The organism is Lacticaseibacillus hulanensis, from assembly GCF_004010095.1.
Classification (GTDB): domain Bacteria; phylum Bacillota; class Bacilli; order Lactobacillales; family Lactobacillaceae; genus Lacticaseibacillus; species Lacticaseibacillus hulanensis.
Genome location: NZ_RRYD01000002.1, coordinates 56,759 through 100,771, shown reverse-complemented (window position 1 = coordinate 100,771; position 44,013 = coordinate 56,759). Strand labels below are relative to the sequence as shown.

43 protein-coding genes and 1 pseudogene (1 of these 44 running past the window's edge) are annotated in these 44,013 nt (G+C 45.6%); 39 read left to right on the top strand and 5 right to left on the bottom strand.

Features of this window, described 5'->3' with window-relative positions; all coding sequences use genetic code 11:
• The 26 genes and pseudogenes from EKN00_RS10795 to EKN00_RS01205 form a co-directional block, all read left to right on the top strand.
• On the top strand, positions 1-762 hold a 762-nt coding region (locus tag EKN00_RS10795), incomplete at its 5' end, for a hypothetical protein (RefSeq protein WP_421825363.1).
• A gap of 622 nt (positions 763-1,384) precedes the next feature.
• Complete coding sequence (locus tag EKN00_RS01320; protein ID WP_127848333.1) at positions 1,385-1,702, top strand: hypothetical protein; 318 nt, start codon at positions 1,385-1,387, stop codon at positions 1,700-1,702.
• Positions 1,703-2,249: 547 nt separating this feature from the next.
• The gene (locus tag EKN00_RS01315) at positions 2,250-3,827 is read left to right on the top strand and encodes a peptide chain release factor 3 (RefSeq protein ID WP_127848332.1); all 1,578 of its coding nucleotides are present in this window, start codon (positions 2,250-2,252) and stop codon (positions 3,825-3,827) included.
• Between the two features lie 512 nt (positions 3,828-4,339).
• Complete coding sequence (locus EKN00_RS01310; protein ID WP_127848331.1) at positions 4,340-5,251, top strand: YveK family protein; 912 nt, start codon at positions 4,340-4,342, stop codon at positions 5,249-5,251.
• A 12-nt stretch (positions 5,252-5,263) separates the two neighbouring features.
• Positions 5,264-5,995 (top strand): CpsD/CapB family tyrosine-protein kinase, encoded by a 732-nt coding sequence (locus tag EKN00_RS01305; protein WP_127848330.1) that lies wholly within the window; start codon positions 5,264-5,266, stop codon positions 5,993-5,995.
• A 294-nt stretch (positions 5,996-6,289) separates the two neighbouring features.
• Positions 6,290-7,273, top strand: a complete 984-nt coding sequence (locus EKN00_RS01300) for a glycosyltransferase family 2 protein (RefSeq protein ID WP_241559437.1) — start codon at positions 6,290-6,292, stop codon at positions 7,271-7,273.
• Positions 7,274-7,286: 13 nt separating this feature from the next.
• Complete coding sequence (locus tag EKN00_RS01295) at positions 7,287-8,462, top strand: hypothetical protein (RefSeq protein ID WP_127848328.1); 1,176 nt, start codon at positions 7,287-7,289, stop codon at positions 8,460-8,462.
• Positions 8,459-9,427, top strand: a complete 969-nt coding sequence (locus EKN00_RS01290) for a glycosyltransferase (RefSeq protein ID WP_127848327.1) — start codon at positions 8,459-8,461, stop codon at positions 9,425-9,427. Before EKN00_RS01295 ends, EKN00_RS01290 begins: the two co-directional genes overlap by 4 nt.
• Positions 9,424-10,500 carry a glycosyltransferase gene (locus tag EKN00_RS01285; protein ID WP_127848326.1) on the top strand — a complete coding sequence of 359 codons (1,077 nt, stop codon included), beginning with the start codon at positions 9,424-9,426 and terminating at the stop codon, positions 10,498-10,500. Before EKN00_RS01290 ends, EKN00_RS01285 begins: the two co-directional genes overlap by 4 nt.
• A 1-nt stretch (position 10,501) precedes the next feature.
• Positions 10,502-11,284, top strand: a complete 783-nt coding sequence (locus EKN00_RS01280) for a DUF4422 domain-containing protein (protein ID WP_206611254.1) — start codon at positions 10,502-10,504, stop codon at positions 11,282-11,284.
• A 421-nt stretch (positions 11,285-11,705) separates the two neighbouring features.
• Positions 11,706-12,101, top strand: a complete 396-nt coding sequence (locus EKN00_RS11135) for a UDP-galactopyranose mutase (RefSeq protein ID WP_421825362.1) — start codon at positions 11,706-11,708, stop codon at positions 12,099-12,101.
• 195 nt (positions 12,102-12,296) lie between these two features.
• Positions 12,297-13,304, top strand: coding sequence for a glycosyltransferase (locus EKN00_RS01270; RefSeq protein ID WP_127848324.1), 1,008 nt, complete (start codon positions 12,297-12,299; stop codon positions 13,302-13,304).
• On the top strand, positions 13,301-14,338 hold the full coding sequence (locus EKN00_RS01265) for a polysaccharide pyruvyl transferase family protein (RefSeq protein ID WP_127848323.1): 1,038 nt from the start codon (positions 13,301-13,303) through the stop codon (positions 14,336-14,338). Before EKN00_RS01270 ends, EKN00_RS01265 begins: the two co-directional genes overlap by 4 nt.
• A gap of 19 nt (positions 14,339-14,357) precedes the next feature.
• A complete protein-coding gene (locus EKN00_RS01260) occupies positions 14,358-15,818 on the top strand; it encodes a lipopolysaccharide biosynthesis protein (RefSeq protein WP_127848322.1) in 1,461 nt (486 codons plus the stop codon).
• 269 nt (positions 15,819-16,087) lie between these two features.
• Entirely contained in the window at positions 16,088-16,288 is a 201-nt protein-coding gene (locus tag EKN00_RS11130) for a glycosyltransferase family A protein (protein ID WP_127848340.1), read from the top strand.
• A gap of 648 nt (positions 16,289-16,936) precedes the next feature.
• Positions 16,937-18,109, top strand: coding sequence for a UDP-galactopyranose mutase (gene glf / locus EKN00_RS01250; RefSeq protein ID WP_241559435.1), 1,173 nt, complete (start codon positions 16,937-16,939; stop codon positions 18,107-18,109).
• 12 nt (positions 18,110-18,121) lie between these two features.
• Positions 18,122-18,235 (top strand): annotated as a pseudogene (locus EKN00_RS01245) (NAD-dependent epimerase/dehydratase family protein); the annotation flags it as partial.
• A gap of 164 nt (positions 18,236-18,399) precedes the next feature.
• Positions 18,400-18,753 (top strand): acyltransferase family protein, encoded by a 354-nt coding sequence (locus tag EKN00_RS11125; RefSeq protein WP_421825361.1) that lies wholly within the window; start codon positions 18,400-18,402, stop codon positions 18,751-18,753.
• 669 nt (positions 18,754-19,422) lie between these two features.
• Positions 19,423-20,424 carry a UDP-glucose 4-epimerase GalE gene (gene galE / locus EKN00_RS01240; protein WP_127848319.1) on the top strand — a complete coding sequence of 334 codons (1,002 nt, stop codon included), beginning with the start codon at positions 19,423-19,425 and terminating at the stop codon, positions 20,422-20,424.
• Between the two features lie 159 nt (positions 20,425-20,583).
• Positions 20,584-21,459, top strand: a complete 876-nt coding sequence (galU, locus tag EKN00_RS01235) for a UTP--glucose-1-phosphate uridylyltransferase GalU (protein ID WP_127848318.1) — start codon at positions 20,584-20,586, stop codon at positions 21,457-21,459.
• Between the two features lie 33 nt (positions 21,460-21,492).
• The gene (locus EKN00_RS01230) at positions 21,493-21,945 is read left to right on the top strand and encodes a hypothetical protein (protein ID WP_127848317.1); all 453 of its coding nucleotides are present in this window, start codon (positions 21,493-21,495) and stop codon (positions 21,943-21,945) included.
• A 190-nt stretch (positions 21,946-22,135) separates the two neighbouring features.
• Complete coding sequence (locus EKN00_RS01225; RefSeq protein WP_127848316.1) at positions 22,136-22,318, top strand: hypothetical protein; 183 nt, start codon at positions 22,136-22,138, stop codon at positions 22,316-22,318.
• A 916-nt stretch (positions 22,319-23,234) separates the two neighbouring features.
• Positions 23,235-24,800, top strand: coding sequence for an IS21 family transposase (istA, locus tag EKN00_RS01215; protein WP_127848315.1), 1,566 nt, complete (start codon positions 23,235-23,237; stop codon positions 24,798-24,800).
• Positions 24,778-25,536 carry an IS21-like element helper ATPase IstB gene (istB, locus tag EKN00_RS01210; RefSeq protein WP_127848339.1) on the top strand — a complete coding sequence of 253 codons (759 nt, stop codon included), beginning with the start codon at positions 24,778-24,780 and terminating at the stop codon, positions 25,534-25,536. Before istA ends, istB begins: the two co-directional genes overlap by 23 nt.
• A complete protein-coding gene (locus tag EKN00_RS10790; RefSeq protein ID WP_164847981.1) occupies positions 25,529-25,675 on the top strand; it encodes a hypothetical protein in 147 nt (48 codons plus the stop codon). Before istB ends, EKN00_RS10790 begins: the two co-directional genes overlap by 8 nt.
• Before the next feature lie 382 nt (positions 25,676-26,057).
• Positions 26,058-26,984: a hypothetical protein gene (locus EKN00_RS01205; RefSeq protein ID WP_127848314.1), complete on the top strand. Its 927-nt coding sequence runs from the start codon at positions 26,058-26,060 to the stop codon at positions 26,982-26,984.
• A 303-nt stretch (positions 26,985-27,287) separates the two neighbouring features.
• Here EKN00_RS01205 and EKN00_RS01200 read toward each other — a convergent pair whose 3' ends face one another.
• The 5 genes from EKN00_RS01200 to EKN00_RS01180 all read right to left on the bottom strand — a co-directional run bounded on the left by EKN00_RS01200 (position 27,288) and on the right by EKN00_RS01180 (position 33,556).
• Positions 27,288-29,489, bottom strand: coding sequence for a protein phosphatase 2C domain-containing protein (locus EKN00_RS01200; protein WP_127848313.1), 2,202 nt, complete (start codon positions 29,487-29,489; stop codon positions 27,288-27,290).
• Positions 29,490-29,680: 191 nt separating this feature from the next.
• Positions 29,681-30,601: a LysM peptidoglycan-binding domain-containing protein gene (locus EKN00_RS01195; RefSeq protein WP_127848312.1), complete on the bottom strand. Its 921-nt coding sequence runs from the start codon at positions 30,599-30,601 to the stop codon at positions 29,681-29,683.
• 443 nt (positions 30,602-31,044) lie between these two features.
• Positions 31,045-31,956 (bottom strand): plasmid pRiA4b ORF-3 family protein, encoded by a 912-nt coding sequence (locus EKN00_RS01190; RefSeq protein ID WP_164847980.1) that lies wholly within the window; start codon positions 31,954-31,956, stop codon positions 31,045-31,047.
• A gap of 79 nt (positions 31,957-32,035) precedes the next feature.
• Positions 32,036-33,019, bottom strand: a complete 984-nt coding sequence (locus EKN00_RS01185) for a hypothetical protein (protein ID WP_127848310.1) — start codon at positions 33,017-33,019, stop codon at positions 32,036-32,038.
• 12 nt (positions 33,020-33,031) lie between these two features.
• Positions 33,032-33,556: a sigma-70 family RNA polymerase sigma factor gene (locus tag EKN00_RS01180; RefSeq protein WP_164847979.1), complete on the bottom strand. Its 525-nt coding sequence runs from the start codon at positions 33,554-33,556 to the stop codon at positions 33,032-33,034.
• Positions 33,557-34,013: 457 nt separating this feature from the next.
• Here EKN00_RS01180 and EKN00_RS01175 point away from each other — a divergent pair, with 457 nt between their 5' ends.
• The 13 genes from EKN00_RS01175 to EKN00_RS01115 all read left to right on the top strand — a co-directional run.
• Entirely contained in the window at positions 34,014-34,298 is a 285-nt protein-coding gene (locus EKN00_RS01175; RefSeq protein WP_127848308.1) for a hypothetical protein, read from the top strand.
• 73 nt (positions 34,299-34,371) lie between these two features.
• Entirely contained in the window at positions 34,372-34,608 is a 237-nt protein-coding gene (locus tag EKN00_RS01170; RefSeq protein WP_127848307.1) for a DUF2922 domain-containing protein, read from the top strand.
• Positions 34,609-34,690: 82 nt separating this feature from the next.
• A complete protein-coding gene (locus tag EKN00_RS01165) occupies positions 34,691-34,879 on the top strand; it encodes a hypothetical protein (RefSeq protein ID WP_127848306.1) in 189 nt (62 codons plus the stop codon).
• Between the two features lie 6 nt (positions 34,880-34,885).
• Positions 34,886-35,560, top strand: coding sequence for a DUF2335 domain-containing protein (locus EKN00_RS01160; protein ID WP_127848305.1), 675 nt, complete (start codon positions 34,886-34,888; stop codon positions 35,558-35,560).
• Positions 35,561-36,125: 565 nt separating this feature from the next.
• Positions 36,126-36,788, top strand: a complete 663-nt coding sequence (locus EKN00_RS01155) for a sugar transferase (RefSeq protein WP_421825360.1) — start codon at positions 36,126-36,128, stop codon at positions 36,786-36,788.
• Positions 36,789-37,553: 765 nt separating this feature from the next.
• Positions 37,554-38,516 (top strand): mannose-6-phosphate isomerase, class I, encoded by a 963-nt coding sequence (gene manA, locus EKN00_RS01150; protein WP_127848304.1) that lies wholly within the window; start codon positions 37,554-37,556, stop codon positions 38,514-38,516.
• Positions 38,517-38,697: 181 nt separating this feature from the next.
• Complete coding sequence (locus EKN00_RS01145; RefSeq protein WP_127848303.1) at positions 38,698-39,198, top strand: TetR/AcrR family transcriptional regulator; 501 nt, start codon at positions 38,698-38,700, stop codon at positions 39,196-39,198.
• 11 nt (positions 39,199-39,209) lie between these two features.
• On the top strand, positions 39,210-40,268 hold the full coding sequence (locus tag EKN00_RS01140; RefSeq protein ID WP_127848302.1) for an ABC transporter permease: 1,059 nt from the start codon (positions 39,210-39,212) through the stop codon (positions 40,266-40,268).
• 3 nt (positions 40,269-40,271) lie between these two features.
• Positions 40,272-40,949: an ABC transporter ATP-binding protein gene (locus tag EKN00_RS01135; RefSeq protein WP_127848301.1), complete on the top strand. Its 678-nt coding sequence runs from the start codon at positions 40,272-40,274 to the stop codon at positions 40,947-40,949.
• Positions 40,950-41,092: 143 nt separating this feature from the next.
• A complete protein-coding gene (locus tag EKN00_RS01130; RefSeq protein WP_127848300.1) occupies positions 41,093-41,665 on the top strand; it encodes a thymidine kinase in 573 nt (190 codons plus the stop codon).
• A gap of 253 nt (positions 41,666-41,918) precedes the next feature.
• Positions 41,919-43,001 (top strand): peptide chain release factor 1, encoded by a 1,083-nt coding sequence (gene prfA, locus EKN00_RS01125; RefSeq protein ID WP_127848299.1) that lies wholly within the window; start codon positions 41,919-41,921, stop codon positions 42,999-43,001.
• Positions 42,994-43,818, top strand: a complete 825-nt coding sequence (prmC, locus tag EKN00_RS01120) for a peptide chain release factor N(5)-glutamine methyltransferase (protein ID WP_127848298.1) — start codon at positions 42,994-42,996, stop codon at positions 43,816-43,818. Before prfA ends, prmC begins: the two co-directional genes overlap by 8 nt.
• Before the next feature lie 44 nt (positions 43,819-43,862).
• Positions 43,863-44,013: the beginning of an L-threonylcarbamoyladenylate synthase gene (locus tag EKN00_RS01115; RefSeq protein WP_127848297.1), read on the top strand. The gene runs 857 nt beyond the window's last position; the window shows 151 of its 1,008 coding nt (coding positions 1-151); the start codon lies at positions 43,863-43,865; the stop codon falls past the right edge of the window.

The window sequence follows — 44,013 nt, the reverse complement described above, 5'->3', positions numbered from 1 at the left end:
CAGAACAAGTTGGAGAACCTTCCAAACAAGTCTACAGTTGCTTCTGATAGTCGTGATCAGAGCAGTGAAGTTAAGAGTAACCAGGATCAGAACAAGTTGGAGAACCTTCCCAACAAGTCTACAGTTGCTTCTGATAGTCGTGATCAGAGCAGTGAAGTTAAGAGTAACCAGGACCAGAACAAGTTGGAGAACCTTCCAAACAAGTCTACGGTTGCTTCTGATGAAGCTAAGAGTAACCAGGATCAGAACAAGTTGGAGAACCTTCCCAACAAGTCTACAGTTGCTTCTGATAGTCGTGATCAGAGCAGTGAAGTTAAGAGTAACCAGGATCAGAACAAGTTGGAGAACCTTCCCAACAAGTCTACAGTTGCTTCTGATAGTCGTGATCAGAGCAGTGAAGTTAAGAGTAACCAGGACCAGAACAAGATGGAGAACCTTCCCAACAAGTCCACGGAAGCTTCTAACGCAGCCAAGGACGCAGCCCTTGCAGAACTTGGCAAGAAGACTGACGAAGGAACTCCAGCTAATACTGGTGACAACACGCCAGAGAAGACCGACGACAACACACCTGCTAATGGTGGTGAAGGTACCCAGACACCAGCTCCTAAGGCAACCAAGGCAGCTCCTAAGGCTTCCAGCAACAAGGCTCTTACTCAGACTGGTAACTCTGTCAACACCGGTGCTACCGTAGTCGGTGCAATCGCCGCAATGGGCGCACTGTTTGGCCTGGCTGGCACTTCCCTCAAGAAGCGCAACGCCTAAGCTTAACTAAGCTCAATTTAGAAGCATCCCAGCAATGGGGTGCTTCTTTTTTTGCGCATAATTGCCTTATCGAGTATACACGCGTCTCCGCGCAGGCCCTCTCGGCGTAATCCTCAACTCCAATCACTCCGCAGTAACCCGCGGCATGGGCAATACTCATGCGTTATTTTTCACATTCCCACCAATTTCCCGGTATAATTTTTAGGTTACTGAAAATTTGGAGGGAAAAATAATGTGGATTGTTACGTTGCTAATCTTTGGTGGATTGGTAATTTCTTTATTGCTTGCAAAACGTTTTAGGCAATTTCGGGTTAATATCTTGATTGCCAGCTTTGCGCTAATCTTGTTTGCGGCGGTAATTGTTTAAGTCAATGATAGTGGATTCAACTATGCTGCGACATCGGCGTCATCTTCGGACGCGACGGACGACAGTGAAGACAGCAGCGACGGTACGGATGAGGAGGCCGACTGGGACGATGAGGATGATGATTATACCGATGATTCATCATCGTCAGACGACACCGACGCCGTTGCAGCGGCAGACACCGATGACGACACCGACACGGAAGAAGCAGCCACCAGCGAGTCAACCGAGTCTGTTGAGACCGACGATGAGACCGTGGTGTCCTCGTCATCAAGCTCCGTCGCGAGCAGTTCTTACCGGAGCAGCTCCAGCTCGTATTCGCATACACGCGAGACCACGCACAACCCGGCGCGGGCCGGCAGTAACTCCGGCAGTCGCCACTACGCCTACAAGCCCGTGCCGCACACCGGCCAGAGCCAGACGGTCTACGTTAATGCTCGCATCCCAGGGCGCTACCACAAGGATCCGAACTGCCGCGGGCTCCAGCGCTACGGTGGTGGTACGGCCATGACCCTGGCCCAGGCGCAACAACAGGGCTACGTTGCTCTTTGCACTTACGAACGCTATGACAACTAGCTTGGGCCTTGCGTAGCCGCCAAAAGCGCCGTTGCTCAACGGAAAAGTGGCGCTTTTGCGGATTTGATACAGGTAAAATTTACAAATATGCGAATGAAACCCGTGGAACCACTGCTACTAAGGCAATCGCGGTTTTTTCTGCGCATATCTAGATATATTGCCTGTCTCGAATCCGCAAAAAGGCGAGATTTCCGTTTTGTCTCGCGCTGCCGGCGGGAACCAAAGCTTACCGCGTCTTCCGCTCGCCACCGCGTAACTGCAGCTTCTCGGTGCTTCCGGCTACCAGCGTGGCCAGCGCACGGGTAGCGCCGGCTGTGGATTAACGCCGCAACTGCCGGCTGATTGATAAAAAATTTCCCTCGGTTTTAGATTTCGTGTAAACTGTTATAAGGAATGCTCGGCGCAGTTGTCGCGGCGGGCACATTACGGATAAAGGATCATCAACCAATGTAAGATAATGAATTCATTAAACAGTGAGCACTAATACAATTTCGTCGCCCCAATCCGCATGCGTGCGTAGTTCGGCGGCGGCACCGAAAGGAAAATTATGGATAAGAAACAATTAGCGGCGGAAGTTGCCAAGCGGCGCACGTTCGCCATCATCAGTCACCCTGACGCGGGGAAAACGACCATCACCGAGCAGCTCCTGTTGTTCGGCGGCGTCATCCGGGAAGCCGGTACCGTTAAGGGGAAGAAGTCCGGTCACTTTGCGAAGTCCGACTGGATGGCCATCGAAAAGCAGCGTGGGATCTCCGTTACCAGTTCCGTCCTGCAGTTCGACTACCACGGCAAGCGAATCAACATCCTGGACACCCCGGGGCACGAAGACTTCTCTGAAGACACGTACCGCACGCTCATGGCCGTTGACGCTGCCGTCATGGTAATCGACTCGGCCAAGGGGATTGAAGCCCAGACCAAGAAGCTATTCAAGGTCGTTAAGCAGCGCGGGATTCCCATCTTCACCTTCATGAACAAGCTGGACCGCGACGGCCGCGAGCCGCTCGACCTGATTGCGGAGCTGGAAGAATTGCTCGGCATCGAAGGTTACGCGATGAACTGGCCAATTGGCTCTGGTAAAGTCCTGGAAGGCCTCTACGACCGTAAAAACAAGCGGATTGAACGTTACCGGCCCGCAACCGAGGCTGAACGTTTTGCCCCACTTGATGCGGACGGCAAGTTGCCCGCCAGCGACCCTATCGCCAAGGAGAGTACCTACCGCGCAGCGCTGGACGACATTGAACTGCTCAACGACGCGGGGAACGAGTTCGACCTCGGCAAGGTCATGCGCGGGGATCAGACCCCCGTGTTCTTCGGCTCCGCGCTGACGAACTTCGGGGTGGAAACATTCCTCGAAAGCTTCGTGGACCTGGCCCCAGAGCCAAGCGCCAAGAAGACGGTGGATGGCACCGAGGTTCAGCCAAATAATGACCGTTTCTCCGGCTTTGTCTTCAAAATCCAGGCGAACATGAACCCGGCGCACCGTGACCGCATCGCGTTCGTTCGGATTGTCTCCGGTGAGTTCGAGCGGGGTATGGACGTGACGCTCCAGCGGACGGGCAAGACGATTCGGCTGTCCAACTCCACGGAGTTCATGGCGGATTCGCGGGAAACGGTGAACACGGCCGTGGCCGGGGACATCGTCGGGCTGTACGACACGGGGAACTTCCAGATTGGCGACACGATTTTCGCCGGGAAAGGCTCGCTTGAGTTCGAGCCGCTACCCCAGTTCACGCCAGAACTGTTCATGCGCGTGACGGCGAAGAACGTGATGAAGCAGAAGAGCTTCCACAAGGGTATGCAGCAGCTGGTGCAAGAAGGCGCCGTGCAGCTGTACCGGACCTACAGCACGAACGAGTACATCTTGGGCGCTGTTGGTCAGCTGCAGTTCGAAGTCTTCAAGTTCCGGATGCAGAACGAATACAATTCGGAAGTGGAAATGACGACGATTGGTAGCCGGACGGCCCGCTGGATTGATCCCGACCAGCTCGACGAGAAGATGTCTTCCGGCCGGAACCTGCTGGTCAAGGATATCCACGACCAGCCACTGTTTTTGTTCGAGAACGCCTTCGCACTTCGGTGGTTCCAGGACAAGTACCCGGACGTGAAACTGACAGCAAAACTATAATCACAATGCAGGGCGGTCGCCGCGACTTCGAGGAGGAGTTGCGGGGGCTGGCCTGTTTTTGTTTTTAAGTATATGTGGCAAAATTCGCTCGCTATGGCCGGACTAATTCCGAAAGCTTCGGGATTCACGTGCACAAATGCAACAAATAAAGTTATAAGCAAAGAATGATTCGTAGATAACAATTTGTAATAATAATGAAACTAAAACCTTTCTGCAAATTGACCGCGCTTACGACAACACTTGTTGCCGAACTGAATTTTGGCAAAAAGGAGCACAATACCGCTCAACGGCGGGAATCTTGGGGCGTATATGCATATTTACAATAACCCAGATAATGTATTAAGCATGTAACCGACCCTAAAAAGTAACATGCTAGGCTATTCTCGAATGGGGCATATTGTGGTTAAATTGGAAGGTATTAAACTTACGCTAAGACTGTAGAGTTACCTTAATCTTCGCGTGAACATTCCGTGGGGAATCGCAATACATACTAATTAGGTGGGAGTTTCTTAATGGATAATGTAATTGAACTAACACGGCTCTGGAACATCATTAAGCGGAGTTTCGTGTGGATGATTGTGCTGGGAATTATTGGCGGCGTGGCAGCTTATGGGGTTGCCAAATTCGCATTGACACCCAAATACGCATCATCTGTTGCGCTACTGGTTAACCGCAATAGCGATAGCACAGCAAATACTGGTGCTGAATACGCAAACCAGCAGGCTGACGTCCAAATGATTAACACATACAAGGACATCATCACTAAGCCGGTTATTTTGAAGCAGGTTGCAAAGAACTTAACCAGCCCACAAAAGGTGCTGGTTAAGAAGGCAGTACCAGCAAAGACTGAACGTAAATGGAACACAAATAAGCTTCGATATGAAACAGTGACGGTAAAGAAGGCCAAACCAGCAAAGTACAAGCTGGTTCCGGCGAAGTACACATCGATTGATGAAGACAGGTTGGCGGACGAAATTGCAATCACCAACGAGACCAATTCACAGGTGTTCACGGTGACGGTCACTGATACCAGTGCAACCCGTGCCAAGAACATTGCTAACGAAATTGCGACGGTGTTCAAGAAAGACATTGTTGAGATGATGAGTGTCAAGAACGTGTCGGTCGTTTCTAAAGCATCAGTTGATGACACACCAGTCTCACCGAAAACGAGGATTATTGCACTTGCTGGCTTTGTGCTTGGAGTGCTAATTGCATTTGTCTGGGGCACTATTCGGGAACTTACGGATCGGGCAGTTAAGTCCATTGACTTCTTGACCGATGAACTCGGACTGGTCAACTTGGGTGTGGTTAGTTTCGTGTACAAGATGCATAAGCGCTCACACGAAACATCTGGTGTGAAACCCGCAACAAGCAAGGTTGAAGATGGGTTGAGCCGAATCAGTCGCCGTTCAAAGCGCGTTTAGGAGGTGCCGAAAATGTTCTGGAATAAGAAAAACAAAGAATCAGACGAAAGTATCACAAACGGTGTCCGCCTAGTTACGTACCACGAACCGAAGAACGTGGTTTCTGAACAACTACGGACTGTGCGCACGAATATAGAGTTTGCGGGTGCAGCCCTCGATCAACTGCAGGTCGTGATGTTCACCTCTGCAGAAATGTCTGACGGTAAGTCAACGGTTTCCTCTAACGTGGCTGTTACATGGGCACAGGCAGGGAAAAAGGTGCTTCTGGTCGATGCTGATTTGCGGCGTCCCACAGTTCATTTAACTTTTAATCAGTTAAATACTGCTGGATTATCAACGGTTCTTGCGACCAGTAAAAAGCCTGAAGAAGCCGTTAAGGAAACAATGGTTGAAAACCTGAGTGTAATGACTTCTGGACCAGTGCCACCTAATCCTGCTGAATTGCTGGGTTCTAAGCACATGAAGGTATTCCTAGCTTGGGCCCGTGCTAATTACGATATTGTGATTCTGGATGCTCCGCCTGTGCTGGCGGTTGCTGATGTGCAAGTCACCTTGCCTGAGGTCGATGGTGTGGTCCTCGTTGTACGGATGGAAAAGACGCTTAGAGGTAACATCGCCCGAACTGTGGAAGTTCTTAAGATGTCAGAGACGCCGATTCTCGGAGTTGTGGAACGGGTTAAGAACAGTAAGGGTGACCGTGGTTATGGATATGGATACGGTTATGGATACGGCTATGGCAACTAAGATAAAAAGTAATGTAGCTTTTCTGAGTTTTTTATACAAATTTGAGCGGTCATCGATGCTTCTTAAATAGATAGAATTGTTTTTTACTCATAATCGACTCGTTTATGCTAATATTTATATAAAAGCAGGAATTTTATGCGACAACTTATCCGGAAAATGATAGGCTGACAGCTGTCTAAGCGAAATAGTAGTTACAATAATTAAATAAAGCGAATGTATTGATGCTGCCCTTTTTATTAAGACAAAAGGGTTCTCCGCGAAACATGAGTAAGTTGGTGAAAAAAATTGACGGACATGAATCCAGAGATTTCTATAATTGTTCCGGTGTACAATGATGAAAAGTATTTGGATGAATTATGTAACGATATAATGAATCAAAGCTTCACTATATTTGAAGTTATTTTCGTTGATGATGGGTCAACGGATAATTCATTAGCTGAATTAAAAAAGCATTCAAGTGATAAGCGGGTTAGAATAATATCTCAGAAGAATAAAGGACAGGCTGATGCTAGGAGTACTGGGATTAAAGCGTCGAGAGGCAAATATGTTACGTTTTGTGATGCAGATGATCGGCTTGAAATAAATTGGTTGGAATCTATGATTTATGGCATGAAGCCTGGTGTTGACATATCAGTAGTGGGCTATGACGTTTTCCGCGATAATCTCTCTGATTCAAAAAGTGGGCCGGTATTTATAGATCATGTTGATTATGGTGAAAACATTGTACAGGAGTGGCTTGAGGATTACCAATTTCAGGGTTTCCTGTGGAATAAAATGTTTAATAAAAAAATGTTCGAGAATGTCAATCTAGTCCCTGGGTTTAATTGGCTTGAGGATGTCTATATACTTAATCAAATTGTCGTAAAGGCTGAGGCGGTCTCTTTTTCAAGCCAGATTGTTTATCATTACAGACAACGATCCAACAGCAGTATGCAAACCAAATTTGATAATCAACGTGAGATAGCATATTGGACTTTGAAGGAGCAATTTAATGAGATTGGAGAGGAGTATAAAAACCTTAATAAACAGGTGGTTTGGAGAAATGTTCTAAACTCATTAATGGCAATCTCTTCAATAAGTTTTCACAATCAAAATCTGTATAAGGACGTAATTGCTGATTTTAGAAAGTATATCCAGAGTGAAAAAAATTGGATATATATAAAAAGCAAGCGTGGACATCGTATGCTAAAATGCTTCTTGTCAATAATGAGAATATTCGGATTCACGTTACCACTATTAAAATTGCGAAGGATATTGTTATACCGTATAAAGGAATGATTGGGAGAAAATGATGAGTAGCAAGCGTCTAAAAATTTTTTCAATGTTTTTTGCAATATATATATTTTTGAGTATTGTTCTTCAAACTAGCACCCTATCATCAGTTATTCCGGGTAACTGGGTCAACGCAGTACAGGTTACTCTACAATCATATCTAATGTGCGTGCTTGTGATGGGAATTATACTAGGGCGAAAGTATAACTTAACTTTCATAATGACGTTTATCGCATTGATGATGCTGGCGATTCTTATTTCGATAAAAACCGGTTATTATAGTGTGATAACGAGCATATTAGCAATGATGGCTGGGTATTATGTGATTGACATGCGAATCTTTGTAAGAAGGTCGTTCATTGCACGAGCGATCGGTAGCATTACGGTTATTTGTTTGTATATATTCGGTGTTATACCTACAGCAAGTTCCTTTAGGAATAATGGTATGATGCGAAATTCTCTAGGCTTTTTCCATCCCAATTTTCTGGGAGCAATGTTATTAGCATTGTCATTGGAATTTGTTTTTATAAAATGGAACAATCTTAAGAAGATTCATACATTGTTTCCGATAGTTTGCTTGCTGGTTGCAAACTTTGTAGCAGATTCCAGGGGTGCAGTAGTTGGGTTAAGTATTCTCACCATTGCATGCTTTTGCAAAGCTTGGTTCATAAAGCTTTTTGACAAAAGTTTAGGAAGACTATTAATAATATGTGTAATTCCAATGATTTTTGCTTTGTCTTGGTTATTGATGATTCATTTTGACTTTCAGAACAAATGGTTAGTATACCTCGATCATTTGTTGTCTTTAAGATTATCATTTGGTAATTCTGCTTATTTAACTTTTGGGCAGCATTTATTTGGTAGTGAAATTGGAAACACCGTACAACTAGGAATTGGTCAAATAGTGAATGGATATGGGACTATCGTCTTGGATAATGCATATATGAGTTTACTTATGAGGGAAGGAATAATATATGCACTGTTGTATGCCGCCTTCTTTGAATTAGTGATATTTAAATCGGTTCAGAAAAAAAATTGGGATTTAGTATTAATGCTAGTTATTTTCGCGGCATACGGTTTTTTTGAAGTTTCTGCAACTAACGTTTTATACAATGTGTTTTTCCTTTCCATCGGAATGGTGGCTAATAATAATCAATATTTAATAAAGGATCTTGGTAAAGGAGAATTAACATGATAACATTTTCAATTATAGTTCCGATGTATAATTCTGAAAAAACTTTGCCTCGATTAATTAATAGCATAACGGAGTGTAATGAAACAGAGGGTATAGAACTTATTTTTGTTGATGACGGCTCCAATGACGACAGTGTGGAGACTGTAAAAAGAATGTGTAATTCAAAAATATCATTCCAGATTATAAGTCAGACACACGAATTTCAGTCCGCGGCAAGAAATAAAGGCATTTGCGTGGCAAAGGGAAAATTCATACTATTTTGTGACAGTGACGATGAATACGCATCAGGTTTTTTTGATGAATTAAGGAAAGCAAGTTTTGAAAAAAAATTGGTTTGGTGGAATATTGAAAAAAAGTATAACCGTTTTTGCGAGGTCGAAAAACCATCTTTTCTAAAATCATTGTCAGGTAACGAAAAAAAAGACGTTATGGTTAATCGATATTTAACTCAGAATAACGAGTCAGATGTTGGTTTGTGGAACAAAAGATTTGATAAAAAGGTTATACAGGATAACGGCATTAGATTTGAAAATGGAAATTTTTTTGAGGACAGTCTTTTTATTTTAAAATACCTTTTGGTCATAGAAGCAAAGGAAATCGTCTCTATAAATAAAGTTGGTTATTATCTGTACCGGAATAATGTATCTACTACACAGGAGTATAACCCGCAAATTAGTATACTGGCTCGAGATTATATTAGAAAAACTAGTCAAGTTCTGGAAATACATGGAATACCGAACAAAACGAGTTTTAGAGCATTTGAGGACAGGACTATGATACACGTTATTCATCACTTTATTAAGTATGATCCAGATTTTTCAGTTACCTGGTTGAGACAGTATGCTAAGTCTAGACTTTTCTGGGGGGGATTTTTTAAGCTCCCACCTAATTATGTATTTGCCTTGTGTGGTCTAAAATTGTTGCCGTCGTTTTACGTGTTTTTATATAAGAGGAAATTCAATTGACACATAGTACTTTGGTAGTTCTACCGTATCTCTCTGGTCATGGTGGAACGGAGACAGTCATCAATGAATGGCAAAACTATTTCCGTACTAATAATGACCAGGAGATATTGTTTGTTGCACCAACAGGGGCAAAAGATAAACAGTGGCTCAGTAACCAAAACAACGTTATTTTCAATGATACGTTCAAAAATAAATTTTTACGTGAAGTTTCTGGCATTATGTTTCTGTTATTCGTTATTAGGAAGATTAAGCCTGCTAATGTCATTGTTTTAAGTACTAAACTACTGGATATTGTTACTTTTTTTAGAAAATGGACACGTATTAAATTTAAAGTCACTACTTGGCTACATTTTTCTTTGTATAAGGGTACGGGGTTTAACTTAAAAAATATTAAGTATGCTGATTATCATTTATGTATTAGTAGTGGCATAAAAAAAGAATTGTTGTCACTGGGGATATCCTCAGAAAAAATTTTCGTCATTGGTAATCCATTAAAAAGAACGAATCAGCTGATTGAGGACAGTAAAGACATTGTCACTTTTCTGTATGTAGGAAGAGTGATGCTGGACGGGCAAAAAAATCTTAGAGATTTGTTTACGGCCCTTAATGATGTCACCGGTAAGTGGAGACTTGATATTATAGGTGATGCTCCAACCGTTGAATTGAAAAAGGTTAAGGACTATGTAAATAAAACACCGTATTCAGAAAGGGTTAATTTTTTTGGATGGAAATTGGACCCCTGGCGTGAAGTTTCGAATATTAGTGCAGTCGTGCTTACCTCGAAATATGAAGGGTTTGGAATGTCTTTAGCGGAGGGGTGTGCCAGAGGTGTCCCGTGTATTTCTGCAGATTGTCCTGTTGGGCCAAGTGATATCGTAAAAGATGGAAAGAATGGATATCTCTACAACCCAAGTGATCTTTCGAGGTTGGTTAAAATTTTACAAATGTTTGTTGACCGTAAAGTCGTTTTTGACCGAAATTATGTTAAACAGACAGTTAACGAATACTATTTACCAAAATATTTCAGCAGGCTTACCACAATTTTAGATAGAATAAATTTGGAGAATGAATAACTTGAAGAGCATTATTTTAGTAGCAACCCATAAGAAAGCCCCAGTACCCTCAAGCAATCTGTATTTGCCAGTTGTTGTTGGAGCGAATAAAAATGCAGTCGAGTTAAACAGGGATTTTGCCAGAGACAATAGTGGAATGAATATTTCAGATAAAAACCCATACTACAACGAGCTAACCGCTATCTATTGGGCGTGGAAAAATCTTGATGATTATGATTGGATTGGACTTGTTCACTACAGAAGATATTTTATTGGAACAGAGTACGATCATGATTTGCAGACAAAAATACTCAGTTCGGTAGATTTAGAAAAGTATACTTCTGAGTTTGATATTATTCTTCCTAAGCCACGTAACTATTTCATTGAGAGCAATTATTCACATTACGTTCATGCTCATCATAGAGAGCCTATTGAGGAAACAAAAAGAATAATACAACAGTATTATCCTCAATTGCTAGATTCGTTCAATAATGTTCTTAACAATACCAAGGCACATATGTTTAATATGTTCATTATGAAGAAATCAGACTTTGATAGATATTGTACTTTTATGTTTGATGTTCTTAGTAAACTAGAAACCAGAATAGATACTGCGGGGTATAGTACCTACGAGTTACGGGTATATGGTTTTATTTCAGAACTGTTTTTAGATACGTGGATTAATAATGAGCATAAAAAGCATCCTCTGAAAGTGTTGGAATTACCAGTTAAGTTCACTGAGCATCAAAATTGGGTAATAAAAGGTGCTCACTTTTTAAAGCGTAAGTTTATGCCAGAGTATTAGAATATAATTGGTGATTGCTATTAGGTAAGAAAGATATGACTATTTAGTCGTTGATTCTGGACCCTAGGGCGCATGAGGCAGCAAAGCAAAATAAAAGGTCGTTTCTGATTTAAAAACGTGAACATGTTGTCGGTAACATTTATACACATACGGAACATGGTGTTACGGTACCTGGTTTTTGCGCACATATATTCCATACTGATAATAAGAAAATTTTGGATTATATTCGTAACTTTGTTGACTTAAATGGATATCAGAATCAAGTAATTGCAAATTACAAGGGTGAGCTCTACAATTGACCGTTCAATACGAATACGTTCTATGAAATGTGGGGAATAAGAACACCGATTAGGCAAGAACAAAGATTGATGATTAAAGGCAGGCAGCTTTAGGAGACCTAAATTGAAGCGGCCCGCGGAACTTGGAAGAACAGGCAATCTCGCTTATTGGTAATGACATATACGAAAAATTCATTAAAGGCTACACTAAAGAGCAATGGGATCGTAAAGCCCCTGAGCTGCCAGCTTTAATTGTTGGACTTTTACCGGGGCGATTAACATTTGGTAATAAATATTTTAACCATTGGTACCAGGGTGTTCCTGTTGACGGGTACACACAAATTTTTGACAAATTACTTGATAGTCCGCTTGTTAATGTTAGAATGATTGGAATTTTTTTGAAAAAAAGGTTGAATATCTCGCAATCTTTTCAAAGATTATTTACGATTGTTATGTGGTATAACTTTTTGTTGTTGTCAAAAGATAGCGTCAAGGGTAGGCACAGAGTTTATGTATTGTTAGTTTCTTTCGAAGTATAGTGAGCAAGGATTTGATCAGTATTGGGTTAATCCATTGGGTTAAGCCGCGGCTTATATTTTCGTCTCTTATTTGTTTCGAAGAAATAAAGAGGCAAAGTCATAATCTGCAAAAATCTCAAACTTATACGCTTTCGACAATAAGTATATTACTTTTACAATGTGATTAATTAAAATCCGCGATTGAGGAGAAATGTTATGAAAAATAATCGTACAGAAGGTAAAAAAAGCATAACTGCATCAATTGTTGTTCCAGTCTTCAACGTTGAATCAGAGTTAGAGGAGTTACTGAATCAAATTGATTTTAATTATTTTAAATCGTTCGAATTAATTTTTGTTGATGATGGTTCAACAGATAATTCGAGTGATATTCTTCGTGATTTTGCCGCAACATATCCAGAAGAAAATTTACAGGTTATTGTTAAACGTAATGGCGGTCTTAGTTCGGCTAGAAACATTGGTCTAGAAAAAGCTAGCGGGGTGTATGTATGGTTTGTAGATGCTGATGATTTGTTAAATGTATCGCAACTTAACAACATAATTGAGGTACTTAGTAGAGAAAAACCAGACATTTTACAATTTAATTACACACAATTCAATGATGCCAGCAATATGACCATGGATTACTATAGTCAACTTAAGTATACGCACCTTAGTTCTCAAGAATTCGCAAGTAAGTTAGTCAAACAAGAATTTGGAAATTTTGCGTGGGCACATATTGTAAAACGTACTATATATATTGACAATAATATTCGCTTTCCTGAAGGCGTGGACTTTGAAGATATTGCGACTACATACAGATTGTGTTGTAACAGTGAGTCAATTATATATACGGATATGGTCCTCTACTACTATCGTCAAAGATCTGGTTCGATCATGAGGACACCTAATATAAAAAGTATGCGGGATTTACTTATAGTTGCTAGCATGATAGAGCACGATAAACAAACTAATATTTTACAAAGTGACAAGCAAGGATTAGTGGAAATGGTTTTGTCTACTGCAATAAATAGGACCTTCGAGGGTGCACAAAATTCTGAAGTCAAGCGAATCAGAAAACAAGGCGAAAAAATGTACTTATTCAGTGATTTTGAAAACGTAAAGTATCGGAGACGTAAAATAATAATTAAAAAAGTATTAATTAAACTTACAGTTTATGATTTTGTAAAACGTGTCAAGTTGTTCGTTGGGAGGACACCGGCATGATTAGAAAATTTAAACGGTTAGTACATGTTCTTGATGTTTTGTTTAAGGTTATATTTGTAAAAAAGCCTAAAATTATTTATTTTGGGGCGGCAACGTATGGCAATCTTGGGGATTTAGCAATTACTATTGCTAGCCTTAGTTTTCTTTCTGAAAATTCAGACAAATATGTGTTGTGTGTTAACGACTTACAGTCTATCAAAATTTCAAAACTTATCAAACCATTCGTTCACAAGAGCGATATTGTTGTTTTTCAGGGGGGAGGGAATTTTGGACGTATTTATCCTATTATTGAAAAAGAGAGAGAGGACGTTTTTTTAACACTGGGAGATAGACAGTGTAAGTTGATTCAGATGCCCACTTCAGCAGATTTTTGTGGATATGGTGGCCTTGAAAGTGAAATCAGAGTCACCAAGAAGGCTATGAAGAATGTAGATATCTTTGTGCGCGAATCTAGGTCGCAAAACGAGTTAAACAAACTTTCCTTTGGGAAGTCGGTTACATTGGTACCTGATATAGTTTTTTCAATGGTTGGACATCTCCAAATTGATAAAACTAACAATCTTACCAAGACGACGACAAACATTTTGATGATTAAACGAAACGACATTGAATCAATGCAAGATGGAATGATAAATGAATTAGAGGCCATATTTAATAAAAGCAATGATTTCAACATACGGACTAGTGATACGGTGGTAAAGGAGTCTGCAGGGGAGTTTGACACTAATGTCAAAAGAAATCGGGCTATTAAAAGTATGGTTGATGAAATCCAGTCGGCTGACATTGTTGTTACGGATCGTTTGCATGGAATGATACTCTCACTTGTATCAGATGTACCAGTTATTGTTTTTGATAATGCAACGCACAAGATTAGATATACGGTTCGAGATTGGCTAAGGGATAGTGATTTTATCTACTATATCGACAACGATAGTTCATTGAATCTAAGTGAGCTATCAGACTGGATTCAATCAAAAAAGCATATTCAGAGGTTTGATGAAGAGTTTATAGAACTGCGCGAAATTTTGCAGTAGCGAGAAGGAGCCAGACAGGATGAAATCTGGAAGATTGATTATACGAAATGCGACATCTGGTGCAGTAATGCAAGTTCTTAAAATTGTAATCAATTTTTTAGTAAGAACGCTGTTTATACGAACACTTGGTGAGTCAGCTCTTGGACTGAATGGATTATTTACAAACATGTTAAATTTACTATCGCTGACAGAGCTGGGTTTTGGGGCAGCGATAGTTACTCATATGTACAAACCACTTGCACATGGAGATGATAATCGAGTTCTTGTCTTAATGAGAATATATAAGACTATATATTTAAGCGTTGGTTTTATATTGATGCTTATCGGTAGTATATTGATGGTCGGTATACCCATAATAACAAGATCATATCACGGGCCGCTGAATGTCCAAGTGATTTTTGCTTTGTATCTGGCTAACGTTGTTCTGTCATATCTGTTAGGTTATAAAACATCTGTTCTGAATGCTGACCAGCGATCTTATGTGGTAAACAATTCGTACAGCATGATGTTTTTAATACAGTCATTCTTACAGGCCGTAATACTTCTATTTTTCAAAAACTTTTATTTATACTTGATTATAGCTATATTTGGAACCGTTTTTCAGAATGTTTACGTGCGTGTGTATGTTGGAAAACGTTATCCCTTCCTGAAAAGAATTTCTGGATTTGCTTCCAGACAAGACATAATGAGTGTCACTGATTACGTTAAACCGTTACTTGTTTACCAGGTTAGTGGTGTTGTTAATAATTCTACAGATAGTATTGTTATTTCACAATTTCTGTCTGTCGCTGTAGTCGGCAGATACTCTAATTATATGATGGTTGTTGCAGCATTATCGTCTTTGATGAATTCTATAGTATCTGGTATAACTTCAACGATTGGAAATGTTGCCAGCACTAAGCCTGAACGACTGTTTGGAAGTTTTAAAAAGATGTTCAACATGATTGCGGTAATTAGCCTTTTTGTGGCTCTGTGTTTAAGCGCGCTGCTCTCTCCATTTGTCACAATTTGGCTTGGCAGTAAATACGTTTTTGATTGGAAAGTTAGCGCGATGTTTTCTCTTACATTGTATGTTAATTTGATGGGGCTAGCAGGAATGGTTTTTCGTGAGGCAACTGGTTCTTTTGTATACAGGCAGTATCTCCCAGTAGTTTCTGTAATAATTAACCTCGCGTTTTCGATGCTGCTAGTTAATGTAGTAGGTGTAGGGGGTGTTCTGGTGGGAACAGTTGTCTCAAGACTTGCCACTTATACTTGGAATGATCCAAATGTGCTTTTTAAACAACACTTTGCAAAATCTTCAGGAAAATTTCTTAAAAAATTATACTTTGAAATTTCAATGGTTGCTGTACTAATTTTTACGGTGGCGCGGGTTACAAGTGTATTTGCTTATTCGGTCGGTGGTTTCTTAGTATTGGGCATGATTGTAGTGCTATGTGCTTTGGCTGTGGCGATTACTCGTTGGGTAATTCGTTACTGATTAGGGCAGCGTATCTACTTAATTGTGATTGTGCTTACTATTAATACTTTTAGACGTTCACTATGTATTACGGGGCTTGTCATTATCAATTTAGATTATATTTCGAAGTCTGTGGATATGCAATGAGACATTAATTGCTTCATTTACTTTGGATTGTTAGGATGGCTTTTATGGAAGTTAGCGTGATTGTGCCTGTGTACAATGCCTAATATTATATTGATAATATAACTGGCGATTTACGAGAACAGTCTTAGCAGTCAGCCGAGTTTATAATTGTTGACGATTATTTTGCTGATAATAGTCTTGAAAAAATCAATTCATCTCTAAACAAGCTAAAAGACTCTAGGTTCCGTCTAGTTCATCAAGAAAACTTGGGTGTTGCTTCTGCCCGTAACCAAGCTCTTTCTAGGCTGAGGTCAAATATGTGTTTATTGCAAACAGTGATGTTAGATTTAAGCGTAATATGCTAAGGAGACTACACAATTGCAATACAGTATCATAAATCGTGCATTGATTTTTCCCATTCATGCGCAGGACTTACGTTGGAGGGAAACTTAAATTCGATTTCACTTTTATAGACTACAGAAAGTTGGACAGTAATTAGCCTATTGATAAGGCTGGTCTTTTACATTTAATATTCAATTTCAAATTAAAGGTTATCCTTTTAGATATATTTCAAGAAGTAATTTTTAAGGGATATAATTCGTTTAGGAAAGATTTTAGCTTTGTGTAAGATTTATTGGTTTTGCTAGAAGACATTTCGAATAAATAAGTACTTCGCGCCTTTATAAACAAGAATAGCGGGTATGTATATGTGAATAGAGATAGTAGTGCACTTAACAAAAAAACGTTGAGCAAATTGAATATTTGATTGCTCAGTTACGACGCATTAGCAAGTCAAACTTTAATCTAACAAAACAGTTTCGATTGAGGATTTCATTTTGCTTGTTGATGCATTCAAGATTTTAGTTGTGAATAATGATTACAATAACAACAAGAAACTTATGCTCCAGCTATGCAGAGAGTATCTCAGTTACACTAATGCCCATTATGTCTATGCTAAGACGGTTGCTGCTAATACTGTGAGCTTTAATTAAATATGGAGGAGAAATATAATTTTGAAAAGAAATAGTTATGAATACTTAATTGTAGGTGCGGGTTCGTATGGAGCTATTTTTGCTTACGAGGCCGCCAAACGTGGTAAGCGTTCATTATTAATCGAAAAGCGCGAACACATTGGTGGTAACATGTACACCCACACAGAGCACGGTATCACTGTGCATGACTTTGGTGATCACATTTTCCATACAGACAACAAAGAAATTTGGGACTACATTCGCAAGTTTGCGGAGTTTAACGGTTACCAAAATCAGGTTGTCGCTAATTACAAGGGCGAACTTTACAACTTGCCATTCAACATGAATACCTTCTATGAAATGTGGGGTACAAAAACTCCCGCCGAGGCTAAGGCCAAGATTGAAGAACAGAAGAAAGCAGCTCTGGGTAATTTGAATGGCCGTGGTCCGAAAAATTTGGAGGAACAGGCTATTTCCTTGATTGGTACCGATATTTACGAGAAGCTGATTAAGGGCTACACAGAAAAGCAGTGGGGTCGTAAAGCAACCGAACTTCCGGCGTTTATTATCAAACGGTTGCCAGTACGGTTTATCTTTGACAACAACTACTTCAACCATCGTTACCAGGGTATTCCAGTTGGTGGTTACACTCAGATTTTTGATAAGTTACTTGATAGCCCATTAATCGACGTTAAGACCGGCGAGGACTTCTTTGCCCACAAAGACGAGTATTTGGCTAAGTTCCCGAAGGTTATTTACACGGGCATGATTGATCAGTTCTTCGATTACAAGTATGGCGAACTCGAATACCGTTCTCTTCGCTTTGAGACGAAGAAGGTCGACGAGGAAAATGTCCAAGGTAACGCGGTGATCAACTACACCGATGCTGAGACACCATTCACGCGTCAGATGGAGTGGAAGCACTTTGATGGCCTGTCAGACGATGGCGTGTCGGTAATTACTCGTGAGTACCCGCAGCAGTGGGACCGGAACAAGGAAGCCTACTACCCAGTTAACGACGAGAAGAACACTGAAATTTACCGTAAGTATGCACGTGAGGCGCATGCTGCATACCCTAACGTTGTCTTTGGTGGCCGCCTAGGTCAGTATCGTTACTACGACATGGATCAGGTCATGATTGCGGCTTTGAACCTTGTGCGGCGTGAGTTTGATATCAGCAAAGACTTCAACTTCGCCCATGATGAGGAACACTAGCAGGTAACTGCAATGACGGTTTTAGTTCTCGGTGGTTCCGGTTATATCGGCTACCATACCGTTGAACGCTTGGTGGACAACGGGTACGACGGCACGGTGTCCGATAATATGCTGATTGATCACAAGTAGGTTGTACTTTGCTAACAATCTTATGGTGGGAGCAGTACGTAGTTTTGAAAGAAAAATTTGCTTTCTTCTAACAAACTTATTATAAGGGTTTTAAACGGGTTAAGTTAATAAGACACGATGAAGGCTAATATTATTTTTAGGAAAGTGATTTAATAAAGATTATGGATATAAAAACGGAAAACAGTCATTCAAGAAATGGCACGATAGATATTTTGCGGGTCGTTTTTGCACTATTAATTATTATGATTCACTACAACGGAGGGGAAAAGCTACTAAGTATATTAGCAAATACCGTTGGAAGACTTGGTGTCCCCTTTTTCTTTTTAGTTAGTGGATTTTTCTTTTTTAGAAAAAAATACAGGCAAAAAACATTTTCCATTAGTGAAATTTGGAAGTTTTCTAGAAAGACCTTTTTCCTTTGGCTTATTTGTTCAATCTTTCTTAGCTATCACCCATTTTTCGTAAATTCACCTAAAAATGTTTTTTTGAATTGTTTCGTAGTCTGTGGGGCTTAAACATTTCTGCAGGCGCCCTATGGTACTTAATTGCTGCTGTCGAGGGTTTATTCATTGTTAGCTATGTTTCCTCTAAATTTGGTCGTCTAGGAATAATAATGGCTTTCTCAGTTTGCTCCATTGTTTGTCTCTTGAGCACTTCTTATGGATCATTGTTGAACTTTTCACCGTTGCTTCGTTCGATATTTGATTCAAGTTTGTTTCAAAACAGTTTCTTTGCTGCGATTGTATGGTATTGCGTCGCAATATATTTAGTGAATCATCAAAACCTATTTCCCCGCTTTGCACGACCGTACGTTATACTTGGCGTTGTTGTTTTATGGGGAGCAGAATTCATTCTGGTAAAAGTGTTTAATCTTTCTATCGCAACTGATTTTTTTGTTTTTTTGGTACCTGTTGCAATTTCAGTTTTCTCGTGGTCCAGTACTCATAGTGTGATTTTAAAAAAGTCAACAATCGATTTTTTAACTCAATTTTCGTTATACTTATACGTTTTGCAGACATTGGCTGCTGATATTGTACGATTTCTACTTCATCAGCCTCAGGATAGTATAGATGGGTTATTGCTGTACTTTTTGGTTGTTATTGTGGACTCTATCATTTCGTGTACTGTTCTCTTTGTTTCATGAAAGATGAAAGCAGTGTTTTTTAGAAAGGATGTTAATTAATATGGCGGTATTAGTTCTCGGTGGCGCCGGCTACATTGGCTCCCACGCGGTTGATCGCCTGCTGGACAACGGTTATGACGTGGCAGTGGTCGACAACCTGGTTACCGGACACAAGGAGGCCGTGCGCAAGGAAGCACGCCTGCACATCGGTGACGTTCGCGACAAGGAATTCTTGCGCAAGGTCTTCACTGAAGAAAACGTTGAGGGTGTCGTGCACTTTGCCGCCTTTTCCGTTGTTCCAGAAAGCATGAAGGACCCGCTCAAGTACTTTGACAACAACACTGGTGGGATGATCACGCTGCTGGAAGTCATGCACGAGTTCAACGTCTCGAACATCGTCTTCTCCTCCACCGCCGCAACGTACGGTGAACCGAAGCAGATTCCAATTAAGGAAACCGACCCCCAGATTCCAACGAACCCATACGGCGAAAGCAAGCTGGCCATGGAAAAAATCATGCACTGGTCCGATGTAGCTTACGGCATTAAGTTCGTTGCCCTGCGCTACTTCAACGTCGCAGGTGCTAAGCCGGATGGTTCGATTGGTGAAGATCACAATCCTGAAACCCACCTGATTCCAATCATCCTGCAAGTTGCTGCCGGCAAGCGCGACAAACTGCAAATTTTCGGCAGTGATTACCCAACCAAGGACGGCACCAATGTTCGCGATTACGTGCACGTCGTTGACCTGGCTGACGCCCACATTTTGGCGCTCAAGTACCTGGCAGCTGGTAACGACAGCAACGCCTTCAACTTGGGCTCCGCAACTGGCTTTTCCAACCTGGAAATCCTGGAAGCAGCTCGCCGCGCAACGGGCAAGGAAATCCCAGCCGTAATGGCACCCCGGCGCCCCGGCGACCCTTCAACGCTCATTGCCGCATCTGACAAGGCCCGCGACATTCTGGGCTGGAAGCCGCAATACGATGACGTGGAGAAGATTATTGCTAGTGCGTGGAACTGGCACGAGAAGCATCCAAACGGGTACAGCAAAACAGTCAAATATTAGCAGTTATCCCGAGTACGTAATGAGCGTGTTCGGGATTTTTGCGGTCAAAGTGCCTGTTTCTGCACATGAGTTTTGCAACATTAATGAAATTATTGGAGCAGTGTTTTGTGGAATAATTAGCTAAGGTTAAATTATACATAATTTTTGGGGGATGAATTTTTGAAAGTACGTAAAGCAGTTATTCCGGCAGCCGGTCTAGGAACACGGTTCTTGCCAGCAACCAAGGCGTTAGCAAAAGAGATGTTGCCAATTGTCGACAAGCCGACCATCCAGTTTATCGTTGAGGAAGCCAAGGCATCCGGCATCGAGGATATTTTGATTATTGAAGGTAAGTCAAAGCGTTCCATTGAAGACCACTTTGACTCAGCACCGGAGCTGGAACAGAATCTTGCAGCGAAGGGCAAGCAGACCATGCTGGACATGGTACACGAGACTACTGACATTGGTGTGAACTTGTTCTACGTTCGTCAGCCTCATCCGCTGGGTCTCGGCGACGCGGTCGGTATGGCGAAGTCGTTCGTCGCTGACGAGCCCTTTGTGGTCATGCTTGGTGATGATTTGATGCGAGATAAGGTGCCGCTGACGCAACAGTTGATTAATGATTACAACCAGACGAAGAGCTCCATTCTTGCCGTTAAGCGCGTACCCCACGAGGAAGTGGGCGCGTACGGTGTGATTGCCCCTAGTGGTGAAGTGCAGGACGGCCTGTACAACGTTGATAGCTTCGTTGAAAAGCCGTCGCCAGAAGCTGCTCCTAGTGATTTAGCTATCATTGGAAGATATTTATTAACTCCCGAAATTTTTGGAATTTTAGATCAGCACAAGATTGGCAAGGGCGGTGAGGTTCAACTTACTGATGCCATCGATGAACTGAACAAAACCCAGCGTGTTTTCGCTCGTGAGTTTATGGGCGAGCGGTTCGATGTTGGAAATAAGTTCGGATTCGTTAAGACTACAATCGAGTATGGTTTAAGACATCCGGAAGTAAAGGATGAGCTGAGGAAGTACATTATTGAGCTGGGAAAGTTATTATAGTATGAGCGGATGTTCGGTGAAAAGAGGATTGAGTTGAAAAGTGTTTGGAAATGTAGTGCAGTGCTCGCACTCTGTATAGGTCTATTTTGGTTTATTGGTAAAGCTAGCACACCTACTAGTTTGAAGGGCTCATGGCAGGATACCGAGGGCGTGTACTGGGTATTTAAGGGTTGGGGTCATGGTCGGGTTTATGCTGGGCATAGTGATGATGAAATGGTTCATCATGGTTATTATGATAATGGTGACATCTATGACTATGCTGATGATGACTCGTCAAGAGATGACAACACAATTAACTTCACTTATCATTTGGCAAATGGACAGCTAAAAATAGAGTTTGATGATGATGTTCCTATGTATGGAGAGTGGGGTGATGATGATGAATTATCTGGTACAAGCTTCACTGGCGAATTAGCCGAGGAAGGTAAGGTTATTTACGGAGGGGCGACTGGCGTTCCAGATGTATCCATATATAAAGATAACTAAACTTAGATTTATTTGGTAAACCTAATTCCGCTTGTAATTTTTGGGTAGAACATAATCTAATAATGGTAGTGACGATTGATAAATTATGTATTTCAGACGGCGAAATTGGTTAATGCTATAAATAGAATATAAAACAAATCTAAAATATATGGTATGCTACAATCTGCAAAAATAAGAAAGGAGGTTCTATATGGGATTTAATCCGAACTCTCAAATGAATAGCACGGTGAGGAATATTGTTAGTCACCGTGAGAAAAGTGAAAAGATATATAAAAATCAGATTGAGCGAAACCAAGCAAAGAAAGACAAAGCTAAGTTTGAATCAGGGCATAGGCCAGTTGCTGATGATGGCGATTCGGGTGACATGCAGTAAGTATCCACTAACCGACTAGCCGCATTGTACCAGCAAGGTATAACCTTTATTCAGTCATAAGCTGAGATTGGTCAACCGAATTTGTCGGCGAACGAATCTTAGGTTCTAGGTTTGTCAAATAAAAAAGCCTCCAGCATACATTCATAGTGAGATTTGTAATCTCACTATGAATGTATGCTGGAGGCTTATATAATCGGTTTTGTTACGGAATCACGTAACCACGCAATAACACGCCCTCTATAATTGCCGCTGACGTTGCGGTGCAAACACCTAATTAATTATGATGAGGTGTTTTTTTGGCTACTATTCAAGACATTGTCCAAGTTAAAATGGATTAACGTAGGGACACACAGGCGACAGCTATTAGCAAGACTTTTCAAATGAAGTTGGACGACAACAAAACTCTGGTGGTTTATATCCGTATCAACGGGTACATCCTAGACGCTGTCTAAAAGGCGGTGTTTAACAATGCTCATTGATGTACGCCAGCTACATGGCATCTATCTGTTCTGGGATAATACCGACTTACATCGCTGAATCGATGGCTTAGCGGCTGTTGTCACAGAACAATACGAACTCGACCCCTATAGTAAATCGCCGTTTATGTTTTGCGGCACACATAAGGATTGGTTCAAGGCTTTTTTGGGAAGGAGATGGGTTCCTACTTCTGTACAAAGGCATTGAAAATGGGCGTATCCAGTTTCCTAACGATCAGAATGAGGTGAAACGACTGATGATGGCCACGACGTCGTCCACCTGTTGCCAGGTTTTCGGCCACTCGTGTCATCAAATCGTCCAGTCCGGCCAAGGAATCGACCACTAGTACCAAATCCGGTTCTATTATGTGTTGTTTACCTCCTGTATACTTTGTTCACGCGCTAGTAAGCGCGTACAAAATATGCAGGAGGTTTTGTGTATGGCAATACACTATCGCAGCATCCTTGAGCTGCATGACCAAGGTAAGAGTCAACGAGATATCGCGGCAATTACTGGGAATTCTAGGGACAAGATTCGCGAGGTAATCAAGCGTGCTGAAAGCCACGAATTAAAGCCACCGCTGGATTCTTCAGTGAGCGATGAATCGCTTGGAAAGTTGTTGTTTCCAGAGCTTAAACCTGAGTCAAAGGGACGTCAGCTACCAGATTATGACTATGTTCATAAGGAACTTGCGAAGCCCAATGTCACCTTGTCACTGCTTTATTATGAATATGAGCAACAGTGTCGTCAGGCTGATGCAGTTCCGTACAGCTATCGGACCTTTTGTCGAAGCTACATAGAGTTTGCTCAACAATTCAAAGCTACGATGCGTATCAAGCGCAAGCCTGGGGAACTGATGGAAGTTGACTGGGCTGGTTCAACATTGCATCTGCAAGATCGTGATACTGGCGAGGCAGTAACTGCCTATCTCTTTTTGGCTGTACTGCCAAGCAGTCAGTATTCGTATTGTGAGGCAACGTTGAGTATGACGATGCCAGACTGGCTTCAATGTCATGTTCACGCATATAGCTACTTTGGCGGCGTTACTGAGGTGCTTGTCTCCGATAACCTGAAAGTTGGAGTGACGAAGCATAAACGAAATCAAGTGGTGTTAAACCCAATGTATCGCGACTTAGCTGAGCACTATGGCACAGTTGTGATGCCAGCACGTGTACGCACACCTAAAGACAAAGCGACTGTAGAAGGCAGCGTCGGGACGCTTTCGACGTGGGTCATCGCAGCATTGCGTAATGAGACCTTTTTCACCCTCGGAGAATTGAACAAAGCCGTCGGCATTAAACTGGCAGAGTTTAATCGACGGCCCTATACGAAGAAACATAAGCAGTGCAAGAACCGAGAAGAAGGATTTGAAACAGAAGAACGCTTCGCGTTACATCCACTTCCGAGCACAGCGTTTGAGATGGCGTCCTGGCAGACCGCCATCGTACAACCAGATTACCACATTTGTGTAAATCAGATGTTCTATTCAGTCCCCTTCCAGTACATTAGCAATCAAGTCGACGTGCGGCTCACTGACAAACTTGTCGAAATCTATTACAAAGATGCGCGCCTAGCGGTGCATGTACGACTCACAGGAGCAGTTGGGCAGTTCTCAACTCAGCCTGATCACATGCCAGACGGACATCGGCTATTCTTAACCCACACGGTTGAGAGCAGCCGCACTTGGGCTGAGTCAATAGGCACAGGGGCGCAGCAGGTCGTGGCGTACCTCCTAAAGTCATCACGCGCAGAACGGCAAGCGCTCAGCGCAACATTACGGTTAGAGAAGCTGGCCCGGAAATATGGCGATGAAGCCTTAGAGCAAGCTTGCGAAGACGTGATGCGTATTGCCAGCGCACCAACGGTGCGAGTGATTGAGCGCATGCTTATCAATAGCGTTGCACGACACGCAACAAAGACTAAAAACACAGAGCGAGAAGACTATGGCTTCACTCGTGGAGCCGACTATTTTGGGAGGGCTACTGATGGATCAAGAAACGACTAGGATGTTATACGAGATGCGCCTAAGTTCAATGGTGGAAGCTGTAAACGCACAGAATACCAGTGAAAATTGCCAGGGTATGAATTTCGATGAGCGCTTCAAATTAATCGTAGCAAATGCCTACGCTGCAAGACAGACCAACAAGTTGGAACGCCTGATCAAGCAAGCCGACTTCTCAACGGTCGCACCATCAATTGGCAATATTGATTACCTGCCGGATCGACATCTTGACCGTCATCTCATTACCGAGCTTGCGACCGGGACGTACATCAAACAACACCACAATTTAATCATCATGGGCGCATCAGGGAACGGGAAGACGTGGTTGGCGACTGCACTCGGCATTGAGGCTTGTCGCCAATTTCATAAGGTCAAGTACATCCGGTTGCCGGAGTTGCTGGATGACCTACTGATTGCTAAACATGAAGCAAACGGTGATTTTCAGAAATTGCTTGAGCGCTATCGCAAGGTTGACCTTCTCATCGTGGATGAATGGTTACTGACTGACGTGTCCCTAGAGCAATCTCAATTCCTGCTCGAACTGGTTGAATGTCGACTTCAATCAGCATCGACAATCTACTGTTCTCAATTTGATCCCAAAGGCTGGCATAACAAGTTCAACAACGCTCAGATTGCCGATGCCATTCTTGACCGAATCGTTCATGATTCGTATCGAATCGTGATTGAAGGCGAGCGCTCAATGCGTGAACGATACGGGATCGGAGGCCGCCATGATTAACGAAGAGGTACAGCGGCGGATCGCCAGCTACTACATGGAAAGTACCATGAGCGAAGACGAGTATAACGAACTGGAAAGTGCTCTGGTCGATAAGATCTGGGAAACAGACGAACGGGTCACAAATAATGAGCTTGTGTGAATCGGTATAAAGCTGATCAATGATCTGCTTATCCGGCGTGAAAACCACCGTCAAGAATAGAAACGAGAGCGTCCCTACGATTGCATTGGATATGATGCCGTCATAGGGACGTTATTGATTGGACTGATTTATGGCCGAAGTGGACGATTTCTTGACACGAGTGGGCGAAAACTTGGCAGAGCCGGACGATTTCGATGTCCGCCTTCAACGACTACACGCCAAAACCGAAAGGAACAATTCTAATTGCTTGGTGAATTGACGAAAATGGTTACTGAGTTGAGCATAATTTTTAACACTTATGTCATAAATGTTATCAACTCCAGCCATCAGTAATGGTATTTGATAGCGATTTCGGTTAACATGTTGGTTGAGGTGATTAATCATGAGCAATCAGCAAAGTGAAGGTTATACTGGGTCGACAAAGTTATCCGTTCGTGTTGCTGGCCCTGAAATGGAGCACAGCAATGGCTATGACTTGGATTCAGTCATAGGTTCTTTGCGAGATACACAAACACTCCTTAGAAAAACGTATTTGGCGGCTCAGGGTCGCTCTCGTTTTACCGAAAAAGACTATGATAGCTTTCAAATTAAATTGGTGGACTGGCAATCCGGTTCACTGTTGTCTGATTTAACGTTAAATTTCCAGAATGTTATCATTCCCGTTCTGCCGTTTATTAGTGACAATAGAGAGTTTATCTGGGAAGCTCTGAAGTCGTCTTATACATTTATTAAAGCCAAGTTGTCATTGAATGCGAAAGGCGAGAAATATACTGTTCGGCAAGAAGCAGGTGAGCATGGAGTCAATATTGTGAACAACGAGGGAGGTACTGTGATTGTGGTCCCAACAGGACTGCAAAATGTAGCTGAGGCATTACAACCTTCTATTGCTCAGTTGACACAAAACATTGACACTAAGCGTGTTGCCCGTGTCGAAATTAGAAGCGAGTCATTAAATGATGATAACGGCAAAATTGTTTTTGATGATGATGACCGTAGATTGTTTAATTCAGAATCTACGCTTACGTCAGATGATGTGTTTAGCATTTCTGGGAAAATTACGTCTAGTAACTTTGATACAAACAAAGGTAAAATTGAGATTACAAGTTCATCCGTGGAGATGATTAAGCCTGGTGAGACTTATCGTATTGTGATTAGTCCTGAATTACATGCTGAAGACAAGTGGTTAGAAATGTTTCTGCAAGATCGACCATATTATTGCAAGTATTCTGTTTCAGTTCAAAATCCTAACCATGTTATTGAAATTCAGATAGTAGATTGGGACGAATCTGAGTGGGATGAGGTTAGCTAGTTTTATTAATATCTTCTGTCATTTAAACTAGCCTCAAGTCTCAGACGCGTGACCAAGAAATCAAAGAACCTCCGAAACACTTCGATTCAGCATGCACAAATCGCCTGTTCAAAGCATATTGGTGGCCTAGGTATTGTATTTTTTAAGAACAAAAAGTATATAAACAAAGATGAATATTGCACCTGCTGTCTTTGAATCAATATTAGGTTCCAAGCATGTTACTATTCACTAAAACGATTATGAGATAGTCTACGTTTGTAGGTAGGCTATTTCACAAATTTATTTTTCGGTTATAATGAGGCGTTAATTCTCACTTTTGGGAAAATAGTTGATTAATGCGCTGGCATCATCGCTAACTTTGAATCGAGGATAATTGTTCATCGACCGTTCCTTATTTTCCATCGCACGAAGGTCTTTCATGCTTGAGGTAAGCCATTCGTGTACATTAGTTGCCTGCGGTATTTGTAGCCTGTATCTGAAAGTATCAAACACTCTGTAAAATCCATCAGAGCAAATCAAAATTGCGATTACGTCAGCAAGCGGAATGGATTCTTGATGAAGATGGTTAATGCCAACGCCTGTTGGATCAAGAATCCAGTAGCCGCCTTTCTCAGTACTGTTTTTGAGCAAACGATTGGCTTTGAGTATTGGCTGTATATCCTCGAGTGCTTCTTCAATTGGCTTTTGTTCCGAAATCAACTCGGCTAGGTTACTTATGGCCTTTTTGTCGTTTTGCTCAATAGTGGGATCGCGATGGACTTCATACTCATTGTTATTGCTCAAGACGATAATGGGCGAGTCTCCCAACCATGTAAGCTCAATCCTATCTTCATGAACCCGAAATGCGCTGAAGGTTGCTGAGGGTAATCTTTCTTTGTCTATTAGGGTTGAGGGATATTGTGCGTTGAAGTCAGCAACCGCCATACTCAGCAGCTGCTGGATTGAATATTCTTGCCAATTAGCCTTTTTAAGGTATTGCCCAACTGTGTGGCTGAAGAGCTGTGCATCAGAATTACCAGCCTTGTAAACTCGGCTCGTGAGGTTACTTGCGCCATCTATTACAAAACCGTATGAATCCGTAGTGTACACGAAGTCTTCGTTCACAGTGTTTCCTCGATCTGTGATGGAAGCGTGCGTTAATTGCAGATCATCAGGTTGCAAGATATTCGCAAAGATAACGTTCTGAACGGATTGGCCATGACCATGCCGCCTTGCATAGTCCAAAGATAAGATTGAACGTAAATCAGTGAGGCTATTAAACTCCGGTGCGTCCTTAGACCCATCGCTTAAATCCCATTCTGCCAAATCGTTATGACTGTTATCTTTTAAGGTGTCGTTCAACTCCGCGATTGTCATGCTCGTTCGCGTGACTAAAAAGAAGTCTGGCTTGCCGCCGCGTTCGAATAGACGTGCATAGCCAATAAGCTGAGTCTGTAAATTCAGCTTATTTTTATTTTCCCAATGTGCTAATCCCAATTCTTCTACAAGTTCGCGCTCGACGGCGTGCACGAGGACTTGATTAAGTGTCGGTTGATTCTTCTTGAAGACTTGCCAGTCTTTGTATTCGACTGATCCAGATCCTGATGGTGCGTAGTTATCGGCGTTAATATTTGACTTTTTCCCCTGAACTTGAAGAACCACGTGATTGTCAGACGTAAGCAGCAGTGTGGAAACACCCATGTAGTTAGTCTGAGCGTTGTGGGTGAGGGGGATAAGCTCACGATGTGTGTAATCTGAACCGTTTGTGAACAAATCGATGCCCATCTTAATCTGTTTCAGATCGCGGCGATCGCGCAAACTGTAGTAGATAATCTCATCGGTTACTTGGGTTTCAAAGTAGCGAACTTCACGGGTGTGCAGTGTGCTCGTTTCTGGATATATTTCGTCGACTAGCCCAAGAATTCGGCCGTTAAATACAATTTTGTCGTTAATGATTTTGCGGCGAAGTAACGCAGGCACATAGTCTAGCATATCGTTGGGTATGCTGTACTCAAGGGCGCTACCAATCAGAAAAATTGGACGGTTGCGGTCACGCAGGTGCTGATTAACCTTCTGGCTTGTGATGTACAATTCCACTTGGTCATCGTGATTAAATGATTCAATCTTATACCCAGCAGATTTAAGCGAGTCATCAAGCGTCAGACGTTCTTGAATAAGCTTCTGTTCATTGATACTAAGCTTAGAGAATCCGAATGTGTGGCGTTTGTATTCGTACATAACAATTGCGCTGGTAATTAGAACTATCATCATGATGAGTATCGTTGGAATCACATGAGTCAAAGCGGATTTCGCTATATGTTGAAGCATGGAGGACAAAGTTGGTGAACTTACTTGGGCAAAGTCAAAAAGACTGTACACGAAGGTAACCAAGACAGCGACAGTCGTTGTGCTGATAATTACTCGATAGCGAATCGACATTTGCACAACCTCAAGAAATATCTTGAGCTTGTTGAACATGAGGTATGTATCTTTGATGATTGACAATTTCGAATTATCTGATGGCACAACGACACCTCCATCGATAGTTTAACATGGATAACTAAGCAGGGCTTTTGCAACTCGTTGAAATGTCCGAGAATTGATGGATTTTTTCAAGAGGCTGTCATGTCTCTCCAGCGGCCATATGCAGCCACGAAAAAAAGCTCTCAGAAATGATTTATCATCAATCTGAGAGCTTTTTTGATTTGTGCTGAATCTTATTTCAGTACCTGCACGTTCGCGTACAGAATCCCTGCTGATGGGATTTGCCCCGTTGGCATTGCCACATCAAGTTGACGTGGGTTGGCTGCGGCGAAAGTGCCGGTGTCGTTAACCGTCCGGTACCAAACCGTGCCGTTCGAGAGGGTAATCTTCAGGCGTGTACCGCGTGGGAAGGTGGACAGGTTTGCCGCCACACCGCCGTAGCCCATGCTGGAGCCCATCTTTGCTGGGTCGTAGAAGGACAGTTTAAACTGGCCCTTGTTGACCGACTGCGAGCTGGTTGTGCTCTTGGGTGCCTGCGTTACTGGTTTCGCGGCGGTTGAAGATTTGCTACTTACGCTCGCCTTGGCGCGTGGTGCTGGCGTACTTGTTGCCGACCGCTTAGTCGTAGTTGTTTTCGTTGCTGTGCTGGTGTGGGTCGTGTTAGCAGCAGGTGTCTTGGCCGTGTTCTTAGTTACGGACGCTGTGGTAGTCGCACTTGCACCAGTCAGCTTAATCACGTCCCCAACGTGAATCAAGTTAGGGTGGGTTAGCTGGTTGTAACTAATCAGCTTGCTGAGGCTAACCCCCGTGCGCTTAGCGATGCGAGAAAGGTTGTCACCGGACTTAACGGTGTACGTCTTGGCGGCGGCGACCATAGTTACTTTTGCGGTTGCGGTGTACTGCAGGCGCAGTTCCTGACCAACCAAGATGAAGTTTGCGTTCTTAATGTTGTTTAGCTTAACGATGTTGTTAATGCTTGTCTTGCGGGTCCGCGCAATTTTGGAGAGCGTGTCGCCGGCCTTGACGGTGTAGTTTGCAGACTGGGTAGTGGTTGCCGCGTCAACGTGGTTGCTGGCAACGGTGAAGGCCCCAGCGCCCAGGGCGAGTGTTGCTGTGAATAACCATCCGAGATGTGCTTTACTGATAATAATCACTCCTATTTCGTGTCTGAGTTGCTTGTCAACAGAATCCAGTATAGTTGGTCAATGTGACATGCGGACAGCAAGCAGGTTACTAAATTTACTCTTTCTGTAATCTTGTAAGTTCCACGTAGCATGTTAAATTATTACGTAAACTGTAATGTGAATTAACAAGGATGCAAAACAGCAAGCAATTTTGTCGGCGTGGCCGCCAATACAACGGTTGAAGTAATATATCCAATCAATGTACTTGTTATGGGGGAGAATTTATTATTACGCAATTCACGCTTTGTCATCTTCTTGTTTTGCGCGTTTCACAAGTAAAGACTTCTGATTATCGTAAATTTTGCTAAAATCGCAAAGCGGGTACACATCGCAGAAAAAGGAAGAGAGCACGGCAACATTTACCTACGAACAGATGAATGTACCGTACTCTCTTCAATTGATTGATGGAAAACCTATCCAATCTTCGCCAATGCCGCCTGCGTCACTGCCGGCACATCCTCAGCGTAGCCCATGCGTGCCAGGTACAGGATGTAGCAGCCTGCGATGGCGGTTAGTGACTTGTAATCGTCGAAACCTGGCAAGCCGGTCATTGTCCGCAGCGCATCGAACCAGTCCCGAAGTGGCACCTTCTTGGCATTCAGCTGCAGGAGTTCGCTGACAACGATGTTCTGCAGTTCGTCCCCGTAACCGGCGACGCTCTGGCCTTCTGGTGAATTGCTAAAGCCGGAATCCAGTGCTTCCAAGTACGGTTTGCGCAAGGCCGCACGGTCACTGGCCGCCAAGTCGCCAATGACATCGCCGGAATCGGTAAAATCGGAATCAAAATCATCGTCGAAATAATTGTCAGTTTCGATGGGTACAAAATCCTGGCCTTTCGCCCACGCCTTCAGCTCTTGGTTCATTTCTACTCGGTCATCATGGCCGAGCTTGGACGAATCAAGTGGTGAGTCCTCATCATTCATATAGTCTCGGCCGAGGTACTCGAGACCACCTTCACCGCGGCCTTGGTAAACCTTGGGCAGTTCATCCTGTGTGTCTCTAACCTCCAGGAGCTTGATGCGGTGCTGCCACTCTTCGCCGAAATCGTAGGCGTATTTTACCGTTCCGCGCTCGAGGTCGGACCCGATTTCAGCGGTGGCAGAATCAGCAGCGCCCAGCCAATCGTCATCCGTGGATTCGCTGTAGGATATTTCGCGATTCCAGGCAGGGTAGAAGGCGTACAGGTGCATGTTTTGCCACTCGAAGAGTATTTGGATCAGCTTGTGCAGTTGCGCGAACGTTGTGTGTTCCGGAACGGCGATTTCCCGCCAAATCGGTGGGTGAACTTCTTCTAGTGTGATTATGAGGAATAAGGCTTTTGGCATGAGGGACCTCCTTGAACTCTGATAGTCTATTAATAGCATGCTTCGGGGCATTTGACCACGGGTGAATGGCAACTGTGTACTAAAAGTACAGATGTCCTTTTTCAATCTGACTTGATTCACAAAAACGGCCTTCTTGTAGTCGTTTTAATAATTTGGTTGCCGTATCGCTATGCTCGGTAAAGAAAGTTGTTTCGGCATAGGCCAGACGTTGTAAGTTCTGGCACATCTTTTTGGTCACCCTCGGTAGCAGATTGGTTGGTAGGCAATAGTGCTGGTCTAAGTCGTATTTGTAGCCGTCCGGGTACTTAGCGGCCGCTTTTTGATGAATATCGCTGACTGACTTAGATTCATTTCCCGAGACAGGGGAGGTATTTAGCACTTTATTAATTTTGGCCATACTCTTAGGGAGTTGGGCAAACGCGTAAATCTTTGGATTAGTGTGTTTTTCCTTTGCATAGGCGAGTTCAATGCCTTGGATGTTGTCTAGCTCGGCATACAACTTTGCTGGCTGTATCTTTGTCGGGAACTCGACGAAATACTGACGTTGATACATGCTGAAGCGCAGAGATAATATATTTGGATCTTTTCTCCCGTACGAATAGTGTGTGAATTCGACGTGACGTAAAGATTCAAGGCAAATCCAGCACTTACATCGCGAAACGTCACCGGACAACCCAAGAAATGTTTGGATGGGATTACAGTAAAACGTTGGCAATGTCATATTGTCTTGCCCGTATTCGGTGCGAAAATGGTGCCGGTAAACGTTGTGCTCATGCAGTTTACTGTCGCCGGTTTGCTTGTTAAGTGCGCGAAGAATACTGCGTGGTCTCATGTTGATAATGTAATATTTGCCCTCTTTAGTTACGGCAAGGGTGCATTCTCTGAGAGACTTGGGTAATCGAAGATGGATCGACATATCTATCAGGATGCTTAGTTCGTGCTTGGTAATATCGGTTAAAGGTAGAGTTTCGGCAAAGTTGACTCCGTAGTTAATTAAATCCTTAGGGGACGAAAACTTGCAGCGACGCGTTGTGTAAGAACGGTTCTTCTCTTGGTATTGCACAGCGTGTTCCTCCTAATCCATCATTTCTTTGAGTAATGCCTTCATGTGCCGCACCTTGCGACTGACAGTGGCCTCGGAAACGTGAATTCGCTTCGCAATCTGTTGGTTCGTTAGCTCGGTTGTGTATTTGTAGTACAGAACCTGCAGATCGCGCGGGCTCAGTTTTGCCGTGAAGTCGCTGAACCGGAAATCAAGCAGGGCAGAATCTGGAATTTCTTCGTGAACAGGTTCGAGCCCCTTGCTGACTAGTGAATCAAGTGGGGTGGCGTTGAACTTTTGCCAATTGCGCTTAGTGGTTTGTTGCTGTCGAAGTAGGGCTTTGAAGACAATGTCACCGGTAATCCGGTTGAATCTGCGAATGTCGTCATCCGAGTCTAACGGATCATGGTAACGACGGAGCATGCGTAAGTAGATTTCACTCCCCTGAGCAAAGAGTTCGTCAGCAAGTTCTGTGCGAGGTTTCACACCAAGACGATAAACCGCATGGTAGATGACGCCGCGATTTTGTCTGAACAGTTCCTCTTCTGTACACTTCACGATTTCACTCCTTCAATGAATATTTATCACGAGTAGAATTGTAGTATTGTATGGATGCGTTTGCAGCATTTTTTATTCAACATTTACTATCACTTAGCCAAAATAATAATACTGATTATTTCAAAACAAAACGGCGGTATAACGGCTTTTTTCGCATGGCTTAGCCTTTTTCAGGTGAAAAAATAATTTATAATTGGCCAATTTGGTCGTAGAAGTTAACGAGATTTCCGAATTTATTACTGGACATTTTAGTTGGCTGAGCGGGCTTTTTTCGGGTTGCGACGTGAGATTCTCAAAAAGGTGAACGTATTTTTCGAAATAGTGAGTTTTTTGGTCAAAAGTGGATTTATACCTTTGTAGGGCGCACTACTACAATTGCTCGCATCACCATTCCGTCATCCGCGGCCACGGGGACGGAGGCGTGATGCTCACCCACCCACCATAAGGAGGAACCACCATGGCTCGTAATTTCCAAAGCTCAACCGTCACCTACGTCTTCATCGACCCGAAAGATTCGGACCAGAAGGAAGTCAAGCACTCCATCAAGGACCTGATTGAAACCCCAGACGAGGCCACACTGCTTGCGTTGGGGGATGCACTCCAGAAGCTCATTCCGTACCAGAACCTGGTTGACGTTCAGATTGACCGCGAGGAAGAACTCGTGGCGGACAGCACCCCAGCAGCGCAGCAGACCGGCACACCGGCTGGTGACCAGTCTGGGACAGAAGCTACCGGTAACTAACCACGTAGTTGTGAATTACAATAGTCAGCACGTCCGTCAGCGCGGCCGTGTCTAACCCCAAAGAGGAACCAGTATGACCCGTTCAGCAAATCTTACGTTCAAGACCGCGGATGACAAGACCAAGTCCATCCGCATCAGCAATTATCAAGGTGAAGTGCCTGAGGACGACGCCAAGGCATTCATGGAAGCCCTGTGTGCGTCCCAGCAATTCGTGAAGGACGGCGTGCAGCAGTACGCCCGGCCAACGAAGATTACCGCTGTCGACACCGAAACCACCGTTGTGTACGAATACGACACACCCGAAGCTTAGTTAATGGTTAGTGGCCGCGGGCGGTCACTGAATAATCCCGGTGGCATTCGCCGCCGGGTACATATAGAAGGAGGAGAAAAGCATGCAAGCAAAACATAATTGGCGGCATTTCCTAGAAGGCATGGGGCACCTGGCACCACACCTGCCCCAGAAGGCAACCCAGATTAGCGGCGATACCGATGTCGCCGCAATTAACCAGGACTGGCAGGCGGTTGGCGGCGACTTGCACGCCGCAATGCACTACTGGGCCGACGCGCAATCCCGCAGGTAGACCGCAATGACACAGGATAATCACAGTCCAACGCCGCGGCAGACTAGGGCGGCGTTGCGGCGGGCACGACTGAACCAGGTTGTGGGGGCGATTGGAGGCGGTGAAAGTGCACGCAGTCGCCCGAGTCCGGGGAGCGATGGTGCCAGGTTGGAGAATACAGGTACGCATTACCGCGTGATACGGGTGAGCGCACCCGGGGCGACAGAGGGCGAACCAGTAATTGTTCCGCCGAACACAGATGCCGGGCTGCCCCGTTCCAATCAACAGAGTTTTGACCCTGATTTGCCCCCAATCAGCCAAAGCCACTTTGCACAGCAGGAGCATGTAGCCGTGAACACGAGTAATGGCTCCGTCGCCATGGCCGCCAGACAATCCAGCGTCCCGTTGCCGGACGCACGCGAACTGACTGCGTATAACGAAGCAGCACCAGATGCGGCCAACAGAATTCTCCAATTGGCGGAACAACAGGCACAGCACCGGCAGAAGCTGGAGAAGGCCAGGCTTGTTGCTGAGATTCGGGATCAGTACCTAGGCCTGGTGTTGGGCTTTGCCGTGTGCATCGCTGGTATCTGTGCTGGGGCTTACGTCGCGGTGGCCGCATCGCCACTTGCCGGCAGTGCGCTGTCGTTCGGGGCGCTGGCGTCGCTCGTGGGGACGTTCGTGTATGGAAGTCGTCAATAGGCCACGCAAATAGCAAACAATTTCATTTGAGAATTCGAAGCTAGTTTGCCAGTGTCCTTTATTGATAAGAATGGTTCGATTAAATAACGGTATTCAACTTCATTATTTCCAGAAAACCCACGGATGAATATTCAATCCGTGGGTCATTTTTGTTTCTAGCTCGGGATTAGCAATAGCAGTTTGAACGCTTAGTTATTTACTAGCCGACGAATTTTTGGGTTAAGTTGGCCAATAACGATGCTTCAGAATTATGTAACGCTATTGTAATTCTTATAAAGGTACGAGTGACTACAAGAAAAAACGCTAAAAAGGCTCATAAACACAAATGAAATCGGAAACAATTCTTTGAAAGTTTAAGGCACATTGCATTTATGCAACAAGTTGAGCAAGGTGCCATTTTCTACTAATTTGTGAGCTGTTATTTCAACTTCTAGTTATTGTAAAAGAGTAAAGAATATCATACACTTGTTAAAGTTAAGTAACACTTAAAGATAATGTTGGACAAATACATACGTGCTTTGACGCTTCAGACAGGTGAGGAGCACAGGCTCACGGGGGAACTAGAATGCAAAAATCTGAGACTATGAAAGTAAAAACTGAGGAACACACAAACGGATTATATGTCGTGGCTGGTAAAAGAGCGTTCGACTTGCTTGTGTCGTTATTTGGATTGATTATTTTTGCGGTAGCTTACGTAATTTTGTTCATCCCGTACAAGCTGAGAGATCACGGGCCAATGCTGTTCAAGCAGACGCGTCTGGGTAAGAATGGTAAGGCGTTCAAAATAGTTAAGTTTCGTTCGATGCGGGTTAATGCAGATGAATACCTGCACGCGAATAAGGCACTGTTTGCGGAATACGTTGCAAATGGTTACAAGCTCGAACCAGAACGTGACCCACGTATGACTAAACTGGGGCGGTTTCTGCGTAAGACTAGCATTGATGAGTTGCCTCAGTTCATCAACGTTTTCCGCGGTGAGATGAGCCTGGTCGGGCCGCGCCCGATTGTTGTTGAGGAGCTTGAGGAATATGGCGAGCAGAAAGATGATTTCTTGAGAATGAAGCCAGGTATTACTGGGATTTGGCAGACATCTGGCCGTAGTAACGTTACTTATCCTGACCGTGTGGATTTGGAATTGAGCTATCTAGATCAGCCAAGTTTCTTGAAGGACATTAAGATTATTGTTCTTACAGTCCTGCAGGTGCTTGTTCACGATGGTGCTTACTAGGATTCGTTATTGGTATTAATGAAATGTAACTGGACTAGGCACTTAAATTAAATACAGCTCTGGATAACAGTCTTACTGAACCCCAGCAAGGCTGTTTTTGTTTGCCCTAATCCAGCTGATGCCAAATCACAAAAAGACGGATGCTCCCCATCCGTCTTTTACATCCCCACCTAAAATTACCGCCGTCCGCCCGTCACGCGTGGCCACCTTGGTACGACCACGCAACTAACCGCCTTACATTGTGGCAATTGCACCAATGGCAAGTGCGATGACGAGCACTGCAAGAGCCCAGAACCAGATTTGTTTCCAGAAGGGCTGTTTTACTGGCATGTTCTGTGCCATCATATCCTCCTATCTGGGGTTGGTGTTGTCTGACCAGCCCCGCGCCTGAAAGCACCGATGTCTGGCAAGCTTCTGCCTATAATTAGCGTAATGGGTGGTAATTGGTAAAACAATTGAGGGGGTTAGTCATGTCGGCGGAAGCGCGACGTGATGCCGGGGTGACGGGGAGGGTGGCAACCTGTGTTGCAGGTGGTTTCTGCTTGGTTGCATTTTGCTTGAGCCCGCGTGCCACCTGGTGCAATCACGCTGGCCAGACGCGGGCCCCGTGTGCTGGCAGGAATCGTCGCCGCGTTCATTGCACCCGCCAACCACCGATTTCAGTCCACCTTCGTGCCAACTGTCACCCGATTGGTTCTGCCGTGAACCCCTTACATGTGCTAAAATAGAAAGCGATTAAATCCGTAACAGATGGAGGAATAAACTTTGACAGAACCATTTTTCCTGAAACCATACTTCCAGCCGAAAATCTGGGGTGGCCGCAAGCTCGAGACATTCGGGTACGATCTGCCAGAAGGTAAGATTGGTGAATGCTGGGCCATCTCCGCACACCCACACGGCCCCGCAACCATCGAGAATGGGCCCCTGGCCGGCAAGACGCTGGCGGAAGCATACAGTGACAACCCTGAATACTTCGGTCACCCCAGCAGCAAAGTTTTCCCGCTGCTGACGAAGATTCTGGACGCCGAAGACAGCCTGTCCGTGCAGGTGCACCCAGACGATGAGTACGCCGCAATCCACGAACACGAACTCGGCAAGACCGAATGCTGGTACGTGATTAACGCCGATCCCGGTTCCTACCTGATTTATGGTCACCACGCCCAGACCCGCGAAGAGCTGCAGGCGATGATTGACGCCGGTGAGTGGGACAAGCTGCTGCGGAAGGTGCCAGTTAAGGCCGGCGACTTCTTCTACGTACCAAGTGGGACCATTCACGCTCTGACCAAGGGGATCATGGTGCTCGAAACCCAGCAGAGTTCCGACACCACGTACCGGCTCTACGATTACGACCGCACCGACGACGCCGGCAACAAGCGCGAATTGCACCTCAAGCAGTCTGTGGACGTTACCACCGTGCCGCACAAGGACCCACAGCTGGACATCACGTCCGAGAAGATTGGCGACAGCACCGTGACAACCTTTGTCACCGCGCCCGTCAGCCCATTCTTCTCCGTTTACCGCTGGCAGGTTAACGGAGAGTTGAAGCGCTCCAAGACCGCCGACTACACGCTGATTTCCGTGCTCGACGGCGAAGGCACCATCACCGCCGACGACAAGACGTTCGCCCTGACCAAGGGGACGCACCTGCTCGTGCCGAACCAGATTGCGGAATGGACGATTAACGGTAAGCTCGACATCATCGCATCGACACCAGGCAAGGAAGCATAGGCCGAGGTCGATACTAAATATTGGACTAGCACCCGAACCTTTCTGCGTTCGGGTGCTTTTTTGTCCGCGGCGCAACCGTGGGCCCTCAGAATTTCCCTGAAACAAAATGTTGACACCGTGTCACTTTGGCGTATACTAACCATATTGACACGGTGTCACTTTTAGTTGAGGAGGGTTATTGGTGGTTTCGACAACGTTTTTGAATTTGCCCGCAGACAAGCAGGACCGGATTCGTGCGGCGCTACTCACGGAGTTCTCGGCGCACCCGCTGGTGGATGCACAGGTGGCGCGGATTGTGCGGGAAGCGGCGATTGCCCGCGGTGCGTTCTACAAGTACTTCGCGGACCTGCCGGATGCGTACCGCTACCTGTTCGGTCAGGTCATGCATGCGGTGCACGGCCAGGTACCAAAGGCGGGAACAGGTTCTGTTGCCCAGTACGTGCAGGCGACGAGTGACCTGTTGCTGGCGGTGCGGGATTCGGCGTACCGCGATTTTCTGGCCGTGCACTTTCGCTTCAACGAATGGGCGGTTGCCGGACAGCCGAGTCCGGTGGCCGGCAAGCCGGAACTATGGGCGGCGGAGGTGCTCTGTCACCAGACGCTGCGTGATGTGATTTTAGCGCCGGACACGGCCGAAGAACGCCTGGTTCAGCTAAGAGTGGCACTTAATATAGTAGAGTAGAGGATGAGTAGATGTTTTTAGCATTACGCGAAATACGCAAGGAAAAACTGCGCTCGGGGCTGATTGTGGCGATGATAGTGCTCATCAGTTACCTGATTTTCATACTGACCAGCCTGGCACTCGGCCTGGCGCGGCAGAACACCGACGCCCTGAACTCGTGGGGCACCCAGACCGTGACGCTTAACGGCAGTGCCAACGTCGACATGCGCCAGTCGCTGATCACAAAAAAGCAGGCGGGCAAACTCACGGGCGACGAAGCCTACATTGGCCAAGCCTCAGTGGTGGCCAAGGCGCAGGGGCACGAGAACACGAGTGCGGTCTTCATCGGCCTGCAATCAAACCAGTTCGTGGCCAAGAAGATTAAGCTCACAAGTGGGCACCGGCCGCAAAGTGACAAGCAGCTGGTCGCCGACACGTCATTCCAAGATGCCGGCTACAAGCTTGGCAGCAAGGTACGCCTAAGCAGCGACTCCGGCAAGTTCACCATCGTCGGCTTCACGAAGAACGCGAAGATGAACATTGCCCCCGTGGTCTACGGACGCCTCGGTGCCTGGCTTGACCTCAAGGACTTGATGCCGGGACCCATCGCCTCGGCGGTCGTTTCGCGCAAGGCCGGTGCCCGCAGTCAGCAGAGTTCCGCGCTCAAGACGTACTCCCGTGCCACCTTCATCAACAAGATGCCCGGGTATTCGGCGCAAAACATGACCTTCGAGCTGATGATTGGGTTCCTCATGATCATCTCGCTCATCGTAATTGCCGTGTTCCTGTACATCCTGACCATGCAGAAGCTGCCGAACTACGCAGTGCTGCGTGCGCAGGGAATCCCGAGTCGTGTGCTCGTGGGCGCAACCATCAGCCAGTCGCTGATTCTGGTGGTGGCCGGACTGATTATCGGCACCGAGCTGACGGCCCTGACCGCAGTGGCAATGCCGGCCGCGGTCCCAATGGCCTTCGACGTGCCGCAGCTCGCGGCGGTCGCGGCCGGACTCGTCCTGATGGGTCTGATTGGTTCGCTTATCCCGGTCGGCGCCGTGCTGCGGGTTGATCCGGTGAGTGTGATTGGAGGATAAAACATGCCAGCTTTAGCATTAAAGAATGTCAACCAGGTCTTCGGCACGGGCACGGCCCGTGTGCAGGTGCTGCACGACGTGAACTTCGCCGTTGAACCCGGCACGCTCAGCCTCATCGTTGGGCCATCCGGTTCGGGGAAGAGCACCTTCCTCAGCATCGCGGGCGGCCTGCTGACGCCAACTTCTGGGAGCGTGTGGCTCGATGGGGTCAGCTACCACGACCGGACCAAGAAGCAGCGCGACCAGCTGCGCCTTCAGTCCATCGGCTTCGTGCTCCAAGCGTACCACCTGTTGCCGTACCTGAACGTGGATGACCAGTTCAAGCTGGTCGACCACGTCAAGCCAAAGGGTAATCTGGATGCCAAGCAGCTCGGGGAACTACTCGATGAGCTGGGCATCGCGGACCTGCGCAAGAAGTTCCCAGGTGAGCTATCCGGCGGTCAGCAGCAGCGCGTTGCCATTGCCCGCGCGCTGTACCCCGACCCATCCGTGATTTTAGCGGACGAACCAACGGCGGCACTGGACAGTGCGCGCGTCGAGGTCGTGGGGGCGTTGTTCCAGGCGCTGGCCCACGCCCGGGGGAAGGCGGTCGTGGTGGTGACCCATGACGTCCGGCTGGAAAAATTTGCCGACCAGATCTTTGCAATCGAAGACGGGGTCTTGCACCAGGTGAACAAGTAATTCAAGAAATGGCGTCGTTGGTTAACAATGGCGCCATTTGTGTGTTTGTAACTTGGGTTTGTGCTATCATCGGTGGCTCGTTATAATAGTTTAGGTTAAGGCGCGTGCGCCAAGCATACGTCAACGGAGATGGGAGCATAATTATGGCACAACTTTTTTTCCGCTACGGCGCGATGAATAGCGGTAAGAGTATCGAAATCCTCAAGGTTGCCCACAACTACGAGGAGCAGGGCAAGCAGGTCATCATCCTCACGAGTGGCGTTGATTCACGTTCAGGCGTCGGCGTCATCGCCAGCCGCATCGGCCTTGAGCGCAAGGCGACCCCAATTGAGGCGGGCACGAACGTGTTCGACCTGGTCCAGAACACGAACCCGCATGCGGCGTGCGTTCTGATTGACGAGGCCCAGTTCCTGCAGAAGCACCACGTGATTGAATGTGCGCGGGTGGTTGACGAACTGAACATCCCGGTTATGGCGTTCGGGCTCAAGAACGACTTCATGAACAACCTCTTCGAAGGCAGTGAAGCACTGCTTCTGTACGCCGACAAGATTGAGGAAATGAAGACCATCTGCTGGTTCTGCACGAAGAAGGCCATCATGAACCTCCGCATCCACGACGGCCACCCCGTCTACGCGGGCGAACAGATTCAGATTGGCGGGAACGAAAGCTACTACCCGGTGTGCCGGAAGCATTACAACAACCCGCCATTTCAGTAACACAGAGCGGAGCCTTCCGGGTTGACTTTGAGCATCAACGGAAGGCAGACGTTGATGGGCGCACTTTCCCATCAATGTCTGGCTTTGGTTGAGCGGAAAAGTCAGGAAGGCGGAGCTCGACTAAGCCGCGGAGCTCGACTACGAAGTTCCCACAACGCGCCTATTATATAGTAGAAACAGCACTCAATTAATGCCACCACCCGCGCCGCAGCCCATTGCGGCCGGGCCCGGTGACACCGAAGGAGCAGAAAAAGTGGATAAAATTTTTGAACAACTCGAAAGCGTCCTGATTCATTACGATGATATTCAGGAACAGATGTCTGACCCCGACATCATCAACGACACGGACCGCTACATGGCCCTCGCCAAGGAGGAGGGTTCCCTGCGTGATGTCGTTGCGGCGTACAAGCGCTACAAGCAGGTCCTCGATGACATTGAGGGTAGCGACGAAATCATGCGCGAAACCAAGGATCCCGAAATGCTCGAAATGGCCAAGGAAGAATTGGAAGAAGCTCGCGACGAGAAGGCCAAGCTCGAAGACAAGATGAAAATCTTGATGCTGCCAAAGGACCCCAACGATGACAAGAACATCATCATGGAAATCCGCGGCGCTGCTGGTGGGGATGAAGCCAGCCTCTTTGCGGCCGACCTGCTCAACATGTACTCCCGTTACGCTGAACGTCAGGGTTGGCAGACAGAAATCATCGACGAGTCCCCAACCGAAGTCGGTGGTTACAAGGAAGTCGTTGTCATGATTACCGGGGACTCCGTATATTCCAAGCTGAAGTTCGAGAACGGGGCGCACCGCGTTCAGCGGATTCCCGCTACCGAAAGCGCTGGCCGTGTGCACACAAGTACCGCAACGGTCGGGGTCATGCCCGAATACGAACAGGTTGACCTCGTGCTCGACCCCAAGGATATCCGCACGGACGTGTTCCGTTCATCCGGTGCCGGTGGTCAGCACATTAACAAGACCAGTTCCGCTGTCCGCATGACGCACATTCCAACGAACATTGTCGTGTCCATGCAGGACCAGCGTTCCCAGCAGCAGAACCGGGTTAAGGCCCTCCAGATTCTGACCGCCCGTGTTTACGATTACTACGAAAGCCAAAACGCGGAGGCATACGCCGAAAAGCGCAAGACTGCCGTTGGTTCCGGGGACCGTTCCGAACGCATTCGGACGTACAACTACCCGCAAAACCGGGTGACCGACCACCGGATTGGCCTGAGTCTGAACAAGCTTGACCGGATCATGAATGGTGAACTGGACGATATCATCGATGCGCTCATTCTCCACGACCAGACCGCCAAGTTGGAGTCCTTGGGTGATGACTAAGACTTATTCTGCGGCGTTGCGCGCTGCGGGGGACAAACTTGACGCCGCCGGGATTGACCGGGATGGCGCCAACTTTGTTTTATCCAGTCGGTTGAACTGGAGCCGCAGCCAGCTTGTCCTGCATGGCCGCGACGAAATGCCGGATGATGTCGCGCAAACCTTTGCCGAGGACATCAACGCGCTGCTTGCCGGCCAGCCCGCGCAGTACGTGGTGGGCCGGGCGCCTTTTTGGGGTCGCTGGTTCAACGTGAACCCCGCCGTGCTCATTCCGCAGTTCGACACCGAAATTCTGGTGGAATGGATGCTAGAGGACGCGGTTGGCGGCTTCGGCATTGACATCGGGACCGGCAGTGGGGCAATCGGCATTACGCTCAAGCTCGAACGGCCGCTCCTGGCAATGACGCTCTCCGACATCAGCCAGCCCGTGCTGACGGTGGCGGAGGCCAACGCCAAGGAGCTCGGCGCCGAAGTGGAGCTAAACCAGGGTAACCTCCTCGAGGGCACGGGCAAGTACGACTTCATCGTCGCCAACTTGCCGTACATCGACCGTGACGAAATGGACGTGATGGATCAGTCCGTCATTGACTACGAGCCGCACCTGGCGCTATTTGCTGAGGATCACGGCCTCGCGCTGTTTCGCGAGCTGTTCGACCAGATCCCGCGGCACCTGCGTCCGGGCGGGGTGGTGTACCTCGAGTTCGGTTACCGCCAGCAAGAGGCGCTGGCGCAGATGATTGCGCAGATGTTGCCGCTGGGTCAGGCGGAGTTCCGCGAAGATGACGCCGGGCACCCCCGCGCCGTGAAGATTAAGTTCTAAGCTGCACTGTGATGCCAAGTTCAAATGGAAGTGTGAATTCAAAAATGAAAACCACGATATTTACGCGTGCGACCGTGAATAATGCGGCCGAGTTAATCAAACAGGGTGAGCTGGTTTCCTTCCCGACCGAAACCGTGTATGGTCTCGGTGCGGATGCGACCAACGTTGATGCGGTCAAAAAGGTGTACGTTGCTA

Excerpts from the sequence above, each read along its gene's own strand:
- EKN00_RS01260 (WP_127848322.1), top strand. The coding sequence starts at position 14,358 with ATGAAATCTGGAAGATTGATTATACGAAATGCGACATCTGGTGCAGTA.
- EKN00_RS01140 (WP_127848302.1), top strand. The coding sequence starts at position 39,210 with ATGTTTTTAGCATTACGCGAAATACGCAAGGAAAAACTGCGCTCGGGG.
- EKN00_RS01270 (WP_127848324.1), top strand. The coding sequence starts at position 12,297 with ATGAAAAATAATCGTACAGAAGGTAAAAAAAGCATAACTGCATCAATT.
- istA (WP_127848315.1), top strand. The coding sequence starts at position 23,235 with ATGGCAATACACTATCGCAGCATCCTTGAGCTGCATGACCAAGGTAAG.
- EKN00_RS01310 (WP_127848331.1), top strand. The coding sequence starts at position 4,340 with ATGGATAATGTAATTGAACTAACACGGCTCTGGAACATCATTAAGCGG.
- EKN00_RS01315 (WP_127848332.1), top strand. The coding sequence starts at position 2,250 with ATGGATAAGAAACAATTAGCGGCGGAAGTTGCCAAGCGGCGCACGTTC.
- EKN00_RS11125 (WP_421825361.1), top strand. The coding sequence starts at position 18,400 with ATGGATATAAAAACGGAAAACAGTCATTCAAGAAATGGCACGATAGAT.
- EKN00_RS01290 (WP_127848327.1), top strand. The coding sequence starts at position 8,459 with ATGATAACATTTTCAATTATAGTTCCGATGTATAATTCTGAAAAAACT.
- EKN00_RS01305 (WP_127848330.1), top strand. The coding sequence starts at position 5,264 with ATGTTCTGGAATAAGAAAAACAAAGAATCAGACGAAAGTATCACAAAC.
- EKN00_RS01205 (WP_127848314.1), top strand. The coding sequence starts at position 26,058 with ATGAGCAATCAGCAAAGTGAAGGTTATACTGGGTCGACAAAGTTATCC.
- galE (WP_127848319.1), top strand. The coding sequence starts at position 19,423 with ATGGCGGTATTAGTTCTCGGTGGCGCCGGCTACATTGGCTCCCACGCG.
- EKN00_RS01190 (WP_164847980.1), bottom strand. The coding sequence starts at position 31,956 with ATGCCAAAAGCCTTATTCCTCATAATCACACTAGAAGAAGTTCACCCA.
- EKN00_RS01175 (WP_127848308.1), top strand. The coding sequence starts at position 34,014 with ATGGCTCGTAATTTCCAAAGCTCAACCGTCACCTACGTCTTCATCGAC.
- EKN00_RS01225 (WP_127848316.1), top strand. The coding sequence starts at position 22,136 with ATGGGATTTAATCCGAACTCTCAAATGAATAGCACGGTGAGGAATATT.
- EKN00_RS01135 (WP_127848301.1), top strand. The coding sequence starts at position 40,272 with ATGCCAGCTTTAGCATTAAAGAATGTCAACCAGGTCTTCGGCACGGGC.
- EKN00_RS10790 (WP_164847981.1), top strand. The coding sequence starts at position 25,529 with ATGATTAACGAAGAGGTACAGCGGCGGATCGCCAGCTACTACATGGAA.
- EKN00_RS01130 (WP_127848300.1), top strand. The coding sequence starts at position 41,093 with ATGGCACAACTTTTTTTCCGCTACGGCGCGATGAATAGCGGTAAGAGT.
- EKN00_RS01295 (WP_127848328.1), top strand. The coding sequence starts at position 7,287 with ATGAGTAGCAAGCGTCTAAAAATTTTTTCAATGTTTTTTGCAATATAT.
- prmC (WP_127848298.1), top strand. The coding sequence starts at position 42,994 with ATGACTAAGACTTATTCTGCGGCGTTGCGCGCTGCGGGGGACAAACTT.
- EKN00_RS01265 (WP_127848323.1), top strand. The coding sequence starts at position 13,301 with ATGATTAGAAAATTTAAACGGTTAGTACATGTTCTTGATGTTTTGTTT.
- EKN00_RS01160 (WP_127848305.1), top strand. The coding sequence starts at position 34,886 with ATGACACAGGATAATCACAGTCCAACGCCGCGGCAGACTAGGGCGGCG.
- EKN00_RS01165 (WP_127848306.1), top strand. The coding sequence starts at position 34,691 with ATGCAAGCAAAACATAATTGGCGGCATTTCCTAGAAGGCATGGGGCAC.
- EKN00_RS01170 (WP_127848307.1), top strand. The coding sequence starts at position 34,372 with ATGACCCGTTCAGCAAATCTTACGTTCAAGACCGCGGATGACAAGACC.
- EKN00_RS01155 (WP_421825360.1), top strand. The coding sequence starts at position 36,126 with ATGCAAAAATCTGAGACTATGAAAGTAAAAACTGAGGAACACACAAAC.
- EKN00_RS01300 (WP_241559437.1), top strand. The coding sequence starts at position 6,290 with ATGAATCCAGAGATTTCTATAATTGTTCCGGTGTACAATGATGAAAAG.